The following is a 57,671-nucleotide window of genomic DNA, read 5'->3' as shown; positions in this document are numbered from 1 at the left end:
TTAGATTTTGAATCCATTCGTTTTTATTAGTACTACTAACGGCATAAGGCGGATTTCCAATTACAACCATTACAGGTGCATCTCTTTTAATCGCATTGGCTTGGTCGACTTCGTCACTTAACCAAGAACTAAAAAGCGTTGCGGTGTCGGGGTGTGCTTCTTCTAATGAGTTGGTCAAAAATATTTTAAAACGTTGGTCGTCCGTTGGCTTGTAACCTGTTTCGGTAAGCAGCATGTCCATTTTCAAATGTGCCATAGCATAACTCGCCATAAGCAACTCAAAGCCGTTTAATCTTGGTATTAAATCATTGGTTACATACTTACTCCAAATGCCTTGTTGTCCTTCAAATTTCTTGTGTATGTGTTTTACTACTTCGGCAAGGAAAGTTCCTGTTCCTGTAGCTGGATCAAGAATTTGTACTTTGTGAACTTCTGTTTCAGTTTCAACCTCTTTTATTTTGGAGTTGGCACCCGTTCCCGTTTGGGTAACCGCTTTTTTCTTAATTTTTATTTTGCTGGTATCGGCTAAACCTTGTGGTAAATGAAACTCCGTTTTCAAAATATCATCAACCGCACGTACAATAAAATTCACAACAGGTTGCGGAGTGTACCAAACGCCTCGAGCTTTTCTTAAAGCGGGATTGTATTCCCCTAAAAACGTTTCGTAAAAGTGAACTACAGGGTCTTCCTGTTTGGTACTTTTACCAAAGTTTTTCATAATGGTTGCCACGTCTGAAGCTAGGAAAATATTAACTAACTCGTCAACTATCCATGTTAAACGGGTATCTAAATCAAAACCCGCAATGTCTTGAAATAATTTTCTAAGAAATGGATTTGATTTTGGGATCAATTCAGCCGCTTCCATTCTCGAAAAAGTGGGTAAAGTTGGGTCGTGATAACGAGCCGCAAACATACCGTAAGCAATGGTTTGCGCATAAATATCCGAAAACGCTTTATTGTCAATGTCGTGAATCAACATTTGTTGAAATGAAAGCATTTGCGATTTTAGTTGCGAACGTTTGCCTTCTTGGTCGTCATGGTTTAATGATTTTTCGATAACGTCAGCCATTAAGCGAGCCTTGCCCGCCATCATTTGAGCCAATTTAGTGGGTGACTTAATGGTTTGCGAAATGGTTTCGGCAAAGTTTTTTATGAGTTGGTTAAATTGGTCAAAGTTTTCCACAATCGGAACAATTTCAACCGATTTACCATCCTGAGCTTGTCGAAGGGTAGCAATCGCAATTTTGGTGGTTAGTTCTCCATCTTTGTAAAAATGGAAATCCATATAATCAGTAAAAATCAAATTCGACAATCCCGATTTGTAACGGTCAAATTGTTCTTTTAGGGTTTTGCTTCCTAAATCCACTCCAATGTCTTTCGCTTCAATATAACCAACAGGAACGTCTTTGCGGGTCAATACATAATCAGGCGCACCACAATCTACTCGAGCGGGTTCATTGGTCACCAAAACATCAGGCAAAATGGCCATAATGAGGTTTTGAAGGTCACCACGATACGAATGTTCTCGAGCGTTTCCTGTTTTGTAAAGCGTGTTTATTTTATCGATGTATTGCGTAAGTGTCATTAGGTAAGTAATTAATTTCTGACTTTTTCAAACTTATGAAAAAAAAAGCACCTACACAACCTATACCACTACCTGAATTTAAAACCAGGTAAAAATAGGTCGATGCTTCAGCAGTTAAAGTAAACAATGGGATTGAGATAAAAATGTGGAAATCCGTATTAAGAATGTTAAATAGAAAAACGCTAGAAAACATTTTTTTTAGAACAAACAAATTGTAAGGCTTTTGTAAAAAAAAATAATTAAAATACAACAATAAAAAAGTTGCATTTTACAATGTTAAATTTTAAAAAGGAGCATCGGCACAATTAAAAATAATACTATATTTACACTATAATTTCGTTAGAGTAGCTGGAACTACTCGAGGTCTTATTACAAAATTACGCTCAAAAATAGGGGTTCTAGCCAGTTTTTTTGAGCTTTTTTTATGCTTTTTAGTGACTAAAAATTCGATAAACAGTTAAAAAAATCGTTGGAAAAATGTAAAGAATGGCAATTATAAAGTAAAAAAACGCTACATTTTTTTTAAAATAAACGCGAAAACTATTTTTTTTAGTTGGTCAGCATGAAAAAAGTAAAACATCAGGACAAAAGAAAAGGTTCGTCAGGACAAAGCAAAAGTTTCATCAGGACGAAATTGTTACAATTATAACAAAAAAAAGACCCCGAGCACTGGAATACTCGAGGTCTTACTACAAAATTACGCTCAAAAATCGGGGTTCTAGCTCGCTTTTCTAAATGACAAGTCATTCAATAAAGAACGTAATCTTTTACCTGGACGGAATAAAATTCGTGTTTTGGTAATGGCTCCCGAAGTTACTTCTTCAGCCGTATCTCTACCTTCAGAGCTTACCCCAATTTGAAAATTACCTAATCGCCCTAATTTGACAATTCTGCCTTGCTCTAATTCGCTAATAATGTTGCGTTCTAAGGACAACAATACCGCATAGCAATCCGATTCGGTTACCGTACATTGATACGAAATTTGCTCGGCTAATTTGTCTAAATCAACTTCACCATCTGCAATAGCAGCGGCATAAAACTTTTCAGGCGCTGTTAAGTCCTGAGGGTTCTTTCTAGGAAGAACTTTGTACTTTACACTCATATTTTTTAGTGTTAAAAGTGAATAAATAATTTTTTGTCATAGTACACTAGCTTCGGATTTCGTGCCTAACCGACTCTTACAAAGATTGTAATTTTGTAGGAAAAAAGAAAGTCAAACTTATTCACAATTGGAGCAAGTTTTAAACAAAGCTATTGATTGTCAGTAAATCAATATAATTTTTTAACCTATTGAATTTCAAACAATTATATTTATACAAATTACATATCATATCGCTCAGACCATCTGAAAAATAAGGAGCTCACAAAATTTATGTTGCTTGGAAATAAGTAATTTTTTCAATTCATCAAAGCTTTGTTTACTTTTGAAAAATTGTATAATGATAATTTAAAGGGCAAGAACAAGGGCAAGTTCAAGTTCAAGTTCAAAGGTAAGAATAAAGGCAAGAACAAGTTCAAGGGCAAAAATCAATAGCGATGCTTAGCAGCACGACAAACTGGGCGGTAAGAAAACTCAAACAAGTAAAACGCTCTGTGTAGCTCTCTCAACGCAATCTACTTCAAAAGAAACTCAGTGAAGCTCTGTGTAAAATAACAACCGTAACACCCCTAAAGTCCCCTCAAGGGGACAATTCTTTCTAAGAAATTTTAGTGCTATACTTTTTCATTAGCCTTCGACTCCGCTCAGGATGACAATCGTGTCAATGAATTTCTAAAGATTTCTGGGCATTTAAATTTTAAAGATGATTTCAATTTCTTAAATCTGTATTACAAAGCAAAAACAAGTTCAAGTTCAAGGGCAAAAATCAAATTCAACTTTCAACATTCGTTATTCATCATTCAACATTCAAAACACACGTAACACCCCTAAAGTCCCCTCAAGGGGACAATTCTTTCTAAGAAATTTTAGAGCTATTTTTTCATTAGCCTTCGACTCCGCTCAGGATGACAATCGTGTCAATGAATTTCTAAAGATTTCTAAGCATTTAAATTTTAAAGATGACTTCAATTTCATCAATCTGTGTTCCAAAAACCTGAAAAACAAAATCAACTATTTCAAATACTTTTCTCCTATCACTTTTCGAATCGAAACAAAACCAATTTTCTCCAAATCAATTTCAGAGCGTTTCACCCAAATTAATTCCTGAATTTCGTCTTCAGCAGCCACATTGATTCCATTTGAAGGCAAGGCGCATTCATAAAAAATATCCATCGTTCGGTACGGCACGTTTTTATACAAATAATTATTCGGTGAAGTCGTAACATACTTTAAATCCGAAGGCTGCAAGTTCAAGCCCAATTCTTCTCTAATCTCTCTACAAGCCGCTTCTTCTGCTGTTTCATTTGGGTCAATAAAGCCACCTGGTAAATCCCATTTCCCTTTATCTGGGTCAACATTTCGAACCGTAAACAACACTTTGTCTTCAAACGTAAAAACAAGCGCTACAGCCGCCGCAATGTTGTGATAATACGTAAAACCGCAATCCTCACAAAAAAACCGACGATTATCAGGAAATGTAAAATGCGTTGAAGCACAACTAGGACAAAATTTGAAAAAACTCATTTTTTAGTGATTAGTAATTAGTGATTAGTGATTAGTGATTAGTGATTAGTGCAAATTTACTTTTAAATTTTCAATTCGCATGCCAATTCAAGGGCAAGTTCAAATTCAAAAATCAACTACAAATCCGCTACACCCCTATAATCCCCTCAAGGGGACAATTCCTTCTAAAAAATATTGCAGTAATTAAAATTTTAAAGATGATTTCAATTTCATAAATCTGTGTTCTAAAACAAATACAAGTTCAAGAGCAAGTTCAAGAGCAAGTTCAAGGGCAAGAACAAGTTCAAAAATCAAGTACAAACCCGCAACACCCCTAATCCCGATAGCTATCGGGACCTCAAGGGGACAATTCCTATCAAGAACTTTAAACATTATAACTTTTCATAAGAAATCCGTAACCATCTGCTAAATCATCGTCATCCGCGTTCCCATAAAGTACAACGCCTCTGTGTAACTCTTCAACACAATCCACTTCAAAGAAACTCCGTGTTACTCTGTGCAAAACTTAGTGTAACTAAAAATCCGCCACAACCAGCGCTCCGCCGAGGCTGACCCGTTTCATCCGCGTGCCAGTTCATGTACAACATCCTAAAGAAAATTAAACATATAAGTCATATAAGGAAAAACAAGTAAAAGTTACGCTGAATTAAGTTCATATAAGATTTTAAAGATTATTTTAAATTTCTCCAATCTGTGTTCCAAAAATCTGAAACTTGAAACCTTAAAACTATATAACTATATTTGCCTCATGAAGCATTTAGTCATCATTGGAGCCGTTTGGCCAGAACCTACATCAACAGCAGCCGGAAGTAGAATGTTGCAAATCATTTCATTGTTTCAAAAGAAAGAGTATGAAATTACATTTTTGTGTTCTGCTTCAAAATCAGATTTTTCGTTTGATTTGACTCAGATTTCGGTTAAAACCAATGAAATCCAACTGAATGATAGTAGTTTTGATGATGAAATTAAATCATTGAATCCCAATGTTGTACTCTTTGACCGATTCATGATAGAAGAACAATACGGTTGGCGTGTCATGGAACAATGTCCGAATGCCTTACGAATTTTAGACACCGAAGATTTACATTTCCTAAGAAAAGCTCGAGAAGTTGCATTCAAACAAAATCGCGAATTAGTTTTTGAAGATTATATTTCCGATGTTTTTAAGCGCGAAATGGCTTCCATTTACAGATGCGATTTGACGTTGTTGATTTCGGAATACGAAATGCAATTAGCTACTGAAACGTTTAAAATTGACGCTTCACTTTTATATTATTTACCTTTTTTATCAGAAGAAATAAATCTAAATACTCCAAAGTTTGAAGAAAGACAACATTTTGTAAGTATCGGTAACTTTTTGCACGAACCCAATTGGCAAACCGTTTTACAATTAAAAAAACATTGGAAATTTATCAAAAAAAAACTTCCACAAGCCGAACTCCATGTTTACGGAGCTTATGTTTCGGAAAAAGCCAAGCAATTGCACAACGAAAAAGAAGGTTTCTTAATCAAAGGAAGAGCTGAAAGTGTTGCTGATGTTTATTCGAAAGCTAAAATTTTGTTAGCGCCAATTCCATACGGAGCGGGTTTGAAAGGAAAATTATTTGAAGCCATGCAATTGGGATTGCCTTCTGTAACGACCAAAATGGGCGCCGAAGGAATGAATGGAGATTTAGATTGGAACGGATTCATTTCTGATGAAGATGATTTTATAGAAAAAGCAGTAGAATTATATTCCAATAAATCCCTTTGGGAAACCGCTCAACAAAACGGTTATGCGATTATAGAAAAACGTTTCAAAAAAGAATTATTTGCAAGTGATTTCATGACTAAAGTAGCACAACTTCAAGAAAATTTGAAAACACACAGAAACCAAAACTTCTTAGGGCAAATACTACAACACCAAAGCTTACAAAGCACCAAGTACATGAGCAAGTGGATTGAAGCGAAGAACAAATAGCAAGGGCAAAAATCAAACTTGAAAATTTAAAACATATAAGTCATATAAGTAAAAAGAAGTAAACGTTACGTTTAATCAAGTTCATATAAGATTTTAAAGATTACTTCTATTTCTTAAATCTGTGTTCCAAAATAAAAATCAAGGGCAAAGACAAGTTCAAATCTAAAAGTAAAAAAAAGTAAGCGAAAAACTTTTTACTTTTTACTTTTTACTTTTTACTTTTTACTTTTCACTTTTCACTTTTTACTTTTTACTTTTCACTAACCTACCCATGAATCGTCTCCGATTTCCCGTAACTTGCAATTACTTTGGCTTCAAATTCTAACCATTCTTCCCAACGTTTTTTAACGTCGTAACCTTCTTCTGCTAATTCGTGAGCAAATTGCAAGAAAGAAGTATAATGATTTGCTTCTGAAATCATTAATTCTCTGTAGAAAACAGCCAATTCTTCGTCTTTTATGTTGTCGGAAAGTACTTTGAAACGTTCGCAACTTCTGGCTTCAATCATGGCAGCGAATAACATTCGTTCCACAATTAAATGTTTGCGATTTCCAGGCTTCATAAACTTAAACAAATCGTTTACATAACTGTCTTTTCGTTCACGACCTAGAACCCAACCTCGTGATTTGATAATCTCATGTACTTGTTCAAAATGATCTAATTCTTCCTTAGCAATTGAAGTTAACTCGGTTGTAATTTCAGTAAATTCAGGCAATAAATTAATTAACATCATTGCGTTTGATGCTGCTTTGATTTCGCACCAAGCGTGATCAGTAAGAATTTCTTCTAAATTTCCTTCGGCTATGTTGGCCCATCTTGGGTCGGTTGGTAGTTTTAAACGAAACATATTTTTAAGTAAAAAGTGAAAAGTAAAAAGTGAAAAGTTGATTTTGACAACTTTAAAACTATTACTTAAAAAATTAATAGTACAAAATTATTGTATTTAAAGTAAATTTCCTAAATTAGAAATATCCCATTGTTTATCAATATTAAACTGAATATGTCCGTTAACAATTTCTAATGGACAATCGAAGTTATTCGTATACAAACCACCCGTTCCTAAACCTTGCGGCATGGGATTATGTAAGGTGAATGTAAATTGGGTGATTGCGTTTAATCCGATGTTGCTTTCTAATGCGGAAGTAATCCACCAACCGAGATTTAAACTTTCTGCTATCGAAATCCATTCTAAAGTTCCTTTAAAACCACCAACTAAACTTGGTTTTAAAATAATATATTGAGGCTGAATTTCTTCTAGTAATTTTCGTTTATTCTCAACACCAAACACACCAATTAACTCTTCGTCTAACGCGATTGGAAAAGGTGTTTGTTGACAAAGCAACTTCATCTCTTGGAGTTGATTCGCTTTAATTGGCTGTTCAATACTATGTAATTCAAATTCAGCTAATTGATTTAATTTACTTAAAGCTTCTTTTGAATCAAAAGCACCGTTCGCATCTACTCGAATTTCAATGGTTTTAGCATCAAAATTTTGACGAATAAATCGCAATAATCCTAATTCTTTTTCGAAATCAATCGCTCCAATTTTCAGTTTTATACACGAAAATCCTTGGGCTAATTTTTCTTCGATTTGGGTTTTCATAAAGTGCTCCTCGCCCATCCAAACCAAACCATTGATTAACATATTCTTTTTGCCTAGAGTAAATTCAGAGGGAAATAAATCGAAAGGTGTTTTAGATTGCAATGACAAAAACGCCATTTCCACTCCAAACTGAATCGAAGGAAACTCGATTAATTCATCCCATATTTTATCTTTACCTAAATGAATATTTTGGCAAACCCATTGTAATTTTTCCTCATAATCGGGTCGGTCATCAATGGAAAGGGTTCGCAAAATACCACACTCTCCTATCCCGATTTTACCCTTTTCTTCCAAGATTAAAAACCAAGTTTCTTTCACCGTCATTACGCCACGAGAAGTGCCACTTGGACGTTTGAAATTGAGAATGTATTTTTTGTAAGTTGCTTTCATATTCAAGTGCAAGAGCAAATTCAAGAACAAATTTCAAAGTTTGAAGTTGATTTTTGTACTTGAACTTGTAATTGATATTTTATTCTAAGATTCTCAAGATTTTCTTGAAGTTGTCGTTTGGTAATCTATGTTTTTCGAATTCTTTTAAATCTGATTTTGTTTGTGCTATCCAGGTTTTCCCATTGGATAAGCTTTCATGAGCGTATTTTTTATGAATATCTTTAGCTTCTGAAATTCTGTCAGTAAACAAATAAACATGGGCTAAATTCAACTGAAAATGAATTTCAGATGGATTCAATTTTATGCCTTTAGTATACATTTCTTCTGCTTTTGTAAACTGTCTTGAATACAAATAATAATCACCTAAAAGTCTATAATCGATGTAAGTCGCTCGGTTTTTAGCAAACATTTCGGTAGAAAGAATCGAAATTGCTTCCTCATAATTTCCCTTTTGAAAAGCCACATTTGATTTTTCACGGATGATATCGTAATAAGCTTTTACTTCACCCGTTTCTTTTAAACTCTCTTCCGTAAGCTTTTCAATAGCATTGTTTTTCTCAATCGCTAAAAGTTGAGAAAACTCTCTATAGGTATACTTTTTGCTACTATTTTCGATAAAAGCAGCATAAAAAGCCTCTTTTTTTGTCAGTTTTGAAACTACTGGCAACTTTTTAGCTAAGTTTAAAATCTCATTTTTAGTCGTTTTGTCCCAACCTCTGCTTGCTTTATAATCGACCCAAGGCACGACTTCTAAAACGATTTTTTGATTCATTACCCAATTTTGACTTTCAAATCCAAACCATAGATTAGGTAAATTAGTCAAGCATAATGAAGAAGATGAAATCAACTTGGCGTCTTTGTTTACTTTTTCTTTTTGTTCCCAACACGCTCTATCCGTTTTTCCTTCTTTCAAAAATAAATTAGCTGCATTTGCTTCTTGAAATAAAGCAAACGTGCATTTATCATCACCCGAAATTGCAGAAGTCAAATGAATGGCTCCAGCTGTTCCTTGGCTAATTCCCGTAGGATCAGGAATCGCTTTTAATACCGAAACCAAACTTGAGGTTAGTTTTTGACTTTCATCTAAAATGGTGATTCTGTATACAAATTCAGTAGTCCCAACGGGTAAATCTTCTGTTTTAATTAAAGCGCGTTTTCCGGCTGAAAGTGTTATTTCTTTTGTTGTTGCACGTTCTTTGTCCCAAAAACCATCTTTTTGAGCAAAAATTGAGCTTGAAAACAATACGGCGGATACGAAGTAAACTATTTTATTCATTTTAATTTATTTTTTAACCACATAGAATCATAGTTCTGCTTGGTGTTTATTTTGAGGCATTACACTTTATATAGAAAACATAGCTTAAAAGTTCTATTTTCTATTAATTTTTAATTTTCTCTTTTTAATTTCTTTAGCTTCATTATTTCTCATCAAAACTTTATTCCTTTCAATTGTCCTATAATCCTTATAAGCCCAAAAAGAAAAAATCAAAAGTAAAAAACCTAGAAGAATTAAACCATTACCATCAATAGTTCCTGAATACAAACTACCTGTTTTACTAAATGAAAAGCCATGAGTTGAACTAGTAAAAAACTTCATCACAAAACCAATAGCAAGAACTATTACAGCGAAATAAAATGAAAGTTTATATAAAAATTTACTCATTTAAAAGATTAATATAAAGACACAATTCAAAAATGAAAATCTATGTGTCTATGTGTTTAATTACCATTCAATTTTTGTACCAAATTTACAATTCAATACTTTGTCCGATTTCTAATAACATCAAGTCTTTTCCTTTGTCGAAAAACTTGCGTTTCGCGTCTTCGTGATTGATTTCGATGTAGCCAAACGTGTCGAAATGATAACCTAATACTTTATCGCATTGTACAAAATCAGAAGCAATAATCGCATCTTCTACGTCCATTGTGAAGTTGCTTCCAATTGGTAAAATGGCTAAATCTAACTTGGTACGCATTGGAATTAACTTCATATCCATGGTTAAAGCGGTATCGCCTGCGATGTAGATATTTTTATGTTCGCCCTCGATTACAAATCCGCCAGGTTGTCCGCCGTAGCTTCCATCTGGGAAAGAAGACGTATGATGTGCAATTACATATTTCACGGTTCCGAATTCAAAATCCCAACTTCCGCCGTGATTCATTGGATGATAATTAAAGCCTTTGTTTCCGTAATGTGAAGCAATTTCGTAGTTGGAAACAATAACTGCTTCGGTACGTTTAGCAATCGCCTCTACATCTAAAATATGATCTTGATGCGCGTGGGTTAACAATATATAATCCGCTTTCAACGTATTGATATCAATATGAGAAGCCTTTGGATTTCCTGAAATAAATGGGTCCACTAAAATGTGAACGTCATTTACTTCAATTCCGATACAAGCGTGTCCATAAAACGTGATTTTCATAGTTTATTTTTTAGTGAAAAGTGATTAGTGAAAAGTGATTAGTTTAAAAACACTAAAGTTAACCAAAATAATATACTTAAAGCAAATGTGCTTAAGGCTACTTTTTTAAGTTCTGGGTCGAAGTCTTCGTATTTTTCTGATTTATTCACTTTGTTCATGTTCATAATTATTGGGATATTAATTAACAAAACAGGAAGTAATGAAGTTTTAATTAGCATTAAAAATACCATAAAAGACAACATACCGATTGCTAAAATAATTTCATGATATTTTTTTGCCCATTTTAAACCCATTTTCACTACCAACGTATTCTTTCCAGCAATTTTATCGTTTTCAATATCTCGCATGTTGTTTAAATTTAGCACCGCAACGCTTAATAATCCGATGGCGGTTGCGGGTAAGAATAGTTTCCAATCGATAAAATGAGTGAATAAAAAGTTAGAACCAATTACCGAAACCAATCCAAAGAAAATAAACACGAATACATCTCCAAAACCGCTATATCCATAAGCACTTTTCCCAACTGTGTATTTAATGGCTGCTCCGATGGAACCGATTCCTAATAAGATGAATATCAAACTTAAGGCGAAATTCTCTTTTCCGAATGCTACGTAAATCAATAAAAGAGCAATAATGAACGTCAATACTGCAGTGATAATTACGGCTTTTTTCATTTGCTCGGCTGTGATAACTCCGGCAGCTACTAAGCGTTTTTCTCCGATTCGGTTGGCATCAGTTCCTTTCACACCGTCTCCATAATCGTTGGCATAATTGGATAATACTTGTAATCCTAAGGTGGTTAATAACGCCAAAACCACAATTCTCCAATCGGAATATCCTTGGTAATGAGCATAAGCGCTTCCCACAATAATTCCAGAAACGGAAAGTGGTAAGGTTCGTAATCGTGCGGCTTGTATCCAGTGTTTCATTATTTTATTTTTTTAATTTATATCATGTTCAAGAGCAAGGGCAAATTCAAGTACAAGAGCAAATTCAAGTACAAGAGCAAGTTCAAGGGCAATGGTTTTCGCTTCGCTCAAATGTAAGCCTACTTCGTAGGAGATTCCTAGCAAGCTCGGAATGACAAAAATTATCAATACCATCTCTTTTCCCTTTTTACTTTTTACTTTTCACTTTTTACTTTTCACTTTTTACTTTCCTCTTTTCACCTAACCACTACATCCAATTCTTTTCCCAAGTTTCTACTTCGTATAACCAATAATTTACTAATTGCTTAATTTCGGTGTAATTCCCTGTGGTAAAACTTACGGTTCCTCCTGCTGTTGATAGCGTAACCGAACCAATATTCGTTGCTTTTTGCCAAAAAAATTGTTGGGTTTCGATGGCTTGAATTTTATAAGGTTCAATAATTGTCGTATCAATATCCCAAGCGCCATTTTGTTTGATGATGAAATCATTGGAAACAAAAAGCTTATAATTTTTAAACGAAAACCAAAGCATCACTCCAGCGAAAACAGAAAAAATTGCCGTATACATGAACCAATCGTTCCAGGTTACGAATTCTGTTTTATGATTTAGGAATAAGGTAATAGCTATTGGGACTAGTAAAAAGAAAAAGGTGTTGACCGCTAATTTTCTCCAATTCGGCAAATACATCGTTCCTTTTTGAGGCAATTGCCCTAATAACAATTTTAGAATAGCATCGCGTTCGATTTCAGCACAACCCGGGACTTCTATTTGGTCTTTTTCTTTTACTTTCTCTGCATCACTTGAGGCTTGATGTATACCAATTGTGGTCACATCCAACTTCTTTTGAAAGTAGTTTTGGGTAACTTTAATTTTCTGAACTTTATTCGGATTCAACAACGTATTTTTCGTGGAAAGTAATCCGTATGATAAAATAATCGCTTGTTTGCTTTTCTGAATAGTGAAATCGAAATATTTGAGAATCGTTCGAACCAAATTCACTAATAAAATCAAGGTAATGAAGAAACCTATTACAATAAAAATAGAAGTATAAATAGGTAAAGTATCCAAATAATTGGTTACTTGATCTTCATCAATTACTTCCGCATTCAACTGTTGTAAATTTTCAACAATAGTGGTGAAAAACAGAAAAATCAGAGCAAAACTTTTGATATAATTCGAAGTAAATCCGATTTTTATTAAACTTGGTAATCCAATTTTTATAAAGGATGTTGGCGTTATCTCTTCTACATTTTTTTCAGCATTCTCAGTCAGTTCTGATTGCGAATGATTGATTAATCGTTCTTTCAGAATAGTTGCCAACTCATGAGAAATGGCACTAATAGAAGCTTCTTTTTTATCGCTTCCAGCAGTATCAATTTCCAATTTATGAACACCAACCAAACGTTGAATTAAACTTTGATTGATGTTAACTTGCTGAATTTTATGCAACTGAATGGTTATTCTGGTTTTGTTCAATACGCCTTTTTGAATGACAAACTCACCATTTTCTTCATCAATATGAAAAGTAAAAAACAAATATTGTAAGTACGAAATAATACCTATCAAAACGACTACTCCTGCAACACTACCAAAAAAAACAAGTTTGTTTAGCGTGTCAAATTTTACCAACCAAATCAACAACATCGGCCACAAAGCACGAACCGTCTTCTGCAAGGAATTGGCAAACATGACCAAAATCCCCGGAAGCGATTGTCGTTGGGGCTGAGAAAAATCAACAGATTTATTCATGTTCTTCAGTTAATGGAGTTTCTGTTGATGCTATTTGAATTGGCTCGTCTTGTTTAGGCGGATTGATTTTTTGGGAAACTAAATTCTTAATAATCTGAGCATCTGCTAAAAGTAACCCTGGAATTTCTAAATCAGAACTACTTCCTCCTGCTGTAAATAATTCGATTGAAGCTAATCCTAATTTTCGAGAAATAAATCCTTGATGCAAAGCCACATGTTGCACTCTATTAAATGGAATAATCGTAGTAGTTTCCGAGATTAATCCCGATTTATAAATGGCGTCGTGTTCTCTAAAAGCATATCCTTTTTTATGAAAACTAAATTTTGTAAACAAGACTAATCCTGCTAAAATCAACACTAGTCCAACCAGAATTGTCATCCAAATCGCATTAGAAAAAGCATCTTGATTGAAATAAAATAAAGTCGAAAATCCAACGATTACTAAAATTAAAAGCAATGAAAAATTAAAAAGTAAGACTGTGACATACTTCGGATGTAAACCTTTCAATTGCACTTCTTCGAATTTCGGAAGTTGGTTTATGTCGATGGGATTATTTGTGAATTCGTTCATAGAAATAGTTTATTAAAGGCTTGTCTTTCGTCTTTTCTCTTTGTTCTATTCTCTAAATTAAGGCAAATATTTCTTTTCAAAATTTGGTTTACGTTTTTCTAAGAACGCATCTCTTCCTTCTTTTGCTTCGTCTGTCATATACGCTAAACGAGTAGCTTCACCAGCAAAAACTTGTTGGCCTACCATTCCATCATCCGTTAAATTCATAGCGAATTTTAGCATTTTAATTGAGGTTGGTGATTTCGCTAAAATTTCTTGTGCCCACTCATAAGCCGTATCTTCTAACTCAGCGTGAGGAATAACCGCATTTACCATTCCCATTTCAAAAGCGTCTTGAGCTGAGTAATTTCTACCTAAGAAGAAAATTTCTCTCGCTTTCTTTTGTCCTACCATTTTAGCTAAATATGCCGAACCGTAGCCACCATCAAAACTCGTTACATCGGCATCGGTTTGTTTGAAAATAGCGTGTTCTTTACTCGCCAAGGTTAAATCACAAACTACGTGAAGCGAATGTCCACCACCAACAGCCCATCCCGGAACTACACAAATTACCGCTTTTGGCATAAAACGAATCATACGTTGTACTTCCAAAATGTTTAATCTGTGGTAACCATCCTCTCCAACATACCCTTGATGTCCGCGTGCTTTTTGGTCGCCACCACTACAAAAACTCCAAATACCGTCCTTAGAACTTGGTCCTTCTGCAGACAGTAATACAACTCCAATAGAAGTATCTTCTTGCGCATCGTAAAAGGCTTCAATTAATTCAGCAGTTGTTTTTGGACGAAAGGCATTTCTAACATCTGGTCGGTTGAAAGCGATTCGGGCAACGCCATCGCATTTTTTATAGGTAATATCTTCAAATTCTCTAACGGTTTTCCAATTAATTGTGCTCATATTTTTATTTATTTATTCAAGTTCAAGGGCAAATTCAAGTTCAATTTCAAAAGTATTGTGTTTAAAAATATTATTTCAATTTGTTTAACATCATTCTTGATGTAATAGCAATTAATTCTTCTACTTCTGCCAAAAGCCAATTTCTTTCCTTTTCTTCACCTTCTTTTATATAATTTAAAACTCGAAGTGAATTTCTTGATTCTTTTAACTCTTTGACAACTAATGATAATTTAAAAACATAATCTTTATCTGTAATAGTTCCTTGAGATTCACCATAGTTTAAAGAAGCACTTCCAGAAGAACGAATTAATTGATTTTTATAATATTCTAATTCATATGCTTTGGCTAATTTTCTGACAAAGAAAATGGATTCACCAGCAAATCTAACTAATCTTTCATCTAAATTAAATATTCTTTCTGTTGGTTCGTTTAATTCCATGAATTTGTTGACATTTACTTTTTAAAATTGAATTTGAATTTGCCCTTGATTTTTGTATTTGTTTTGGTAAAAATAATTCATTTTTTGCATTATATTGCAAGTTCAAAACAATAAGATTTATGAAAAAACTATATATAGGATTACTATTTGCATCTGGACTATTTTCGGCTTCGGCTCAAAACTATGAATTTCAAAAAGTTAATGATGTAGAATGTTTGCCAGTTATCTCTCAAGACATTACTGGAACTTGTTGGAGTTTCTCTACTTCTTCGTTTTTAGAATCGGAAATTATCCGATTAACTGGTAAGAAAATCGACCTTTCGGAGATGTATCAAGCGAGAACTACGTATCCGTTAAAAGCAGAAAATTATGTTCTACGTCAAGGAAATGCCAGTTTTAGTGAAGGTGCCTTGGCGCATGATGTAATCAACAGCGTAGCAAAATACGGATTAGTTCCAAATAGCATTTATGATGGACTAAATGATGACGCAAACAAACATAATCATGCTGAAATGGTTGCGGTTTTAGAAGCGATGTTGAAAACGTATGTTGAGAATCCTGCTAAAAAATTATCTCCAAATTGGAAACAAGCGATTAGTGCCGTTTTAGATATTTATTTAGGAAGTATTCCGACCAAATTTGAATACGAAGGCAAAAATTATACGCCAAAATCATTTGCAGAATTCGCTAAAATCAAACCAGAAAATTATGTGACTTTGACTTCATTTACGCATGAAGCGAATTACAAACCGTTCATTTTGAATATTCCGGATAATTTTTCAAACGGAAGTATGTACAATTTACCGTTAGATGAATTTATTGCTAATATTGACAACGCTTTGGCTAATGGTTACTCGCTTTCTTTAGATTGCGATGTTTCAGAACCGACGTTTTCAGGAAAATACGGAGTTGCTTTTATTCCAGAAAAAGAAGAAGATACTAAAACGGGTTTGGCTGAAATTGTTGTCGAAAAGAAAATCACACCTGAATTCCGCCAACAAGAATTTGAAAATTTGACCACAACTGACGACCATTTAATGCACATTGTGGGTAAAGTAAAAGACCAAAAAGGAAATGTGTATTACAAAGTAAAAAACTCTTGGGGAAGCGATGAAAAGAAAGTTGCGAATGGTGGTTATGTATATATGAGTGTGGCATACATGAAATTAAAAGCGATTTCAGTTATGGTTCACAAAGATGGAATTTCAAAAGAAACTAAGAAAAAATTAGGATTGTAATATGATTTTCAAATCGGCTGTAAGTAAATTGAATAAATATGTTTATTTGGGTAGTATTTTATTACTTCTCATTTTAACAATTCCTGCATTATTTGATGATAATTACACTGCTTTTTTTGTGATTTCTAGTATCCATATTCTTTTGATTTTATTCTTAATTTGGACCTACAAAACGACTTTTTATAAGATTGAAAACTCTGATTTATATTGGAAATCGGGTCCTTTTAAAGGTAAAATCGATATAAGTAAAATCAATAAAATTGAATATCACAAAGGAATTGTAGTGCCAACTATTTGGAAACCAGCATTGAGTCATATTGGTTTAATTATTACCTATAACAAATATGATGATATTTACATTTCTCCTGAAAAACAACAAGAATTTATTGCTACATTGCAACGCCTAAATCCCAATATTACGTTTAAGAATACGCCTTATGTTGAATAAAATAGTACTTGTAAGTTTAAGTTTACTACTTTTTAATTGCCAAAATAAACCCGACGAAAACAAAGAATCTACCTTAAAAGATAAAGAAGGTAATGTTTCTGAATATGCCGTAAACTTTACGCCACTAACTACCATTTACAAAAAAAGAATGGGAAATGAAGTGGAGGCCTTTTACGATAAAAAATTCAATGCAAAAGATTTCAGTGGTTCGTTTTTAGTAGCTAAAAATGGAGAAATCTTATATGAAAATTACAGTGGCTATGCTTATAAAGAAAAAGGCGATTCCATAAAACAAGATACTCCTTTACACATTGCATCAGTTAGTAAAGTGATTACAGCGGTTACCGTTTTGAAATTGGTTGACCAAAAGAAACTTAAATTAGACGATCCTGTAAAATCGATTTTACCGGAATTTCCTCACGAAGAAACTACGGTAAGAATGTTATTAAGTCACCGAAGTGGTTTGAGAAATTATGCTTATTTTACTGACGACAAAGGCGTTTGGGATAAAAAGAAAACATTAACTAATCAAGATGTTTTAACACTTTTAGCTACCAAAGATATTGGATTAGAATCAAAACCAGGAACACGTTTTGGTTATTGTAATACGAATTATGCTTTATTAGCTTTAATCATCGAAAAAGTAACCAACAAAACGTATCCAAAAGTACTTCAAGAAATGATTTTTGATCCTTTGGATATGAAAAATACTTTCGTTTTTGATGATTTAAACAAGAAAGACGAAGTGAGTCAATCCTACAAAAACAACTATTTACGTTTGGCTTTTGAGTTTTTGGATCAAGTATATGGTGACAAAAACATCTATTCTACTCCACGTGATTTACTGAAATTTGATTTGGCGCTATATTCTGATAAATTCCTTAGTGCTAAAATGAAGGAAGAAATGTACAAAGGCTACAGCTACGAAAGAAAAGGCACTAAAAACTACGGTTTAGGTATTCGAATGTTAGAATTTGAGACGGGGCAACAATACTTCTTTCACAACGGTTGGTGGCATGGAAACACCTCTTCTCTAGTTACACTTCATAAAGATTCGGTGACTATTATTGCTTTATCCAACAAGTTTACTCGTAAAACGTATCAAACGAAACGTTTGGCACCAAAATTTGGCGATTATCCGTTTAAGTTTAATGAAGAAGAAGGCGAATAATTAGCCTATTTTCACAGAAGTCATCGTTAACGAACCTCCAACAGCTTTATCGTTAAAGAATTCCACTTTATCATTATCCGTTTGAAGTGCTAAAATGTACAACAAAGGATAATAATGGTCGGGTGTTGGAATCGCTAAAGTAGCCGCTTTATGAAGCTTTTCATATTGAATTAACTCTTTATGAAAACCGTTTGAAATTTTATTTTTAAAAACATCGTTCATTTCTAAAGCCCAATCAAATCCATATTCAGGTTCGTTGAGTTTATCCCAAGCTACCATTCGTAAATTATGAACCATATTACCACTTCCGATAATTAAAACCCCTTTTTTACGAAGTGCTAATAATTGTTTTGCTAATTCATAATGATAAGCCGCTGGTTTGTAATAATCAATACTCAATTGTAAAACGGGAATATCCGCATCAGGATACATGTGTTTTACTACCGACCAAGTGCCGTGATCTAATCCCCAATCGTGATCTAATTCCACCGCAGGATTGGTAATTAATTTTTGAATTTCAGTTGCCAATTCAGGGTTTCCTGGTGCTGGATATTGTACCTCAAATAACGCTTGGGGAAAACCTCCAAAATCATGAATCGTTTTTGGATTTGGCATTGCGGTTACCATAGTACCTTTCGTTAACCAATGCGCCGAAACGACTACAACTGCTTTTGGTGTTGGGATTTCCTTCCCCATTTGTTGCCAACGTTTTGAAAATATATTATCTTCAATAGCATTCATAGGCGAACCGTGTCCGATGAATAAAACGGGCATCTTCTCCTCTTCTTCTCCTAATCCTTTTGTCCAATCATAGAACGGTTGTATACTTGCCATAGCGATTCCTCCTGAAAGTAATGTTATGAAATTCTTGCGATTCATAAATTAATATTTGTATATACAAATGTAGTGATTTATTTTATACTAAATACTAATTACATGTTAAAAACGTTATTCCATAAATTACTCGAAATGAAAATCCTAATTCTGTTACTCACTTTTAGCCTTACAAACTATTCCGTTACAAAAACAAATATTGAAAAAGAAAGAAGTCTATTGAAAACAGAATATCTTTCAAATGAAAATAAAGCCAATACACTAAATGAGGCAAGAATAAAACTAACCGAAAGTTTATTCCAAGATATTTTCAATCATTGGTACACCACAAAATGGAGTTTTGAAGGTCATACTGAAACACCAAAACAAGGAACAATCGCTTGTGGCTATTTTGTTTCCACGACTTTAAGAGATGTAGGATTTAATCTAAATCGATATAAATTAGCACAAAAAAGTCCAGAAGAAGAAGCTAAAAGTATCGCTTGCGGGACTACTATTGAGAAACTTCAAAACGTTACCAAACAAGAATTAAAAAAGTACTTTTTAAAACAAAAGGATGGTATTTATTTTATTGGGTTGGATTTTCATGTTGGGTACATTTATAAAAACAATCAAGAAGTTCATTTCATCCATTCTAATTATATTGATAATAAAGGCGTGATGAAAGAAACCATTGAAAATTCAAAAGCTATTGTGAGTTCGAAATATTTCATTGCATCGATAACTCATAATGACAACTTAATAAAGAAATGGTTACTAAAAGAAATTGTAACTACAAGTTAAGTAATTCAATGTTGAAATTTCTCAAAACAAAAAAGATGGAAATTACATTTAATAACAATGCTAACCAATAATGTTTATTGTAATCATCAGTATTTACAGTAATTTCATATAAATTTAAGAGAGGTAAAATTACAATACCTATCCAAATAGGAATCCAAATGACTTCGGTTTCAAAACCGATAAAATGAATGATTTCAAAATTTTGGAAAATACCAACTAAGGTCATAATTAAAATTACAGCACTTAGTATCAAGTAGAGGATTGGTTTTAAATTCATAACTTACTATTTAAATGATTCAAAAAAATCAAAAGCTCTCATTTCAGCAAAAGAATAATTTGATTCCTTTACAATAAAAGCACAATGACCACCATAAACAGGCGTTTCTAAAAAGATATTCGAACTTTTAGAAGCAACATCAACTGGAAAACATCCTTCACCTAAAAAAGTATCATTTAAGGCATTTAAGATTAAAACTGGTTTTGTAATGGCATCCAAACTTCTTGCCGGAGAAACTTTGTAATAATAATCAAAACGATCTTTAAAACCGTGTAATGGTGCTGTGAAATTATCGTCTAAATCTTTAAAATTTTTCACTCTCTTTAATTGATGTAAATCGATAAGTTCTGGAAATTGTTTGGCTTTTAATTTCAATTTTTCACTTAATCCGATAAGGAAATTTTTCATGTAAATTTGATTAAATCCTTTGTGTAAAGCATCAGCACTTACTTGAATTTCAATTGGAACAGAAACAGAAACAGCTGCTTTTATAGCATCATTTAATTGGGGTTCTCTTCCTAGATAGTTCAAAATTTGGGCACCACCCATAGAAAAACCTATTAAATACAACTCCTTAATTTCTTTACTCAATGCAAATTGTACAACTGCATCTAAATCTTCTATTGAGGCATGATGATACAATTGAGGCAAACGATTCATTTCGCCACTGCAAGTACGATTGTTCCATGCAAAAACAGAATAATTGTTTTTTAGAAAATAATCCGAACAACTATTAATATAGGTTCTTTGCGAATTTCCTTCTAAACCATGGCACAAAATAATGGCTTTATTTGGATTCGTAATTTTATAATCAACGGTTAAAAAATCGCCATCATAAAGTTCTACTTTTTCTCTTTTATAATCGGGAGCCTTAAAACGCTTGAACTTACCTGCATATATAGTAGCAATGTGAGGATTCTTGTAAAAACCCGAAACAAGTTCGTTGTATTTTGATTGCGCTATTATTGGCATTATAAACGTTGTTATACTAAATAAATCCCGTCTTCTTTGATTTCGATAAGTTTTTGTTTGTATAAATTTCCAACGGCTTTTTTGAAATTCTTTTTACTCATTTTCAAAACCGTTTTAATGTCTTCTGGATGCGAATTATCGGTTAATCGCAAGAAACCACGATTCGCTTTTAATTCGTCTAAAATTACTTGCGAAGATGGTTCGATTGCCTCTACTCCAACTTTACGTAACATGACATCAATTTTACCATCAGGACGAATGTTTTTGATATAGCCTTTTGTTTTCATTCCAGGTTTTACATCATCATACACTTCGTTTTTATATGCTAAACCTTTGTGCTTTTGATTGATAATGCAATTGATTCCACCTTCGGTAATGTGAGAAATTAAAATATCTACTTCTTCGTTACGTTGTAAATCTAAATTATCATTGCTCAGAAACTGATTGGTTTTACTAGAAGCTACTAATCGATTTGTTTTTTCATCCAAATGCATATAAACCAAATAACGTTTACCTTCTTCCATAGGACGCGCTTGCTCTTTAAACGGAACAAATAAATCTTTCTCTAATCCCCAATCTAAAAAAGCTCCGAATTTGTTGATGTAATTTACTTTTAAATGTGCAAATTCGTTCAACTTGATATAAGGTTTCAAAGTAGTTGCAACAGGGCGTTCTTCGTGATCTAAATACACAAATACGGTTAAATCATCGCCAATAGTAAATTCTTTTGGTACATATTTATTTGGCAATAAAACATCATCTTCTTGCGTGTCTTCGCTTCCTAAAAACAACCCAACTTTAGTATCTCTAAGTATTTTTAACGTATTGAACTCTCCTATATGTAACATAAATGAAATAAATATGGTGCAAAGGTAAGCAAATAGAAACAAAAAAAAATCCAGTTACTCGAACTGGATTTAAATTGTATTAAAATTAGAATTTTAAATTCCGATTTCTACTTGGAAACGAACATACCAATTTTGTTTGTTAGTTCCGTCGAAAAATTCTTGTTTTTCTGTTGTAAATTCAGCTTGAAGTTTTAAAGCATGTTCCCAAATATATTTGTTTACACCAAAACTTAATTGTTCTGTATTTGGATAAAATGCCTTTACTTCATTGTCAACTTTCTGTTTTGAAAAACGACCGATAACTTCGTATTTTGAAGGAAAACAGTAACTTAATTGATTATCAAAACCGTTTCCAACAAAAACCGCTCTACTCAATAATGGATTAGTTGCTGATGTTGTGATAGCTTTACTAGCATCTCTCATCATGTAAGTAGACATAAAAGCCCAACCATTGTATTTTCCAATAAAGTCTAATAAAACAGTAGATAAATTACTAGTTTCATATAATAAATCACCCATTTGACCTTGTGATTCTCTTGCTTTATCATTGTAATTGTAAACTCCAGAAATCATAAATTTAGGCTTCTCCTCTCTTAACAAATCTCCTTCAAAATAATGACCATCTTTCTTAAACTTACCTAAAGGCATTAATTCAATTTTTCCAGAGTATGATAAACCATTGTTATCTTTTAAAGTTGAATTTGCACTATTTGTAGTCCAGTTTCTTCCTTCTCCTAAAGTTACAGCACCTTTAAAGTTATAAGAAAACTTATTCTCATATTCATTTAAATTAGCAAAATGGAAACCAAAATCACGGTCTGTATTAAATCGAGAGTTGTTTATACTTCTATCGGTTAACTGAATAGCTCCTGATGAATTTACAGCTTGTCTCGTTCCTGGTAATTTTGTAACTCCAAAACCATATTGCCAATGCATATTGGGACGATAATATACAACCGCATCTCTAATTACGTTTAAGTTTTCATTTGCTCTTACTGGTCCAACATCTCCTGCACCAAATGATAATTGAATCACATATAAATATTTTGGACTACCAACATATCCATCAAAACGCAATCGTAAACGACGCACTTGAGCTTCATAAAACGGTTCCGCTCCTTCATTATCATAATAACTCAATCGGTCTTGCATTCTAAAACGAATGTTGAACTGGAAAATACTATCTGGAGATGTTAAACCTACACCTTTACCAAAACTATAATAGGGTAACGAGGTTAGTTTTAAATCATTGTCTTTTGTAGATACTTTTATGTCCTGAGCACTTGAAAATGCAGTAGTTACTAAAAGTAAAAATGTAATTAATTTTTTCATTTGTTATGTTGTTGTTTATTTTGTGCAAACTTAACATCAAAACAAGGTTAAGTATGTTAAGTAAATATTACCTTTGCAAAAAATTAACGTTATGTCAAATATATACATTGGATATCATTTTACAATAGAACCTTTAGAATTAGGAAGCGAAATTTTAATTGCAGAATTAGGAGAGAAAGCCTTTGAAAGCTTCATAGAAACGGAAACTGGAATTTCTGCTTTTGTTCAAAAAGATTTATGGAGTGAGAATATATTAGAGGATATTCAAATTCTAGAAAATCCAGAATTTAAAATTGACTATACATTTGAAGAAATTGAGCAAGTGAACTGGAACGAAGAATGGGAGAAAAATTTTGAACCTATTGATGTAGATGGTAAATGCCACGTAAGAGCTCCTTTTCATGAAAAAACGAATGCTGAATACGACATCGTAATCGAACCTAAAATGAGTTTTGGAACGGGTCATCATGAAACTACGCACATGATGATTCAACATTTGTTAGAAACGGATTTAGTAGGTAAGAAAACCTTAGATATGGGATGTGGAACTGCTATTTTAGCTATTTTGGCTGAAATGAAAGGCGCGCAACCTATTGACGCTATTGATATTGACAATTGGTGTTACTTAAACTCAATTGAAAATGCAGAACGTAATAATTGCAAACATATTTCGGTTTACGAAGGTGATGCTTCTTTATTAGATGGTAAAAAATATGATGTGATTATTGCCAACATCAACCGTAATATTTTATTAAACGATATGCAACAATATGTAGCTTGTTTAAACGAAAACGGAATTTTATTCTTAAGTGGATTCTATACTGAGGATATTCCTATGATTTCGGAAAGTTGTACTTCAAAAGGATTAACCTATGTAAAACAATTTGAAAGAAACAATTGGGTTGCTTTGAAGTTTGTAAAATAGCTAGAAGTTGGTAGAATGAAATTAGTAGTTTATTTTTTTTAATCTTGAAATTGATTTTTGAATTTGAACTTGAAACATTTTTTTAATATTTTTGTAATGAACTTTCAAACGTAAAGAAAATGAGCACGATAGAAAAAGTACAAGAAGAAGTTTTAGTAGCAGAAGCTGTTGGTGTTAATAACGAAATTGTATTACACAACGATGATGTAAATACATTTGACCACGTTATTGATACATTGATTAGAGTTTGTAAACACGATGAATTACAAGCGGAACAATGCGCTTTGTTAGTCCACTACAAAGGAAAATGCACGGTTAAAACAGGTTCTTTAGAAGAATTAAAACCGCAGTGCTCTGCTTTATTAGATGCAGGTTTAAGTGCTGAATTGATATAAAAAAAGTCCCGATTAAATCGGGACTTTTTATTTAACTCATTTTTCCAATAGCGCAACTTACATAAGACTTAGCTTTCTCCATTAAACTATTGGCTTCTCCGTCTTCGGGATATCCTAATGATTTTAATTTTTCTTTAACTTCATTTAATTTTTCTTCGGATAAATAATCAAATGTTACCGAACTATCTTCAACATTTACAGCAATATTATTTATTGTTTCAATAGATGAAATTCCTTTAGTAATTGTATTAGCACAACCACCACATTTTAAATTTTGTATATGAATTGTTGTTTGCATAACTCTTAATTTTAATTACACAAATTTACAAAATATACAACCAACACACCCCAATATTTGATACTTTAACTTAACTTTAATGTGGCAATTTGTCTTTTAACAAACCATAAATATAAGTTCCTAAAAGAGCTCCTATAAGAACTACGGCAATAGCGTAAGTTCCTGTTCCAAGAAGAATAAAAATAGGTCCAGGACAACAGCCTACTAAAGCCCATCCTAATCCGAATAAACTTCCACCAATAATGTAACGCCAAAAACCACGCTCTTTTTCAATTATATTAATTGGCAAACCGTTATAATCTTTTACTTTATATTTCTTAATAATTTGTAGTCCTACAATACCTGTAAATAATGCCGTTCCAATAATTCCATACATATGAAACGATTGAAAATGAAACATTTCATAAATACGATACCAAGAAACAGCTTCTGCTTTGGTTAAAACAATTCCGAAAAATATTCCGGTTAGAAAAAATCTTGCTAACTTCATGATTAAGCCGTTTTATAGATTAGAGGTAAAATATAATGTGCCATGGCTAATCCTCCAATGAAGAACCCAATAACGGCTACTAATGATGGTAATTGTAAATTGCTTAACCCCGATATAGCATGACCAGAAGTACAACCACCAGCATATCTCGTTCCAAATCCAATTAACAAACCGCCAATTAATAAAATAGCAAATCCTTTTGGAGATTGTAATGTTTCAACACTAAATATAGCATCTGGCATTAATTTACCATTTGGAGCATCAATTCCAAGTGTTTGCAATTGCGTAATAGTCTCTGGATTTACATTAACACCACTTCCATCTGACAAAAAGTAAAAAGCGATAAATCCTCCCACAAAAGCACCTAAGACAAGGGCTAAACTCCATTTTTGTTCACGCCAATCCAATTTAAAAAAATCGCTAAATTTTCCAGCTCCAGCCATTGAACACATGGTTCTAAGATTTGATGACATTCCAAAAGATTTTCCGAAATAAGTTAAAATTAGCATCGTCACACCAATTAAAAATCCCGAAATGGCCCAATGCCAAGTTCCAAAAATCAATTCCATAGTATTTTTACAATTTTCCACAAAAATAGAAATTCAAATTGGTATTTGTAACTTTTGTTACATTTTATAGTAAATTTGAAGCATCAAACAAAAGCATATCAAATGAAAAAGTTTTCAATCGAATTCAAATGGGCTATCATTACCACAATTATTTTTTTAGCTTGGATGACTTTAGAAAAGCAATTGGGATTTCACACTGAAAAAATTAAATGGGAACCTTTATTTAATATTTTATATATTTTCCCTTTGTTTCTCCTTTACTTTTTGGCATTAAGAGAAAAGAAAATAAAATTTTATAATGGCACTATGAATTGGAAACAAGGCATCATTTCTGCTATTGTAATCTCATTTATCATTGTTGTATTTAGTCCGATTGCACAATTTATTCTACATGAATTTATAAGTCCTAATTTTCTAACTAATACTATTAATTATACGGTTGAAAGTAAAAAATTATCATTAGAAGAAGCTAAAGAATATACAACTTTATCGAGTTCTATTTGGAAAAACATTTCAGATAGTTTATCTTTTGGAGTGGTTATTGGCGCGATTGTTGCTTACCTTTTAAAAACAAAAACCAACTAAAATGAAATACTTCTTTTTTTTATTAATCGCTTTTACTCTTACCAGTTGTGTAAGTACTAAATCAACAATTAAAAATATTGATAGTACTGCTTTGCGTCCATTAGTAAGAGATCAAGCTTACATAATTACTGAATATGCTACAGATGCTAAATATGGATATGATGAAGATTATCCCATAAACATTGGTTTCATTAATGAAAAACAAGAAAACATTAACATTCAATATTATTTTAGTGGATTAGAAGGACCAAATGGTGAGAAAATTAGCTATAAAAAAGTAGATACCTGTTGCCCTTTTCCAACTAAAAACAGTTTGATGGGAGCTGGAACTATTGGTATTTATGAAGTAACATTTGAAGGAAGCGATAAAAAAATTACGTTATACTTTAATATTTATGAAAAAGGAAAAATCCTATGTCCAAAAGGATTTTCAATTAAAAAATTTCCAGCTAGAGACAAATAAAAACTATTTTATTATCTGTAACATAAGTAACCTTTTCTACTGCTGTAGGAAAGGTTTTTCTTTTTATCTTTGCAACTTCAAAATCAATAGAAATGAATTTAGATAACATTCCGCAAATAAAACATATCAATAGTGGTAACTTTTTTTTATTAGCAGGTCCATGTGCCATTGAAGGTGAAGAAATGGCCATGCGAATTGCCGAAAAACTTGTTTCAGTAACTGATAAATTACAAATACCTTTCGTTTTTAAAGGCTCTTTCAAAAAAGCCAATCGTTCTAGAGTAGATAGTTTTACAGGAATTGGAGATGAAAAAGCATTAAAAATTCTTCAAAAAGTATCAAGAGAATTTGGTGTTCCAACCGTTACTGATATTCATACTAACGAAGATGCAGCAATGGCAGCTGAGTATGTTGATATTTTACAAATTCCAGCTTTTTTAGTGCGTCAAACAGATTTAGTAGTGGCTGCTGCTAATACAGGTAAAACTGTAAACCTAAAGAAAGGACAATTTATGAGTCCAGAAAGCATGAAACATGCTGTTCAAAAAGTATTAGATTGCCAAAACGAAAACGTAATGGTAACTGATAGAGGAACGATGTTTGGCTACCAAGACATGATTGTAGATTTTAGAGGAATTCCAACTATGCAACAATACGCTTCAACGGTATTAGATGTAACACATTCGTTACAACAACCTAATCAAACTACTGGAGTAACAGGTGGTCGACCAGATATGATTGAAACCATTGCAAAAGCAGGAATTGCTGTTGGTGTAGATGGAATTTTCATTGAAACCCATTTCGACCCAGCAAATGCTAAAAGTGACGGAGCAAACATGTTACATTTAGATTACTTTGAAGGATTAATGACTAAACTAGTAGCCATCCGCAAAACTGTAAATCAATTTTAATTTTTTTATAACTTCAAATGAAACATCTATTTTTAATGGCTGTACTAACTTTTTGTGTTTTTTCACAGTACACCTTTTCGCAAGAAACAGTCGAAAATCCTGAAAAATTCACGAGTAAAAACAAAGGAAAATTCTATGTATTCTGGGGAGGAAATAGAGAATCTTATTCAAAATCTGATATTCACTTTAAAGGTGCTGATTACGATTTTACTATATATGACGTAACGGCTCACGACAAACCAAAAGGATGGCATCTAGATTATTTAAATCCTGCTCGAATGACCATTCCACAAACAAATTTAAGAATTGGTTATTTCATTACTAACCACTACAATATTTCTATTGGTGTAGATCATATGAAATATGTTATGTACAATGACAGAAGAGTAGATTATTCGGGTTACTATCCTAATGCTGGAAGTTATAATGAAAATCCAGTGGGCGATCAATTAACTCTAGATGAAGATTTTTTAACTTTTGAACATACTGATGGTTTAAATTATGTAAATACTGAAATTTCAAGAGTAGATGATATTTCTTCTTTATTTAAATTACCCAATACAGATAAATTTCAAATCAATGTAACTGAAGGCGTTGGTGCTGGTCTTCTTTATCCTAAAACCAATACAAAACTATTAGGAAAAGATCGCTATGACCAATTTCATATTGCTGGTTATGGTCTATCCGCAAAAGTGGGGTTAAACTTTACTTTCTTTAAATATTTCTTCATTCAAACCGAATTAAAAGGAGGTTATATTGATATGAACGATATTAGAACTACGAGTAGTAAAGCTGATTCTGCAGAACAACATTTTTGGTTCTTACAAAGAATTATTGCTGTAGGAGGTATTTTTAGAATATAATTAAATAGCATACAATATATAATCACGGATTCTTTTAGAGTTCGTGATTTTTTTTTACAAATAATTCAAAAAAGGTTTGGTCAACAAATTATTTATTATTTACTTTGTATTTCAAAGTACTTTAAAATGGAGAACGAAAAATATCTAAATGACATAAGCGAAATCAAAAATTTGATGAACAAATCGTCACGTTTTATTTCCTTGAGTGGTTTGTCTGGAATTTTAGCAGGCGTTTATGCTATAGTTGGTGCATGGTTAGCTTACAAAACGATTTACTTTGACACTTCAACAATGGGTGCTTATCGCGATTTAGTTATTTCAGAAGAGGCCGTGATTCGTTTGTTGGTTATTGCAACTTCTGTTTTAGTATTATCGATTGCAACTGGAATTGGATTAAGCATTCGAAAAGCCAAAAAAAGTAATGAAAACGTTTGGAATACTGCTTCTAGAAGACTGGTTATCAATTTCATGATTCCATTAGCAACAGGAGGATTTTTCATTATCTTTTTAATCGAAAAAAACATGTTTGGACTCATCGCTCCCCTAACCTTAATATTTTACGGATTAGCTTGTGTAAATGCTAGCAAATATACGATTGGCGATGTTCGCTATTTAGGAATTACGATGATTGCTTTAGGTTTATTATCGACTTGGTTCTTAGGTTACGGATTGTTGTTCTGGGCATTAGGCTTTGGCGGTTGTCATATTTTATATGGAAGTTTAATGTATTTTAAATACGAGAGAAAATAAGATGTACTTTTTAATTGGTTTTAGTTTTCTTTTCCTCTTTAGCATTTATTGGCTAAGAAAGAAAAATATAAGCTACTTTAAAATAATTTTAATATCATCAATAGGTTTATATCTAATCTCTATTATGTCGTTACAGTATTTTGATTATGTTGATAAACGAGAATTGAAAAAATTTGATTTAAATAATAATGGTAAAATTGATGGAAATGAATATACATTTGAATATGAACAATTAGAAATGGATATCATCAATGACAATGGAACAAACCAATTTTATATTTTGGGTTATCCATTTTGCTTAGTTTACTCAATTATCGTAGTCTTAATCTTTTATATCGCAACAAAACTTTTAACCTTTTAAACCAAATCATGCTCAACATCATCCAAAATATCAACAAAGCCTTTGATCACCGAATTCGTTTGGGGATTATGTCGATATTGATGGTTAATGAAAGTGCGGATTTTAATATGTTGAAGGAACTTTTAGGCGTAACCGATGGAAATTTAGCATCACATACTAAAGCTTTAGAAGCCGAAAATTACATACAAATTGAGAAACAGTTTATTGGTAAAAAACCCAATACTAAATACAGTGCAACCAAAGAAGGTCGTGATGCGTTCACGGCTCATATTGAAGCACTTGAAAAATTAATCAAGAAAAGCTAACCTATTTTTTTATCCATTTACTTTGAAATTCAAAGTTCTTTTAAGTATCAATTATGAGAGATTTATTCATCGAAAAAATGTACGAAATCAGTAAAAAACCCTATCAAAGATTCTTTAAAAAAGGGAACGCTTGGGATATCAATATCAATCAGTTGATACAACTTCCTAATGATAGTTTGGGATTTCATTTGGGTTGCTTTTTGTTGAAATACAATTTTGAAATCCAACCCAAGCTAGAAGACCACGATATTATTCACGTGTTAACCAATACCGGAATTTCAGTTGTAGAAGAAATTGGTATGCAATATTATTTACTTGGAAACGGAAAAAGAAGCTTGTATTTAGGGATGGTAATTATAACAGGAACACTATTCTATCCTACTCGATTTTCCTATTTCAAACAACAATATCAAAGAGGAAAACAAGCACATGAATTCTACGGATTAGATTTTTTGAATATGCTTTCGGTTCCCATCTCAAACATTCAACAAACTTTTAATATCAAATAACATGAACAAACTCATTAACATTAGCATGACCATCGGAATTTTATTCTTTATCGGAATGGAAATTATCAAAAACATCTCATCAGAAACCAAAACTAAACTCTCAAGCTCATGGAAAAAGATTTTTTAAAGCTTCCACTTGCCATTCAAATGGCGATTGTTTCATTTGGAATTGGTTCACTATTATTACTACTTCATTTCGTATTTAAAGATTCAGATATAATAATACCCTTTGGAATTTATTATGTATTGATTGCATTTCTTGTGAATGGATTAATGCTTCTAAAACTCATAATTGATTGGATTATTGAACCACTAAATAGATCTAAAATTGAAAGACAAGCATTAATTCTATTTGCTAATGTACCTATTTCATTCGTTTATTTTTTAATTGTAATCTATACATTATAAACACATTAACTTAATAAAACTATAAATCAAACATCATGGAAACACAATTTCAACAAGAACCAAAAGTATCGTTCTTTCAAACCACAACCGCTAAAATGATCATGGTTGGGATTCTAACTTTAGTATTAATCATTCCACTAGCTTTAGTACAAGAATTAATCGTAGAACGAAGCCAACGCCAAAAAGAAGTCATTACCGAAACCACTGCTAAATGGGGAAATTCCGTTTATTTTTATGGTCCGATTTTAAAAGTGCCATATAAAGATCCAATGTCGGGAGCCAATAATTACGCTTATTTCTTTCCAGAAACTTTGAATAATAAAACCGAAGTTACCATGGTAAAACCTTTAGAAAGAAGCATTTACAAATCGAATGTATTTACTACCAAAATGCAATTTGATGGCAATTATACCAATCTAAATTTCGCTTCAAAAGGAATTCCTGCCGAAAACGTTTATTGGAATCGTGCTAAAATTTTGATTCGTACGACCAACTTAAAAAGTCTAAAAGACGAAGTAAAAATGAAAATAGGCAATCAGAACTTGGCTTTTGAATCGGTAGCAAGCAGTTCAAATGATAGCATTGAAAGCCTGGAAACCAATTATTTTGATTACCAAAGTTTACAAAACGAAGCAAAATTCAACTTCACCATTTCGTTCAACGGAAGCAAACAAGTAAAAATGGTTCCGATTGGAAAAACAACCGATGCTAAAATGACTTCGAACTGGAATTCGCCCAACTTTAATGGAAACTTCTCTCCTATTTCAAGAAATATTACCGATAACGGCTTTGAAGCGAATTGGAAAATATTACATTTTAATCGACCATTTGCACAAAGCTATTTTGATATTTTACCTGAATTAGGTAAATATGCTTTTGCGGTAGACTTTATTACGCCAGTTGATGAATACCAACAAAGTGAACGCGCTTCTAAATATGGGTTCTTAGTAATTGGGTTAACTTTTTTAATCTTCTTTTTAATTCAATCGATTAGTAAAATCAACATTCATATTTTTCAATATTCAATGATTGGAATTGCGTTAATCATGTTTTACACTTTGCTGATTTCTATTACTGAACACAGTTCGTTTTCCTTTGCTTATTTGGTAGCTGGAGCTTCGGTAATTGTTATGATTTCGCTCTACTCAATTTCCATATTAAAAGATAAAAAGTTTCCGATGTTCATTGGCGCTTCGTTGAGTGTTTTATATACTTTTATTTATGTGATTATTCAATTAGAAGACTATGCGCTTTTGGTAGGAAGTATAGGGTTGTTCTTGATATTGGCAGCCGTGATGTATTTCTCAAGAAAGATTGAATGGAATAAATAAACAAAAAACCTCCGATTGAAGATTTTCAATCGGAGGTTTTACATATAGTATTAAATATTAATGTCCGCCTGAGATTTTACTTTCAAAACTAATCCCTTGAGCTTTTAATATTCCTTTTACTTTCCAAGCATAAAAAGCCAAATAAGCAAAACAAAGTACTCCAATAATATAACTTGAATGTATGGTAGTTTCGTCAGCAACTACTCCTTGTAACCAACTTACAATACCGCCACCCATAATCATCATAATTAAAAAACTACTTCCCTGACTTGTATTCTTTCCTAATCCACTAACTGCTAAAGTAAAAATACATGGCCATAAAGTACTACAGAATAAACCTACTGAAGTAAAAGCATATACACTAGTCATTCCAGTTGTAGCCATTCCAATTAATAAAGCAAGTATTCCTAAACCTGAGAAAATTAACAGCATTCGCGCTGGATTTCCTTTACTTGCCATATCAGCACCAATAAGCACTAAAATGATTAATGCATACACATAAAAAGGAGTTAAATCATGTTTTGCAATAGCATTAACTAATAAAAATACTCCAAATGCTAAATACGGTGCTATAAAACGTAATATCTTCTGTAAATCCATTTTATCGGTAAAAGCTTCTACAGCTCCTGTCCATCTTCCAATCATCAAACTTGCCCAATATAATGAAATATAAGGCGCAATATCTTTAGTTAAAAAACCCAAATCTTTTTCCATGTATGCTGGCAAATTACTTGCTGTAGATACTTCAACTCCTACATAAACAAATATGGCAATCATTCCTAAAATCAATTGTGGATATTTTAAAGCGTGACCTCTGTCATTAGAAATAGAATCATCCGAAGCTACAACAGCTTCAGGTTTATCTGGTAATGAAGAAAATTTTAGAAAAACAGCTACTAATAAAAATGCAGCACCTAATATCAAATACGGAATCTTAACACTTTCAATATCTAAAGTTGTAGTTTTCGAAGTAGCCGAACCAAAAATCGCAAAACTTACAATTAACGGACCAATTGTTGTTCCTAAATTATTAATACCTCCTGCTAAGGTTAAACGTTGTGAACCTGTATTTATAGGGCCAAGAGCAATAGCTAATGGATTTGCAACGGTTTGTTGAAGTGAAAAACCCAAACCTACTGTAAATAAACCTGATAACATTAATTCAAAAGAACCCGAATTGGCAGCTGGATAAAACAATAATGTTCCTAAAGCAGAAATGGTTAATCCTAATGCTAAGGAATTTTTATATCCTATTCGGTTGATTAAATCACCTTTAGTAAGGTAGGAAATAATCATATAAATAATTGAGCCAACGGTATAAGCTACATAAAAGGCAACCGAAACCAATTGACTTTGCCCTTGTGTTAAATCAAAAGCTTCTTTGAAAACAGGAATTAAAATATCGTTACTTGCAGCAACAAATCCCCAAAAAAAGAAAACAGTTACTAATGGAATGAATTGTGCCCAATTCGTTTTAATTTGTTTGGTATCCATACTTAATAGTTTATTGGTTGTTAGTATAAAAAGAAATTCATAAATAATCTTACAAATAATTCCTAAATATACATTTATTCATCCTTAATAAAATTGATTTTAAATAATTTTATTAACGAAAACGTTTTCGTAAAAGTTTATTAATTGTTTTATTAAAAACAAAAAACCCGATTTACATCGGGCTTATTTTATTTTGAAGATAATTCTTCTATTTTTTCATCTACGTAATCTTGTAGGTATTTGAAGCGTTCTGTCAATTTTCCATTTTCAGTAATTTTAGCTCTTTGTAAAATTCCATCTTTGTCTCCATTAAAGAAAGCTGGAATTACGTGTTGCATGAACATTTCACCAAAACCTTCGCTCGCATCTTTAGGTAACTCACATGGTAAATTATCAACCGACATTACCATAATTGACGCTGGATGTGTATAAGGAACTTCTTTGTGCTCACTAGCCAAATATCCGAAAAATGGTTCTGCAATTGTTGACGCTTTAAGAGTACAAGCCACTGGACCATCAACATCACACGAAATATCCGCAACCACTTGAATTTTATTATCCGCAGCACGAAGCATTTCTCGAGTTAAGATATCTGGCGAACCATTACCGTGAAAATGTCCAGCGATGAACATGTCGGCTACTTTCGTAAAACGCTCGAAATTTGATACGTAATCTTGAGGATTTTTATAGAAATCATTATTATCTAAAACCTGCCCATCCTTGCGTTTGTTGTAATCTAACACGTCAATTTGGGTGTAAACAGGTTCTGTATATTTTTTGTTTAAGAAATCTTCAACGCTAACTTCTTTGATTTTGATTCCGTCTAAAATTTCTTTTGCTCCCATTCCTACTTTACCGTGACCAGTAAGCACAATTTTAATGTTTGGAAGTGTTTGACGCTTTAAACGTGCAATCAAATCTTCTTTACCGCTCAATGTTTCCGCTTTTGGTAAAGTAAATAAATCATATTTAATTCCGAATCCTCTGAAACCATTATAAGCACCAACCAAACCAGCATAACGACCAAAGCCAATTAATCTGTGATTAGAAGCATTTACAATTGTTTCATGATCGTATAATTCGATATTTTTAGCTAAAATTGCTTGTAATAATTTACGGTTATAAGGTTGTTTTTTAATCGTATGTGAAAAGAAAAAGTATTTTTTATTTGGAATCAACGCATCAATTGGCACTTCTTTTACCCCAAAAAGTACATCACAATCTGACACATCAGTTGTGACATTAAGGCCTAAATTGCGATATTGATCATCAGAAAAAATACGAATATCAGAACTTTCTACTTTAATTTCTGCTTCAGGATGTTCTGATTGTAAGCGCACTAACTCTTCTGGAGTAAATACTACTCTTCTATCCGGTGGATTTTTTCTTTCTTTTATAATTCCAAACTTCATAACAAACAATATATTTAACTGAATATTGATTTAATGTTACAAATATAACTTTAAAGAAGCGACTATGCAAAGTTTTTTTAATTGAAAAAAAGAATGTAATTTTGGCTCACTTTTTGAATCACTTAGTTTTCATAATGAAAACCTCAACTGAACACTCAAAAACTGGGGTCGACTGGTTTTGACAGCGAGTGGAATTGATTAGTAAGCACGTCGAGCGTTGTATGTTTAGCTCGTAAATCCAAATGTACGAACTTATAAACGGCGAAAATAATTACGCTTTAGCTGCTTAATCTGAATTATAGTAAGATTTGCCTAGTTCCTACCAGGTAGGAAAGCTAGATTCTCCTCAAAAGCCTTGGTTTATGGCGGTTGGTTTAGGGGAACCGTAAAAGTAGACCTAGGAACGGTAATGCTTTAAATCCGTTCTGACACTGACAGAGCTAAGCAAAGAGTGGCGGTTTCTAGCCTTGCTCTTTGTCGAAAATCCAAGATGAAACTAAGCGTGTAGAAAGCTATTTGATTGCTTGTTTGGACCCGAGTTCGATTCTCGGCGACTCCACTTTTAAAAATCGTAATTACTTAATTTTAAAGTGATTACGATTTTTTATTTTAATTCTTCCCGATATTTTCCCAACAATTATTTTAAAATTTATTTACCAAAGAATATAATCCTTTTAAGCTGTTTTTAGCTTGTAAATTCCATTCTTGATACAATGGAAGCATTTCACAGAAAACATCGTTATATGGCTTTGCATAGCCTTCTTTTATCATAATTTCGTTCAAAACTCTACCATCATTTAAAATAAGATAGCCTAAATGTCTTCCATATTTATCAAATAAATTATTTTGTTCCTGTACTAATGTGCAATAATCACCCAAATTAACTTGATCTTTTAAAAAGTTAAATGATAAATAACCTAATTTGATTAATAGTGCAGCTGGAACTTGCAACTCTTTTTCATCTTGTTTTATCTTATTACAATAATTTATTTCGGGTGCATCAATACCTAAAAATCTAACTTCAAATTCCTTTTTTGAAATAATATCTTCTAAAATAATTCCATCACCATCAACAAACTTTACAATTTTGAGAAGGTTTTTTTTAATCGTGGTTTCTTTTGCGTTAAAATGCATTATTTTACTTTATTTAATACGTTGTAAATCAGTACTTTATGTTGTAAATTTAAATGAAATTTTTCACAAAACATAATTATTTTATTTAAGCTTATGGCTCAACAAAAAGGACATGTTAAATATGTCGGGACGTTAGGAGAAGTTCGTCACTTCAAAATTAAAGGTAACACTGGTTACTATGCAGGATTAAAAGGTGGACCAACAGGTGAGCAAGTAAAAACCGCACCGGGTTTTGTTCGTACTCGTGAAAACATGTCTGAGTTTGCAGCATGTGCAATGGCAGGAAAATCTGTTAGAATTGCTTTATCAGCTTTAATGAAACAAATGACTGATAGCCAATTTACAGGTAGATTAACTGCTATTATGAAAAAAATAAATATTGAAGATGGTTCAGAGGCCAGAGGACAAAGAGCTGTCTTGGTTTCACAACAGCCTCAATATTTAAGAGGATTGGATTTTAATAAGAACATTTCTTTTAATGGTATTCTTAGTGCTCCATTTACATTAACTGCAACAGTTGATAGAAACGAAAGTACTTTATCATTACCAGCTTTTAATCCGTTGAGTTTTTTAAATGTTCCATCAGGAGCGACACATTTTAGAATTATCAATGCCTTAGCTGCTGTATCGGATTTTGTTTATAATCCTGCTACAAGTGCTTATGAACCTGCCGAACCAACATTGAATGAGTTATCAGATATTGCCTATTCTGCTTATACTCCTGTTAATGCTGTGACTTCATTAATTGATATTACAGCAACTTTGCCAGGTTCTCCAACCTTAACAACTAATATTGCTGTTTTAGGTTGTGTTGGTATTGAGTTTTATCAAGAAGTTGGAGGAAATTACTACTTATTCAATGCAGGTAACGCAATGAAAGTTCAAGAAGTATTCTAAAAAGACCATCAGTTTGCAAGTTTGCAAAGTCTGCAATGTTGCAAAGTAAACCCTTTCGAAAGAGAGGGTTTTTTATTTTGCACTCATTTATCTATAATCCGCACTTATATAGGGGTTATAGTGCATTTAAGTACGGAATATCTACGAATTAAGAAAAAAAAGAACAACCGTTTTTTTATCCATTCCACAATCGCAAGGAAGCCCAAACCTTTCCATTCAAAAATCAACTTTCGGATTGGTTAAAATTTGAGCTGTTTTTTTTGAAAGAATGCCTACCGCTTAATATCAATCGGAGTGAAAAACGTCTGGCATTATTTTAAAAAAAATTGCACCCTAAGGGGTTTGGGGAAATGGGAGATTTCCCCTACTGAACTCTACCTAGTGCGCTGGCAGTAGCGAAACAAGGGTATAGTTTTTTATTTGCTTTATGGGGTTTTCTGATTGTTTTTATTGACGGCTTGATGCTAGATTGGTCTTTTTAAAATCGGGTTTGTTTGTTTATTGAATTGTTCTACGACATTGTATAGCATCAAGACGACTTAAAAACAATTTACTACCAATGTTCTGGCAAATAAAAAACTATACTCTTGTGGGCAAATTTGATTTTTGAGGATGCCTGACTTGTCTTTTGAAATGGGTATTTTCTATTTACTACAAATGTTGTTGTGTTACGTTATGGCATCTTCAAAAAACAATGAAAATACTGTACCGCTTTCGGGTGGGAGCGTTGGCTGAGCGGATATTTTACATAATGAAATTATAGTTCTAAAAAAAAACCATCGAAAATATTAACGCTTTTTTTTGAACTATAATGTTGCCTTCATTATGTAAAATAGCTTGGGAGTGGTTTTTAGCGTTGGGAAGCTCTTGTTTTTCGAGCGTTGGGAAAGTGCAGGGCTTTTTTTGCCTGTTTTATGTGCGATGGGGTTGGGAAAATAAAACAGGCAAAAAATGCTTTGCACAGCATGGGAAAAAAAAAGTGCTTATTGCTTTGGGAGAAAACCACTTGAGCGTTGGCAGAGCGTTGGGCTGGGTGGGTGAAAATACTTCAGCGATAGCGTTCCTATTTTTTTAATATTTGTTTTTACTTAATTATTAACGAAATGAAGCAAACAAAGAATTGATGCTAGGAATACTTGGACTAGGAGCGATTTTTGTGCAGATGAATGAGGTAATAAATATGAATATTATATAGATTTCATTGATTTTATCAAAAATGATAATTGTTGTTCGTTACTTGAAAAAATTTCATTCATATTTTGATGGTCAATTTGTGATGATTGTAATTGCTCAACAACCACTATACCTAAAGGAGGTCTAGAATCTTCATTATCTAAACGATATATAAAAAATGAACAGCTTTTCATTTTAATGTTTTTTAATGTTGAGTCTGAAATATTGCATAATTCCTTAACAGCATTCTTATAATCTTTACCATTTTTTGTCCATTGTGGGATGTTATAAATTTCAAAGATTTCATTTGCCCAGCCTAATGCAATAAAACCTTCATTTGAAGGATAACTATCACGCCCTTTTTTGTTGTATAATGGATTATTAGAATATCTGCCTAATAGTTTAAAAACATCACCATCATACTTATATACACTAACTCGACCACAGCCATTTGATAAATCAAAAAAACTTTTAAATATTATTCTTAAGTTGTCAGAACATAATTTATAATATTCCTTTTTAATTACTTCTAGTTTTTTATTTGTTATTTCTAGTTCTGAAACTAGTTCTTCATTTGTAATAAATTTTGATTTTATTTTAAAATTAAGATATACAGCTAAAAGAGCTAATGCTATACCAAAAAAAACTAACAAAGAATTTATATCACGCCAAGAATAATCTAAAATGATTAAATTGAAGGAATCACTTTTTATATCTGCAAGTAAATAAAAATAAGCAGATGAAACACCTAGGACCTCAGGTATATTTTTTTCAAATATTTCTTTAGTTTTTGGTAATATGAATAAAATTAAAATTGCAAATACAAAGCCTATAAAATAAAAAACATCACTACTCATCTAAAATATTATAATAATTTAACAACCAATTTTTCAATAACTTTTTTTACCTATTAATTATAATTCTATTTTCAACATCATATTTATAATTCACAATTTCTCCGCTTATAATTAATTGAATGGATTGTTCTATTACTTCTAATGGAGCTATAAACCATTCTCTTGGTGTGTGACGAATTTTATTTTCATCAAATATATCAATGTTTAAACAAGAGCTGCCAAAGAAGTTATGAAGTAGTTGTTCTAATTTTTGTGGGTTCATATTGTAGCATTTCCAAGCACTTTCTATTTTGACTTTAGCCATTAAATAAGTTGGTTCTTTTTCTGCATTTTTTATTCTTTCTAATACATCAACCTTTGAATATCCTATTTTAAAAAGGTTTTCTATTGATGCTATTTTTTCATCTTTACTCTTCGAACTTAATACATAAATAAATCCTGCTTCTTCATCTTCCTCAGTTATATTGCTAAACTTCTCAATAAAGCTTTCGTTTACTTTATCTATGTTTTCAGATACTACTTGACCATTTGCATACAATATCTTTTCTACCGACCTTTTGAGCATATTTGATACTGTACCATTTTCGAAAATACATCTTGTTCTTCCATCTTCTCGAACTCTTGTGCCATCTTCTCTATAATGTTCTTTCTTACTGATTTGAATTTCTTCTAATAAGAATAAAACTCCGTTATGAACATAATATGCACCCTCACGTAAGTTACCCATTTTGAAATCAACTAATTTTCTTTTGCCATTAGCTAAATCCTTTTGAATTTCCTTAAATAAATGTTCGTATTTATCAAAGTCTTTCAATGGTTTTCTTCTTGCTACAAAGTCTGTTGAAGCTCTTTCGTCTGTTTTGGGAGTATGTTTAAAATCAAATAAATCTGTATCATCGTCAAACAAATTAAATAAATCATCATTAAAAATATCATCAATTGAGTTTATCTCTTTTATTTCAAACTCTAACAAGTTATGAATATCAACATCTTTTAATTGTTCTTTCTTCTCTGGGTTTTCTCTAATTCCTTTTAATCTAGTGTATAGTTGATATTCTGATACGTTTGAAATGTTTGGTTGTGGTTCTCTTTTGTTTTTTTCTACAAAATCATTGATTTCTTGAAATGAAGTTAATAACCTTTCATCTGTTGTTTTTGCACCAGAAGATTTTGGTTTGACATTTAGAATATCAAACGGATCATTATTAAAAATATCGTCAAGTACTGAATTTTTATCCATTTGCTAAACGTTTTCTTTTTTCTTCTTTTAAATAAATAATACACTCTGCCATTCTTCTTTCTAATGGATCATTAGCATTAAGACTTGGTTCTTTATCATGTAATTTTTTAAATTCCACAATTTTGGGCCATAATATTTTGGCTTCTTCAAAGTCCATTTTAATACGAGTTGCTTCAATTGTGTCTTGGATAACTTTCAACACTTTTGTAGTAACTGATTTTGATAATATTTCATAAGCTTTTTGGAATGGATTAACGGCATCAATTAAGTCAATATGTATATCATCAATATTAATGAATTTATCTGCTAAACGAATAAATCTTTGGTCGCCAACTTCTTTGATTTCACCACTTTTAACTACACTATCAACCACTACATATTGTCTGATTTCTTCAACTTCATCTTCTGTTAATTCAGGATATTTTATTTTAATGATTTTTGGAATTAAAACTCTGTTGATTACTTCTGCATCAATAGACCCTGACATTGTTTTTAACATGTTATCATCTTGCAGTATTGTAGCTTTTAAGTCATTCAAATCAGCTTCTATAATATCTTTAACCCTTTTTGAACTAGGTTCTTTAAATCCTCTTACTTTGATTGTTCCCGGCTCTGCATCATCATCATTATCAAGCTTTGTTTTAAATTTGAAATTAGGTGCTAACACTTGCTCCATTAATAAAGATGCTGTAATTGCCTTTAGCATATCATTAGTGGCTTTCTTAACATCGTCTTGGATTGCTTCGGGTTGTGCTATTAAATTTGTAAATTGAGCATGCGTTTTATTATTGCTATCTCTAGTACATCTCCCTATAATTTGGATAATTTCTGTTAATGAACCTCTATAACCAACTGTTAAGGCATGTTCACAATAAGGCCAATCAAAGCCCTCTTTTGCCATACCTAATGCAATAATCAAATCCATATCGTCAACAGAAGAAATGTTTCGTAAATAGTTAACTATTTTATCTCTTTCTCTTGGTGTATCTTCAACTAAATCAGCAATTTTAATAATCTTTTTATCTGTATGTCTTTCAACATAAATAACTCCTGTTTCACTATCTTGTCTTAAAACACGACCTATTGCATCAATAATAAAATCTACTTCATTATGCTTGTCTTTTGTACTTTCTCCTGAGTTTACATTTGGAATATGAACAATAGTTTTTAAATCAGTATCTAACACATCAAGTATAGCTTCTGTATATTTTCCTGTGTAAAAATGATAGCCAATACCCAATGATTTTAAATAGTTATAACCGTTTAATTGTTCGTAATAGTTATATGTTACTTTAGTAAACTTTGCTTCGTTCTCTGGTGTTAAAATAGGCACACTATCACCTCTGAAATATGAACCTGTCATTGCTATAATATGAGCTGTTGACTTATTCATTATTACTTTTAATAGTTCTCCTAATCTGTTGTTTACATCGGCAGAAACGTGGTGAAATTCATCAATAGCTAATAAAGTATCATTTAATTTTGTTTCATCTAAAGTATCACAAGCAAAACGTAATGTTGCATGTGTGCAAATCAAAATCTTTTCATCGCTATTAATAAAGTTATGAAAGGCTTGTACTTTGCTACTGCTACCATCATCACCAGGTGTACAAAGATTATAATTGTCGTTTGGCTCCCAATTTGCAAAGAAACCATCTTTCATTAAATCAGTTTGAGAAAATGAACTACCAATTGAACGCTCTGGAACAGCTACTATTACCTTTTTAATGCCTTGATTTATCATTTTATCTAAAGCCAAAAACATTAATGCACGAGATTTGCCTGATGCTGGTGGTGCTTTTAATAATAAATACTTTGCGTCACGAGCTTCAAAGGCACGTGATTGCATTTCACGCATTCCCATTGTGTTGGTACTTGTGCTTTTACCTGTTTGATGGTATGATACGTTTACTAAATTTGGCATGTTTTATTTTTTTAATATTTTATCTAATAAATAAATAAACCCTTGATATTGCTGTGATTACGGTTTTTATTTACGATTTTATTTTTTATTTATTTTTTTTTGGAATTTGATATGTTCTATTCTTTTTTCCACCTTCAATTTCAATCTCACCATCATCAACCATTTTATAAACAGTCCTTTGAATATCTTGTTTAGGTACATCGGGCATTCTATTCTGAATATCAGACATTTTACGATTTCCATTATGTTTCAAATCTTCTATTATTAATGCTGCTAAAACATAAGGTTCTATAGTTTTTAGTGAAGGTTTAATATCAAGTTTAGCTTGAGCAAATAAATCAGGATTTAATAAATATTCTGTACCCTTTTTTGCTCCTCTTGTTATTAATATGTTTTTATCTAATAATGTACCAATCCAAGATTTCATTTTATCTTCTTGTGTCATTTGCAATTTCAAAGCTAATTGCGTTGACAATATTTTCTTTTCAGTTGCAACAATTCCTAAAGCAATATATTCTTTTTGTGTTAACTGAAAATGCTTATCTATATAATCAAGAATAGAAATAACTTCCGTATCAATTGCACCTGAAAAGACTGTTACAGCAACCCTTGTAAATTCATTTTCAATAACAGGAAGTGGCTTTGCATCTCTAACTAATTTCTCATACACTAAATCAAATCCAGAACCTTCTCCCTCCATTAGTTTTAAATCACTTAATGTTTGAATAAGATGTGGGTTTCTTCTATGTCTTTCATGTAAAATATTATCTTTAGTTATACCTAAAGGAAGATTACCCGGGCTTGTTATTACCATTCTATCAGGATAAACTTCGATAAAAATATCACCTGAAATAGTGTATTTTTTATGAGCAATTGCATTTATTAATAATTCTCTAACAACTTCTTTAGGATATTGTCTAACAGTTTTTCTAAACAAACCATCTGGCAACTCACTACTGTACGTTAGTTCTACTGCTTCTTTTTCTAAATCTAATAATAATTCTTTAGGACTATAATTGTGAAAATGCCACTCTTTTTTTCTAATTTTTTCATCACGCTCATTGTAAACAATGTATTGAATTGTAAGTGGATAACACAACCTTGCACGCTGTGATGGTTTGCCTAACCACAAAACCCCTAAATTTGTTAAATAATTATCAGGGCTTAATAATTGATAAAAACTAAGAATTTCTAAATCATCCTTTAATTTGATGAAGTCAGAAACTTTATCAGACTTTTTAATATCATTAATAAAATTAATAACATCGTTGGCTTCAACATCATTTAATGTTATTTTTTGAGGTGCCACGATTTCCCATTGAAAAGCAGTTTTTTCAGCAGACAAATTAGTTAATTCATCACTACCAACTGGATAACAACTATCTGATATTCTAATTAATACCTTACCCGATGAAGTTGTAGCTATAACTCTTGTTGATGGTAATATTCTTAATGTAAAATACTCTGAACCATTATCATGTATTTGTATTGAGGGATTAACAATACCAACACCATCCGTAAGACTTCTTAATTGTTTAACAACATTATTCATGTCGTCAACTTTTATTTTTTGATTTATTGGTGGATGTTTATCTTTATCTTCTATGCCAATTATTAATTCACCTCCTTGAGCATTTGCAAAGCAAACACAAGTTTCTGCCAAAGATTTTAAATCGGCTTGTTTGCCAACAGCTTTTTTTAAGCTTTTATATTCTTTATTTTTGTCTTCAACATTCATACTTTCTTGCTTTTTTTAGCTTTCTTTTCTTCTTGAAATAAGGTGTCTTTTACTTTTTCCTCTGCAATCATTTGTTCGTATAACTTGAAAAGGTATTCTAATCTTTCTTCGTCTGTTTCAAAAGGTTTACTTCGGTAGCATCGTTCTACTGCTAAATCATTTAATCTATGAGCTTCACGCAAACCTTGAGGCATTTTCTCTGGGTCGTATAATTGAGCTAATGTTTTTTCGGAATGGTTTTCTCGTTCTTCTAATATTCTAAATACACATTGAGTTAATTCTTGTTTTTGAGCTTCTGATATTTTTGGAAATGGGAAAGTGTTGTAACTTAAAGCTGTTAAATACCTAATATCACCCCTTAACTTGCCAGATGTTAATTTTACCCATAACATGTGAATTTTTGAGCTTATTACACCGAATACATAAGGTTCACCATCATAAATTGCAGCAGCAGAACTTAAAATTATTGTATCAGCTGGTAATAAGCCCATTGGAATGTATTCTCTTCTACTTGAAGAAACAATAGGTATTATAATAATAGAACTTACACCCTGATGTCTATATCTAAATTGATGAGGTCTACTTGCTAAGCCTCTAGCAACATCACCACCTTCTAATCTCTGTTTATAGTTCTTTTCTATTCTGTTTTTTATTATATCAATTTTATTAGCAAACTCTAAATCTTTATCATCAATCCATAAAGAATATCTTTCAATATTGTTAATATATTCGTTTGCTCCAAATGTTTTTCTTATTAGTTTTTTTGAATCAGGATAAAGCTCTAGTAATTCGCTTTTTTCTTCAGGAGTTAACATTAAATTGCCACCATCATAAGGACTATTTCCTGTTATCATTAATGGTAATGATGAAAAAGGGCTTTGTTTTTTTGTAACATAAATATCATTTGCTATTGATAAATAACCATTTATTTTAGGCACTTCAAGTTTACGATTTTGATCAAAAAGATATTTCTTTGTATTGGCATTTTTATATTGTACACCAATAATAGAACACGTAACACCTGCTTTGTCTTTTGCATTGTTTGTCCAATTAAATGGTTTGTACGCAAAAAATATTTCATTTTCCAAATTAGATATAAGAGGCCAAAGTTGTTCAACCTGAGCTCCTTCACAAATTGAACTTGTAGTTACTAAAGCATATTTTGATTTTTTATCAATATATTTTGAAGCTAATAAAAACCAACAAGCAATGTAGTCTAGTTCTTTATAGTTTTTGAAACCTTTAAAAACCAAATCCATGTCATCTTTTTGTTTTTTTGATTGCCCTTTACCTCCCAAATAAGGTGGATTACCCAAAATATAGATTTCGTCATTTTCTTTTTTAGGACATACTATTTCCCAATCTATTCTAGTAGCATTACCGTGAACGATATTACCACCTGCTTGTAATGGTAGTGTTGGTGTACCTTCGCCTAACACTTCTTTAAACTTTTGGTTCATTTGGTGTTGAGCTAACCACAAAGATAGAATTGCTATTTCGTGAGCGAAATCGTCTAACTCTATACCAAAGAATTGTGCTAACTCAATACGTGAAAATAATGTTGGTTGGTATTGTGCTGCTAATGTTAATTGTGCTTTTGGAATTAATTCTAATTGATACGGTTCAAAACCTGTTGCTGCTTTTTGTAATTCTTGTAATTGAACAAGTATTTTAATTTCTAGAAAACGTAGTTCTTTGTATGCTATAATTAGGAAGTTACCACTACCACACGCAGGATCAAATATTTTAATTTTGCCTAAACGTTCTAATAGCTTGTTTAGTTTTTTTGGTTCGTGTTTACCATTTTCAAACTCTTCGTTTAATTCATTTAAAAACAAAGGTTCAATTACTTTCATAATATTAGGTACACTAGTGTAATGCATTCCTAGACCACCACGATGTTCAGGCGTAATAACTGCCTGTATCATAGAACCAAAAATATCGGGGTTAATAGCTGACCAATCTAATTCGCCTGCATCAATAACCGCTTGACGAGAACGACGTGTAAAAGTTGGTGTTTTATGTTGATGTTCAAATAAACCACCATTTACATAAGGAAACTCATTGAGATATGCAGGAAGGTCTTTTCTGTTTCTATTGTGCGTATTTAAAACATCGAATAGCTTATCCAAATAATTACTTAAATCACTACCATCAGTTTGAGTGTGTGAACTTATTGCATTTGTGAATTGGCCTTTTTTAAAAATATTGGTATCTTCTGCAAAAAAGCAAAATAACAACCTAGATAAGAAAACATTTAAACCGTGAATGAACTCATCTGAATTATCTGGATTATCTTTTTTTATTTCATCGAAAAGCTTTGCCATTTTTTCGGCTGCTTTTACATCGGCAGGATTTTCATTTTTATGGGTTGCTTTTTCCATACCCGCCCACGGCAAAAAGAAATCGAAATGATTTGGAAAAACTTTTAGTTCAATATCAAGTGTATCGCTTGTTTTTGTATCAACCGCCAACAACGTCTTATAATCCGTTACGATTATAAAACGTTGTTCTTGTTTTGCTTCTTCTTTGCATTTGGTTATAGCAACGTGTAAATCTTCATTTTCAATTGGCTTGAATAGCACCTTTTTTTTCCAAGATACTTCGCCTTGAACCTTAGAAAGATTTAAGTTTCCATTTTGAAGTCTTGTTATTGATGCTTTAGGTAAACCATAAGCCAATAACAAATCGAAAATGAACGTGTCTTTGCTAAAATTTTTAATTAGGTTTTGAAGATTATTTTCAATTTGTGCTATATTCATCTTATTGAATTTCTTTGTAAAAACTCAAAAATAAGACATTATAATTATTAATAAAACAAATTGTAATAATTAGTTGATTTTTCTGTAATTTCCATACTCGGGTTGTTCTAAATATTTACCTAAACACGATTTAAGAAAATTACCCACTGAACGCTCACCAATATTAAACTTTTTACCAATTTCAATTGCTTCTTTTCTCTGGAATTTATTAGGTAATTCATCGAAAAACTTCTTTTTATTTTCACCTGATTTGAATGGTCCTTGTTCTCCTTGTTTTGGTAGATTAGTAAACATTATTACGCTGTGTTGAATGTAAGTTTTAGTTAACGTTAATGCTGTTTCAAAGTCAATATCTAAACAATATACTTCTTTGTGATAATCTTTTGCTTCAAATTTTCTTATTGCTGTGAAAATCATACAAAAACGATATAATATCAATCCTAAACGCTTAACTATACTTAAGGCATCTTCACTAACGAAAGTGTTTATTTGTTCTAAAAATGAACTGAAAATAGGATTAAATCTTTCCCATTGTTCATCTGTTAAATGTAAAATCATTTCGTCCGTTTCGTAATACTCCACTAACCTTAAAACTTGTTTTGATTGTGTAGTAAAATAGTCTGTTAAGTTTACAGGATTTCCTTTTGGTGATGGGTCTAACCAAACTGCATCTGTTTTAAAAACATAGAATATAAATCGACTAAACAAACCATCTTCTGCTGATGAAATAATATTAAAAACTTGTTTTGGTGTTCCTGATAAAGCCACTGCTAATTGTGGATTATTAACTTCTATAAATTCGCCATCGGTTTTTCTACTAACTGAAATTTTTTCGTGATGAAATGATTTTCTTAGCATATCTGAATAAGTACCCCATTCGTTTTTGAAAGTTTGTCCTAATGTATCTGCTTCGGTTTCACATATAATTCCTTTACCCTCATTACAATCTAAATGCTGAATGATTTTTGCATTACTTGTATTTGCCGGAATGTAAACCACTTTGAATTTTGGAGCTTGTGGCATTTCTTGCCCTTGTTCTAGTTTACCTTTTGATTTTAGCATTTTATAAGCCGCTAAATTTTCATCATATCGCTTTTTATCCTCAATGGAAACTGCTAATGTTTTATCGTGGTATTTGTCGGCTAATGCTTTTGCAAATTTTAACGCACCTTTACCAGAAGCTGCTGGAGCTAAAATGAAAGAAAACAAGCTTGGATAAATAACGCTACCGCTATATAAACCTGAAACATTAGGTAAGCAACCTGATAAAATTGCTAATGCTCCTGTAAGGAATGTATCTCTTTCTCTTTCTTGTGTAAATACTTGACAGCTTTCAAACAAAATAGGTGGTAGGTTATCGTAAACCGATTGCGGAATTATAGGCGTTCCTTTTAGACAATCTTCATAATCATCAAAATTATTGTCTGTATTTATAATACTATCTGTTTTGGAACTTTGCATGTTTGCAAACTTTGCAAACTTTGCAAAGTCTGCACTTTGGTTTTTATATGTGCTGTTTACTGTTGCTTTTATTTCTCTTTCCTCTAAATCAAAATTATTAATACAATAGTTCAAAGTATCATCTTCATAAATACCAAACTTATTAGCATTGCAAGAGAATAGGAAAATAAAGTTGTTTCTGTTACCATTGTAATATTGTTCTTTGTTTTCTGTGAACTTTAAGCATTTATCTAATAATTCATCCGTTGTAAGATTGTGTTTGACTTCTCTTATTGGTTCTGATTTCAATGGTTTAACTTCTTCCTTTAGTTCAAAAATTACTGCATTTTCATTTAAAAATAAATCTGTATCACAAGAAACAAAACACAGTCTGGTAATGTCTTTACATTTTGCATCAAAATCATAACCTGATAACTCTTTATAAAAATTTGCGATTTGATTGTAAACTGTTGTGTGTTGCTCTGCATTTGAATTGACTTTAATGAATACTTTTAAACCTTCGTTACTTGGACTTATAAATGATGCAAACGTGTATCTACAGGCATTTACAAGCGTTACAAGGTTGTTTATTTCGGTTAATGGGATGTCATCAAAATCTAAACATACTACTTGTGAATAGGTTGTTATATTTGCCTTTGTTCTGCTTGCTCCAAATGTTCCAGAAGTTGTAAAGCCAATTAACCCATTTTTGATTTCTTCGGCTGTTTTTTCATCTCCTTTATGCAAAGCATATCGGATTGAATTAATTTCACTTTGGTATTTATCGGATTTGATTTCTTCTAATATTTCCAAAAGATTTCTTTCTCCTAAGTTGTGTTTGAACTCTTGAAAAACACTAACCATCAGTTTGTTGTTTGCTGTCTGTTCCATTGTTACTTAGAATTATAGTTATCATTTAGTAATCTTTGGATATCTGAAAGTCTGTAATAGATTTTATTACCTACTTGAGAGAACTCGATAATTTTCTTGTTTCTCCATTCCTGTGCTGTTCTTTTACTAATGTTCATTAGTTTCATAAATTCACCGTTATCAAAAAAAACATCTTCGGGATCTAATTTGCCACCTAATTTCATTTGTGCAACTAATAAGGCAACACTTTCGTCTAACCTTTTTAATACTTTTTCGGCATCGTCATAAAAATTATTCATAGCTTACTTTTTTAATAGGGTTAAACATTCCATTATTTCAGTCTTTTTGTAATAACGTCTTGCACCTATGCCATAAGCCTTGACTTTACCATTGTTTGTCCATGCCCATAAAGTGCTGCTATCAATTTTTAGAAATTGGCAGGTTTCTTCTCTGGTCATTAATTCTTCTGAATTGTCTTTTGTTTGAATTTCCTTTTGAAGTTCAATAATTCCGTTTCTAACGGATGTGCCTATTAGCTGTTGAAGCTGCTCAACAGTTAGGGTTTGAAGTAAAATTGCATTGTTTTGCATATCGAATATTTTTTAAAATTATTCGACAAACATTCAAAGTGGGAAAAGTGGGAAAAAGTGAACACTTAAAAGTGTTTACGGTGTAATAGGTGTATAGTTGAAAATCAGACTTTTGTGGTGAAATATTTATATAAATTACAGTAAAAAAAGTCGTCTTTATTTAATTCTACATCCTTAAAAAGTAGAACATTCTCTTTAAGAAAAGCTAAATATTCATAAGTCAAACCTTCATTTGTTATTGTAGTATAGATTTCTTTTAAAGCCCAACCAACTTTCTTTTTATTAATTCTACCTAGATTAATTTTATTTACTTTAAATGAAACTCTGTCATTTTGGAAATATTTATTAAGCATATCAACTAGTAAACCGTACTGAGTTGTATTTACATTAGACAGTACATCTTCCAATTTTTCTAGAATTATATCATTTATAAAACTATCATTCAAATTTATAGTTGTTGTAAGTGATTCGGTTTTTTCAATAATGTTTACTTCTTCTTTTTTAAAATTATTATTACCTAAAAGTTTTTCTTCTAAAAAGCTCATCTTTTTATTGTTAGAATAACAATATTGCTCAAAACTTATCATTGAAACAACATAGCTAGCTTTTTTATAAACTTCTACATCAGACTTTGAAAATTCGTAAACATCACCTGTTCCATTCTCAAAATCATACATTAAATTCTGAAGGAAAGTTTTTTCACTTTGTATAAAATCTGTTTCGGAAGTATCATCGTAATTTTCAAGAAATAGATTTAATCTTTTTAAATAATTGTTTTTATAATTTTCGAAAGAGCATCCGAAAAAAAAGATATTGTCTTTATTTAATTGCTTTGTCAATTTTATAAATTCATTCTTTATTTCTGTTTTTTTGGTTTCTTCCCAATGTGTAAATTCTTCATCAGCTTCAAAAAACAAAAAATCTTCATCACCTGAAAGGTGTGAAGTTCTTGATTGATACTCTTCTACAAAGTCATTTTTAATTTTAACATAATCATTACCTTCAAAAAATAATGGATCATTAATAAGGTTAGGATAAAATTTGTTCAATGGTTCACTAGGTATAACTTCAATATTTTTAATACTGTTGATTTTCTTACCCAAATTATTTTGTTTATCTCTTAAGAAGCTTATTATTTTTTCAAAAGTCGCCTTATATTTTAAACTTAACTCAATATCCCAGCCGTCATTTTCATCTTTAAATGTTACTAAACTATCATATATTTTTGGTATTAGCACCTCACAATGACCACCATTGACAGAATAGATATACTTGCCATCGTAATATGACTTTATTAGATTAGCATTACTGTAGCAAAGATTATAGAAATCAATTTCTAATTCAATAAATTGTTTTTCTTCAAAGTCTTCATGCTTAGATAAATATTCTTGTAATAAAATATTATAGTCCTCTTTATACTCTTTAAGTGTAAAGGAAATTTTTCTGTTAATATCTGGAACCATATAAAAAAATAAAGCGTGAATTTATAAAAAATAAATTTAAAAGTAATTTGTTAACTCCATTGCAATATCCTTGTTACTCTTACCGATGTAAGTTAAAAACATTGCTTCTGTTGTATGCCCTGTTACATAGATTAGATAAGTTGTTGGAATTTTACCGTAAAAATTTGTAGCAAAAGAGCGTCTACCAATGTGAGAAGATACTAATTCATATTTTTTATATGTATCCGTTTTTTTTCTGTAAATACCACTATCAGTTGCAGTTTCTACTTTTTTACTACCAATAATATTGTTGTTAATTTCAGCTACTTCACAAACCTTTTTTATATAATCATTATATTTTTGGTCTGAAATAGTATAAGGAAAATCACCGTTTCTTTTCTCTAAAATTTCTAATACTTTTTTATGTATTGGAATGGTCATTATTTTATTTGTTTTTTGCTGTGTAAACTCTAATAAGTGCTTTCCGTTTTCAACTCTAATCATTTCTTTGGTAAATCTTAAAAAATCAGATACTCTTTGCCCTGTGTAACAACTAATAATTAACCAGTCTTTTGCATTTTCTAGACTTTCAGACAATTTACCTTCTTTAATATTTTCTATTTTTTCTAACTCCTCAAAGCTTAAATATATTTTTTCAACCTTTGCCCTATCTAATCTTAAATTGTCTAATTGTGGGTGTGTTTCTAGCCCTAAATGGCGTGCATGTTTGCAAAATGTTTTAATAAAAACTAATTCTCTTTGCATTGTGTTTTGCGCATATCCTTCAGCTTTATAATATTCAACAAATTCATTTTTGAAGTTTTCGTTAATATCACTTATAAGAATAGGCTTTTTTCTTTTCTTCTGAAACCTCTCCATTTTATGTTTTATAACATTAAACTTTTTACGTGAAGTTTCTTTTATTTCGTGCTTACGATAATCAATATAAAAATCAATATACTCAACTAAGGTTGTTGGTAATTTTTGTTCTTCAATTACTTCAATAGCAGGATTTAAAAAATCCTTTAACCATTGGGTATTAATTAATAAGTTATTATTTGTTTTGTTGTAGTATTTGAGCAAATTGCTTTTTAAAGCTACAAGCTCAGAATTAAGATTGGCATAATGTATGTCTTTTAGATCTTTGGGTTCTTGTTTTGTAGAGCTCCAATCAGAAGGATTGATACTATAATTGGTTTTAGCCATTACATCAACATTTCTACCATCAGAAAGTCTAATGTAAATTGGTGCAGGGTTGTTTTTTGATTTCAAAAGTACTTTAATTCGTGCCATAATTGATTTCTTAATTGCTTTATCAAATATACGAATTTCCCCTCATCTTCCCAACATCTTCCCAACAATTATTCAAACACATCAAAACCAATTCAAACATATCCAATATCAATACACTTGTAAGGTATTGAATTTATTGAGTTTTTATTAAAAATAGTTGTTTTGTATGATTTGTTAATTTTATGAGTTTTGATAATAGTGTTCTCGGCGACTCCACAGAAAACCCTGTAAAGTATTTATTTTATAGGGTTTTTTATTTTTGGTTGCCGTTTTTGTTGCCGTTTAAAATCTAACTAAAATTAAAAGCTTTACCCATTAATTGTTGTTCATTTCTTGAAATTCCAATTTTATTAGCTACAACCTCCCATCCACTTACAACGCTTTTAACCTCTTCAATTATAGAATTCATTTGCTTGTCATCAAGTCTGAAGTAATTACCGACACTCTTAGCTAAGTCAAAATCTAATTCGTTATTATCCATATCAATATTTAAAGATAATCCATCTTTATCTATTGAAGGATTTAAATCGTAAGCTGGCGATAATATCCAACCCTCATTAGTTAGTATAAAACCGTGATTCCTTAAATGGTCATCTGTATTTGAAATAGCAATATTAAAAATTATTCTACGCCATAATTGATGTAAATTTTTCTCTATATTAACGCCATAGTTACTTATAAACTCTGCAATTTCTAAATAACTTGGTTGATTATCTCTTATAATATCTTCATTATTCCCAGTCATAGTCATTGCTGAAGCAAAATGGATTCTTTTTCCATTTTCTCTATCAAAGCGTTTTGTAAAAAAGGTATTATAGTTACCCATAATTCTTTCTATACGACAAGAAGACATTTCAATTCCTGACTTTACAGCTAATTCATAAGCCAAATACTCCCAAGCTGCTTTATCTATAGTATCTGATTTCGATGGAAATTTGGCTATCCACAAACTTTTATCCGTATCTAAGATATTTGCTTTTGGTCGTGCACCCCCTAAAGAAGAACCTGGTGCAATTAATATAGAAAGCCATTTTCGTATTTCATCATTGTCTTTATCATCTTCAATGCTTTCAGCCGCATTTTGAAGCTCTCTAATTGACGACCAAGGTGGAGTTGAAGCAATCTTGTTATTATCTAGAAAATCGCCATTTGGATCAATTTTAAAGCGTAGTGCACCCATTCTACTTTCATCGTAAACGCCTAAAAGGAAATCTATATCGTAAAGTGTTGGTGTTTTTGTTTTATTTTCTTTAGCCCATTGTGCTGCTTTACGTCTCATTAGTGTTTTACCCCAAGTATCGGGCATACTATCTAAAAAAATACCGAAGTTTTCTTTCTGATAAGGATATTGCGAACCTGGAAATAAAGTAATGTCCGGGTCTAGTAAAAACTTTTGTCCTGTTTTAAGCCAAATTGTATCATACTCAAAACTAAAGGCTTTTTTACCTTTTGCTTGTTGAGCTGATAATACACCTATAATTTTTGGTTCTTCCATACCAACCCAATCGGCATAAACATATATATCAGTTTTATTAAGTGCCATATTTTATTACTTTAAAAGTTCAAGGTCTTGTAGTCTTCTACCTAATTCATCATCGGCTGCTAACTTTAAAAAATCGTCTTGAAGACCTAACACTCTTAAAACATTAAAGTAAGCACCCATTGCCACACCTGAATTCCCAGATTCAATCAAGTACAATGTGGAACGAGAAATATCAGCACGTTCAGCAACTTGTATCATTGTCAACTTACGTCTTTTACGGGCTACCTTTATGTTTTCTCCCATTTTTTCAAGTACTAAATTGTACTTAGGAAAAATAGATTGCTTTTTAGTCTTCATACAAAAATGATTGTTATTCTATACAAAATTAACCTTTTTGTTTTAAATAACAATCATTTTTGCAAGTTTTATCTTGTGTTTCTAAAGTTTAACTTGCAAAAAAGTAAGTTTTAAATGTTGTCTATAATTTTTTCAAAATGAAAAGGGAAATTATTTACAGTAAATTATGCGGTGAATAGGAAAGTTAATCACCGCAAACTGACAATTAAAATTGTTTTTTCTAATATTAATTGACCTCAAAAATAAATATTATAGTTGCTAAAGGATTCCTTTTTTAGCAGCTAATTCCTTAATCTCATCATCTTGATGATTTAATAAATTATTTTTCAAGGAATTAATCAAACTAGCATTTTGTGAAATCATAACTTGATTTAAAAATTGTTCATTATAAAAATCAATATTATTTATAATTATTTGTAAAATTCTATTTTTGTAATTAGCTGGAATTCTGTTGAAAAAAGTGAAAATTTCAGGAGATAAAATATAAATATTATTTCTATTGATAATTCTATTCAAGTTTGATTCTATTAGGGAATTTAGCTTTTTTGAATCAATTTTTGACTTAATTTTAAGAATTAGTTGACTTGGGATTTGAATTTGGGTATTGTTATTTGCAACTAAATTTATAAATGAGAGAATGAAAGTTTCATCAAAAAATTCCTTTTTTATCTTGTCTAAATCTAAAAGTTTTTCAAAAAGCTTATATTCTCTTGTAGTAGTATTTTGAAGAAAAGCTCTATTGCTTCTAATATTATTTAAAAGATAATTATTTGCTTTTTCAATTAATTCTGTGTTTAAAAATTTACTTGATTTAATAATTAATTCAATATCAATATTTTCAATTACAATTTCATGATTTTTAGCATTTCTATTTAAGTAGTCATAAAGATTGAAATCATTAAAATTTAAAACTCTTGAATTTAGAATTGTATAATTCTCTAAAATCCAATTAAAACTTTCATTATTTAATTTAAAAGTGTTTAACTTTAATAAGTTTGATGCAAAATCTTTAATGTTTTCATTTTTATCAAATTGAATGCATAAATCTAAAACTTTGTATAACTTTTCATAAGTAGAATATTGTTTGACTTTTTTTGTCATATTTTGATAAGTAATACCATCAAATCTAGCTAAAGCCTGATTAAATTCACTTGCAATATTATTTGTTTTTGCTTGATTATAATTAATGAAAATTAATAGAAATGCATTTGTCAAATCAATATTTTTATCTGCTTTTAGAATTAAATCAACAATGGATGAAAATGAAACATTTGAAATTTTATCAATATTAATATTACTGAAAATATTATGATAAAAGACTAGTGCCTCAATTTCTTCTAAACTATTAAAAGTTCTATTTATCCAATTGGTGTTTACATTTTTTTCTATAAAATTTAGATTTTCTTCTTGACTTAAAAATGAAAGTTCATTTTTATATTGAATCAATTTAGTTGAGTTCAGATTTTCATCGAATGGTTCATCAATCAGGAATGCTTTTAAATTTTCAATTGATAACTTAACTTTAATTTTTTTATAAAGTTCTTTGTCTTCACTTATTAAATTAATTATTAATTCAGCAAGTATTTCTTGTTCATTAATAGTTAAATCTTTAAAACTAAAATTTTTATCTTGAGCTATAAAAGAGTCAACCTCCTTTAAAAAATTAATATATAAAATTTGATTTTCTTTTGGGAATCCATTTATTTCTTGTGAATTATCTCCAATTATACTGACTAATGATTTATTGATTAATTCAATTTTTGATTTTTTAGAGCAACTTTTACAAACACCAATTACAGTTTCATTGAAAATTGTAAATCTATTTTTTGCTATTTTCTTATAATAATACTCCCATAAATCTTTAAATATACTTTTCTTATTTTCTTGAATAAAAAAAGGTTCAAGATGATTTAAAATATTTGTCACATCATCAAAATATTTATCATTTATAAAACCTTCCATTCCTGAACTATCAATAAACTTTTTGAAGTATTTGTGAAAATAGGTGTAAAAATATGGTAGACTTAAAACATCATTATCAAATTCTTTGAAATTCTTTAACCTTTCTTCAATTACATTGTGTAACAATGATTCTTGAGCATCTATGTCTTTATCAACTCCATAAATGACTTTAGCTAAGTTAAGTTCAAGATTTACATCTTCAGTAAAAAATGTGTCTAATTTTTCTAAATACTTACTTCTATTTATGATGTTTTCATTTATTATGCCATTGAAAAGTATGTCTTTTTTTAATATCACTATTGAAAAATATCTTAATTCAATTTTAGGGTTTTGAATGTAATATGTTGCAAGTTGATTAATAAAGTTTATTATTCTTCTCGGGGTTATCTCTTTTTCATAATTTTCATAAACTCTTAATAAAATTTCAATTTCATATTCCTTTTCATTAATATTAATTTTATCAAATGATTTATTAAAACACAATTTAAAGAATAACTCCCAATTTGAAATTAAAGGAGGAGGTACTTTAAAAGTTAAAGCAAATGTTTTTTCCAAAAGACCAATGCCTATATTTTCTTCTTTAAAAGAATCAATAACTTTTTTGGAATCATATGGTATTATTAACCATATATTTTTTAAAAAAATTGAATTGTTGTTTTCAGCAAAAAAAATATTTATAGTTGACCAAATACTTTTCAATTTTTCACTTGTCAACCTATCTGTATTATCTATGGTAAGAATAAGTGTTTTTTTATTGGCAATTAATTCAGTATCTATGTCATTCAAAAAGTTTCTAAATCTCAAATTAGAGGGTTCAATCTCTGTTATAGTTTCATCTGAATTTGATTCTAATTTTTCTCCTGAAACCCAATAAAAACTCTTGCCAATAAGTTCCCAAAAAGTAAGTTTTGATTTGTCTTTCTTGTCTTTTTTATAATTTACTTTATAATCATTACGAAATGATATTAAAAACAAAATCAAGCTAAATAGCAAAAATAAATAAGGAACTGATTTATATATATTGTAAATCGTCAGCAAAAAGTGGACTGATTTAGTTCAAAACTAAGAGAGTGTTTTCAAAAATTATTAACTTTGAAATAGTATGAAAACACCTAAGAAAAAAACAGCAGAGAATTTCATCAAAGACATTCGTAGAAATACACGAAGAATCTTTAGTTCCGAACAGAAAATCCAAATTGTAATGGAAGCTTTACGTGCAGAAATGTCAGTTGCAGAATTATGTCGTAAGTATTCAATTAATGAATCTCAGTTTTACAAATGGAATAAAGAGTTTTTAGAAGCTGGTAAAAAGCGTTTAGCAGGCGATACCACAAGGGAAGCCACAAGTGATGAAGTAGTAGAAC

The 57,671-nt window shown here is 31.2% G+C and carries 59 protein-coding genes and 1 other RNA gene (1 of these 60 running past the window's edge); 21 read left to right on the top strand and 39 right to left on the bottom strand.

Features of this window, described 5'->3' with window-relative positions:
• The 4 genes from BP92_RS0115330 to BP92_RS17305 form a co-directional block, all read right to left on the bottom strand.
• Positions 1-1,585, bottom strand: the 5' portion of a protein-coding gene (locus BP92_RS0115330) for a type ISP restriction/modification enzyme (protein WP_026726833.1). The gene continues 1,607 nt to the left of window position 1, outside the view; 1,585 of the gene's 3,192 nt are visible here — the first part of the coding sequence; its start codon is at positions 1,583-1,585; its stop codon lies off the left edge, out of view.
• A gap of 718 nt (positions 1,586-2,303) precedes the next feature.
• Positions 2,304-2,687 carry an HU family DNA-binding protein gene (locus BP92_RS0115325; protein WP_026726832.1) on the bottom strand — a complete coding sequence of 128 codons (384 nt, stop codon included), beginning with the start codon at positions 2,685-2,687 and terminating at the stop codon, positions 2,304-2,306.
• Positions 2,688-3,695: 1,008 nt separating this feature from the next.
• Positions 3,696-4,208: an NUDIX hydrolase gene (locus BP92_RS0115320; protein ID WP_026726831.1), complete on the bottom strand. Its 513-nt coding sequence runs from the start codon at positions 4,206-4,208 to the stop codon at positions 3,696-3,698.
• Positions 4,209-4,391: 183 nt separating this feature from the next.
• Positions 4,392-4,580 (bottom strand): hypothetical protein, encoded by a 189-nt coding sequence (locus tag BP92_RS17305; RefSeq protein WP_026726830.1) that lies wholly within the window; start codon positions 4,578-4,580, stop codon positions 4,392-4,394.
• A gap of 376 nt (positions 4,581-4,956) precedes the next feature.
• Here BP92_RS17305 and BP92_RS0115305 point away from each other — a divergent pair, with 376 nt between their 5' ends.
• Entirely contained in the window at positions 4,957-6,168 is a 1,212-nt protein-coding gene (locus BP92_RS0115305) for a glycosyltransferase (RefSeq protein ID WP_026726829.1), read from the top strand.
• Between the two features lie 265 nt (positions 6,169-6,433).
• On the opposite strand, the gene miaE is transcribed toward BP92_RS0115305, so the two are convergent.
• The 11 genes from miaE to BP92_RS0115250 form a co-directional block, all read right to left on the bottom strand.
• A complete protein-coding gene (gene miaE, locus BP92_RS0115300) occupies positions 6,434-7,015 on the bottom strand; it encodes a tRNA-(ms[2]io[6]A)-hydroxylase (protein ID WP_026726828.1) in 582 nt (193 codons plus the stop codon).
• 96 nt (positions 7,016-7,111) lie between these two features.
• A complete protein-coding gene (locus BP92_RS0115295) occupies positions 7,112-8,161 on the bottom strand; it encodes an o-succinylbenzoate synthase (RefSeq protein WP_026726827.1) in 1,050 nt (349 codons plus the stop codon).
• A gap of 79 nt (positions 8,162-8,240) precedes the next feature.
• Positions 8,241-9,437, bottom strand: coding sequence for a tetratricopeptide repeat protein (locus BP92_RS0115290; protein ID WP_026726826.1), 1,197 nt, complete (start codon positions 9,435-9,437; stop codon positions 8,241-8,243).
• A 93-nt stretch (positions 9,438-9,530) separates the two neighbouring features.
• Positions 9,531-9,824 carry a hypothetical protein gene (locus tag BP92_RS0115285; protein ID WP_026726825.1) on the bottom strand — a complete coding sequence of 98 codons (294 nt, stop codon included), beginning with the start codon at positions 9,822-9,824 and terminating at the stop codon, positions 9,531-9,533.
• Between the two features lie 85 nt (positions 9,825-9,909).
• Positions 9,910-10,587: a metal-dependent hydrolase gene (locus tag BP92_RS0115280; protein ID WP_026726824.1), complete on the bottom strand. Its 678-nt coding sequence runs from the start codon at positions 10,585-10,587 to the stop codon at positions 9,910-9,912.
• 38 nt (positions 10,588-10,625) lie between these two features.
• Positions 10,626-11,516 (bottom strand): 1,4-dihydroxy-2-naphthoate octaprenyltransferase, encoded by an 891-nt coding sequence (menA, locus tag BP92_RS0115275; protein ID WP_026726823.1) that lies wholly within the window; start codon positions 11,514-11,516, stop codon positions 10,626-10,628.
• 12 nt (positions 11,517-11,528) lie between these two features.
• On the bottom strand, positions 11,529-11,690 hold the full coding sequence (locus BP92_RS17170) for a hypothetical protein (RefSeq protein ID WP_160169135.1): 162 nt from the start codon (positions 11,688-11,690) through the stop codon (positions 11,529-11,531).
• Positions 11,691-11,763: 73 nt separating this feature from the next.
• Positions 11,764-13,266 (bottom strand): PH domain-containing protein, encoded by a 1,503-nt coding sequence (locus tag BP92_RS0115265; RefSeq protein ID WP_026726822.1) that lies wholly within the window; start codon positions 13,264-13,266, stop codon positions 11,764-11,766.
• On the bottom strand, positions 13,259-13,837 hold the full coding sequence (locus BP92_RS16540) for a PH domain-containing protein (RefSeq protein ID WP_035693637.1): 579 nt from the start codon (positions 13,835-13,837) through the stop codon (positions 13,259-13,261). The genes BP92_RS0115265 and BP92_RS16540 overlap by 8 nt, the downstream gene beginning before the upstream one ends.
• Before the next feature lie 57 nt (positions 13,838-13,894).
• The gene (locus BP92_RS0115255) at positions 13,895-14,734 is read right to left on the bottom strand and encodes a 1,4-dihydroxy-2-naphthoyl-CoA synthase (RefSeq protein WP_026726821.1); all 840 of its coding nucleotides are present in this window, start codon (positions 14,732-14,734) and stop codon (positions 13,895-13,897) included.
• A 70-nt stretch (positions 14,735-14,804) separates the two neighbouring features.
• Positions 14,805-15,173 carry a four helix bundle protein gene (locus tag BP92_RS0115250; protein ID WP_026726820.1) on the bottom strand — a complete coding sequence of 123 codons (369 nt, stop codon included), beginning with the start codon at positions 15,171-15,173 and terminating at the stop codon, positions 14,805-14,807.
• Positions 15,174-15,292: 119 nt separating this feature from the next.
• On the opposite strand from BP92_RS0115250, the gene BP92_RS0115245 reads away from it, so the two are divergent.
• From BP92_RS0115245 to BP92_RS0115235, 3 genes are read left to right on the top strand one after another with little or no spacing between them, the layout of a single operon-like run.
• A complete protein-coding gene (locus BP92_RS0115245) occupies positions 15,293-16,411 on the top strand; it encodes a C1 family peptidase (protein ID WP_051604510.1) in 1,119 nt (372 codons plus the stop codon).
• Between the two features lies 1 nt (position 16,412).
• On the top strand, positions 16,413-16,859 hold the full coding sequence (locus BP92_RS16535) for a PH domain-containing protein (RefSeq protein ID WP_051604509.1): 447 nt from the start codon (positions 16,413-16,415) through the stop codon (positions 16,857-16,859).
• Positions 16,849-18,030, top strand: a complete 1,182-nt coding sequence (locus tag BP92_RS0115235; RefSeq protein WP_026726818.1) for a serine hydrolase domain-containing protein — start codon at positions 16,849-16,851, stop codon at positions 18,028-18,030. The genes BP92_RS16535 and BP92_RS0115235 overlap by 11 nt, the downstream gene beginning before the upstream one ends.
• On the opposite strand, the gene ygiD is transcribed toward BP92_RS0115235, so the two are convergent.
• On the bottom strand, positions 18,031-18,864 hold the full coding sequence (ygiD, locus tag BP92_RS0115230) for a 4,5-DOPA-extradiol-dioxygenase (RefSeq protein WP_026726817.1): 834 nt from the start codon (positions 18,862-18,864) through the stop codon (positions 18,031-18,033).
• Between the two features lie 102 nt (positions 18,865-18,966).
• On the opposite strand from ygiD, the gene BP92_RS0115225 reads away from it, so the two are divergent.
• Positions 18,967-19,647, top strand: a complete 681-nt coding sequence (locus BP92_RS0115225) for a hypothetical protein (RefSeq protein WP_026726816.1) — start codon at positions 18,967-18,969, stop codon at positions 19,645-19,647.
• Here the strand turns inward: BP92_RS0115225 and BP92_RS0115220 are convergent.
• From BP92_RS0115220 to BP92_RS0115205, 4 genes are all read right to left on the bottom strand, one after another.
• Positions 19,637-19,924, bottom strand: a complete 288-nt coding sequence (locus BP92_RS0115220) for a hypothetical protein (RefSeq protein WP_026726815.1) — start codon at positions 19,922-19,924, stop codon at positions 19,637-19,639. The genes BP92_RS0115225 and BP92_RS0115220 overlap by 11 nt on opposite strands.
• Before the next feature lie 6 nt (positions 19,925-19,930).
• Positions 19,931-20,896, bottom strand: a complete 966-nt coding sequence (locus BP92_RS0115215) for a YheT family hydrolase (RefSeq protein ID WP_026726814.1) — start codon at positions 20,894-20,896, stop codon at positions 19,931-19,933.
• Between the two features lie 11 nt (positions 20,897-20,907).
• Positions 20,908-21,744 (bottom strand): CvfB family protein, encoded by an 837-nt coding sequence (locus BP92_RS0115210; RefSeq protein WP_026726813.1) that lies wholly within the window; start codon positions 21,742-21,744, stop codon positions 20,908-20,910.
• Positions 21,745-21,837: 93 nt separating this feature from the next.
• Complete coding sequence (locus BP92_RS0115205; protein ID WP_026726812.1) at positions 21,838-23,076, bottom strand: porin; 1,239 nt, start codon at positions 23,074-23,076, stop codon at positions 21,838-21,840.
• Between the two features lie 91 nt (positions 23,077-23,167).
• Here BP92_RS0115205 and prmA point away from each other — a divergent pair, with 91 nt between their 5' ends.
• Together prmA and BP92_RS0115195 are read left to right on the top strand one after the other, a co-directional pair.
• The gene (gene prmA / locus BP92_RS0115200) at positions 23,168-24,001 is read left to right on the top strand and encodes a 50S ribosomal protein L11 methyltransferase (protein ID WP_026726811.1); all 834 of its coding nucleotides are present in this window, start codon (positions 23,168-23,170) and stop codon (positions 23,999-24,001) included.
• Between the two features lie 119 nt (positions 24,002-24,120).
• Entirely contained in the window at positions 24,121-24,396 is a 276-nt protein-coding gene (locus BP92_RS0115195) for an ATP-dependent Clp protease adaptor ClpS (RefSeq protein ID WP_026726810.1), read from the top strand.
• Positions 24,397-24,427: 31 nt separating this feature from the next.
• Here BP92_RS0115195 and BP92_RS0115190 read toward each other — a convergent pair whose 3' ends face one another.
• From BP92_RS0115190 to BP92_RS0115180, 3 genes are all read right to left on the bottom strand, one after another.
• Positions 24,428-24,694 carry a heavy-metal-associated domain-containing protein gene (locus tag BP92_RS0115190; RefSeq protein WP_026726809.1) on the bottom strand — a complete coding sequence of 89 codons (267 nt, stop codon included), beginning with the start codon at positions 24,692-24,694 and terminating at the stop codon, positions 24,428-24,430.
• Positions 24,695-24,770: 76 nt separating this feature from the next.
• Positions 24,771-25,184: a DUF6691 family protein gene (locus tag BP92_RS0115185; protein WP_026726808.1), complete on the bottom strand. Its 414-nt coding sequence runs from the start codon at positions 25,182-25,184 to the stop codon at positions 24,771-24,773.
• A gap of 2 nt (positions 25,185-25,186) precedes the next feature.
• A complete protein-coding gene (locus BP92_RS0115180; RefSeq protein WP_026726807.1) occupies positions 25,187-25,753 on the bottom strand; it encodes a YeeE/YedE family protein in 567 nt (188 codons plus the stop codon).
• A 102-nt stretch (positions 25,754-25,855) separates the two neighbouring features.
• On the opposite strand from BP92_RS0115180, the gene BP92_RS0115175 reads away from it, so the two are divergent.
• The 11 genes from BP92_RS0115175 (at position 25,856) to creD (ending at position 32,239) form a co-directional block, all read left to right on the top strand.
• Positions 25,856-26,338 carry a DUF4199 domain-containing protein gene (locus BP92_RS0115175; protein ID WP_026726806.1) on the top strand — a complete coding sequence of 161 codons (483 nt, stop codon included), beginning with the start codon at positions 25,856-25,858 and terminating at the stop codon, positions 26,336-26,338.
• A 1-nt stretch (position 26,339) separates the two neighbouring features.
• The gene (locus BP92_RS0115170; protein WP_026726805.1) at positions 26,340-26,801 is read left to right on the top strand and encodes a hypothetical protein; all 462 of its coding nucleotides are present in this window, start codon (positions 26,340-26,342) and stop codon (positions 26,799-26,801) included.
• Positions 26,802-26,893: 92 nt separating this feature from the next.
• Complete coding sequence (gene kdsA, locus BP92_RS0115160) at positions 26,894-27,712, top strand: 3-deoxy-8-phosphooctulonate synthase (RefSeq protein WP_026726804.1); 819 nt, start codon at positions 26,894-26,896, stop codon at positions 27,710-27,712.
• Between the two features lie 17 nt (positions 27,713-27,729).
• Positions 27,730-28,575 carry a hypothetical protein gene (locus tag BP92_RS0115155; protein ID WP_026726803.1) on the top strand — a complete coding sequence of 282 codons (846 nt, stop codon included), beginning with the start codon at positions 27,730-27,732 and terminating at the stop codon, positions 28,573-28,575.
• 126 nt (positions 28,576-28,701) lie between these two features.
• A complete protein-coding gene (locus tag BP92_RS0115150; protein WP_026726802.1) occupies positions 28,702-29,325 on the top strand; it encodes a hypothetical protein in 624 nt (207 codons plus the stop codon).
• Between the two features lie 124 nt (positions 29,326-29,449).
• Complete coding sequence (locus tag BP92_RS0115145) at positions 29,450-29,686, top strand: hypothetical protein (protein ID WP_026726801.1); 237 nt, start codon at positions 29,450-29,452, stop codon at positions 29,684-29,686.
• Positions 29,687-29,694: 8 nt separating this feature from the next.
• On the top strand, positions 29,695-29,991 hold the full coding sequence (locus BP92_RS0115140) for a winged helix-turn-helix domain-containing protein (protein WP_026726800.1): 297 nt from the start codon (positions 29,695-29,697) through the stop codon (positions 29,989-29,991).
• 53 nt (positions 29,992-30,044) lie between these two features.
• A complete protein-coding gene (locus BP92_RS0115135) occupies positions 30,045-30,500 on the top strand; it encodes a hypothetical protein (protein WP_026726799.1) in 456 nt (151 codons plus the stop codon).
• Between the two features lies 1 nt (position 30,501).
• Positions 30,502-30,627: a hypothetical protein gene (locus BP92_RS17455; protein WP_262486624.1), complete on the top strand. Its 126-nt coding sequence runs from the start codon at positions 30,502-30,504 to the stop codon at positions 30,625-30,627.
• Positions 30,609-30,908 (top strand): hypothetical protein, encoded by a 300-nt coding sequence (locus BP92_RS0115130; RefSeq protein WP_026726798.1) that lies wholly within the window; start codon positions 30,609-30,611, stop codon positions 30,906-30,908. The genes BP92_RS17455 and BP92_RS0115130 overlap by 19 nt, the downstream gene beginning before the upstream one ends.
• A 35-nt stretch (positions 30,909-30,943) precedes the next feature.
• A complete protein-coding gene (gene creD, locus BP92_RS0115125; protein ID WP_026726797.1) occupies positions 30,944-32,239 on the top strand; it encodes a cell envelope integrity protein CreD in 1,296 nt (431 codons plus the stop codon).
• 57 nt (positions 32,240-32,296) lie between these two features.
• Here creD and BP92_RS0115120 read toward each other — a convergent pair whose 3' ends face one another.
• Positions 32,297-33,733: an MFS transporter gene (locus BP92_RS0115120; RefSeq protein ID WP_026726796.1), complete on the bottom strand. Its 1,437-nt coding sequence runs from the start codon at positions 33,731-33,733 to the stop codon at positions 32,297-32,299.
• Positions 33,734-33,921: 188 nt separating this feature from the next.
• Positions 33,922-35,145: an NAD(P)-dependent oxidoreductase gene (locus tag BP92_RS0115115; protein ID WP_026726795.1), complete on the bottom strand. Its 1,224-nt coding sequence runs from the start codon at positions 35,143-35,145 to the stop codon at positions 33,922-33,924.
• Between the two features lie 164 nt (positions 35,146-35,309).
• Between BP92_RS0115115 and ssrA the strand changes: the two genes are divergently transcribed.
• Positions 35,310-35,707: a transfer-messenger RNA gene (ssrA, locus tag BP92_RS16980) on the top strand.
• Between the two features lie 80 nt (positions 35,708-35,787).
• On the opposite strand, the gene BP92_RS16530 is transcribed toward ssrA, so the two are convergent.
• Positions 35,788-36,279, bottom strand: a complete 492-nt coding sequence (locus tag BP92_RS16530) for a thermonuclease family protein (RefSeq protein ID WP_051604508.1) — start codon at positions 36,277-36,279, stop codon at positions 35,788-35,790.
• A 93-nt stretch (positions 36,280-36,372) separates the two neighbouring features.
• Here BP92_RS16530 and BP92_RS16850 point away from each other — a divergent pair, with 93 nt between their 5' ends.
• Positions 36,373-37,176, top strand: coding sequence for a hypothetical protein (locus BP92_RS16850; RefSeq protein ID WP_051604507.1), 804 nt, complete (start codon positions 36,373-36,375; stop codon positions 37,174-37,176).
• A gap of 1,187 nt (positions 37,177-38,363) precedes the next feature.
• Here the strand turns inward: BP92_RS16850 and BP92_RS0115095 are convergent.
• From BP92_RS0115095 to BP92_RS0115035, 13 genes are all read right to left on the bottom strand, one after another.
• On the bottom strand, positions 38,364-39,206 hold the full coding sequence (locus BP92_RS0115095; RefSeq protein WP_026726793.1) for a hypothetical protein: 843 nt from the start codon (positions 39,204-39,206) through the stop codon (positions 38,364-38,366).
• Between the two features lie 46 nt (positions 39,207-39,252).
• Positions 39,253-40,446, bottom strand: coding sequence for a GIY-YIG nuclease family protein (locus tag BP92_RS0115090; protein WP_026726792.1), 1,194 nt, complete (start codon positions 40,444-40,446; stop codon positions 39,253-39,255).
• Positions 40,439-42,370 carry a DEAD/DEAH box helicase gene (locus BP92_RS0115085; protein ID WP_026726791.1) on the bottom strand — a complete coding sequence of 644 codons (1,932 nt, stop codon included), beginning with the start codon at positions 42,368-42,370 and terminating at the stop codon, positions 40,439-40,441. Before BP92_RS0115085 ends, BP92_RS0115090 begins: the two co-directional genes overlap by 8 nt.
• A gap of 85 nt (positions 42,371-42,455) precedes the next feature.
• Positions 42,456-44,108, bottom strand: a complete 1,653-nt coding sequence (locus tag BP92_RS0115080; RefSeq protein WP_026726790.1) for an ATP-binding protein — start codon at positions 44,106-44,108, stop codon at positions 42,456-42,458.
• Positions 44,105-46,870 carry a class I SAM-dependent DNA methyltransferase gene (locus BP92_RS0115075; protein ID WP_026726789.1) on the bottom strand — a complete coding sequence of 922 codons (2,766 nt, stop codon included), beginning with the start codon at positions 46,868-46,870 and terminating at the stop codon, positions 44,105-44,107. The genes BP92_RS0115080 and BP92_RS0115075 overlap by 4 nt, the downstream gene beginning before the upstream one ends.
• 69 nt (positions 46,871-46,939) lie before the next feature.
• On the bottom strand, positions 46,940-49,201 hold the full coding sequence (locus tag BP92_RS0115070) for a DUF3987 domain-containing protein (RefSeq protein WP_026726788.1): 2,262 nt from the start codon (positions 49,199-49,201) through the stop codon (positions 46,940-46,942).
• 2 nt (positions 49,202-49,203) lie between these two features.
• A complete protein-coding gene (locus tag BP92_RS0115065) occupies positions 49,204-49,479 on the bottom strand; it encodes a helix-turn-helix domain-containing protein (protein WP_026726787.1) in 276 nt (91 codons plus the stop codon).
• Between the two features lie 3 nt (positions 49,480-49,482).
• Positions 49,483-49,770: a helix-turn-helix domain-containing protein gene (locus BP92_RS0115060; protein ID WP_026726786.1), complete on the bottom strand. Its 288-nt coding sequence runs from the start codon at positions 49,768-49,770 to the stop codon at positions 49,483-49,485.
• Between the two features lie 104 nt (positions 49,771-49,874).
• Positions 49,875-51,233: a hypothetical protein gene (locus BP92_RS0115055; RefSeq protein ID WP_026726785.1), complete on the bottom strand. Its 1,359-nt coding sequence runs from the start codon at positions 51,231-51,233 to the stop codon at positions 49,875-49,877.
• 36 nt (positions 51,234-51,269) lie between these two features.
• Complete coding sequence (locus BP92_RS0115050; protein WP_026726784.1) at positions 51,270-52,505, bottom strand: tyrosine-type recombinase/integrase; 1,236 nt, start codon at positions 52,503-52,505, stop codon at positions 51,270-51,272.
• Positions 52,506-52,794: 289 nt separating this feature from the next.
• Positions 52,795-54,048, bottom strand: a complete 1,254-nt coding sequence (locus tag BP92_RS0115045) for a type II toxin-antitoxin system HipA family toxin (protein ID WP_026726783.1) — start codon at positions 54,046-54,048, stop codon at positions 52,795-52,797.
• Between the two features lie 6 nt (positions 54,049-54,054).
• Positions 54,055-54,291 carry a helix-turn-helix domain-containing protein gene (locus tag BP92_RS0115040; protein ID WP_262486625.1) on the bottom strand — a complete coding sequence of 79 codons (237 nt, stop codon included), beginning with the start codon at positions 54,289-54,291 and terminating at the stop codon, positions 54,055-54,057.
• Positions 54,292-54,603: 312 nt separating this feature from the next.
• A complete protein-coding gene (locus tag BP92_RS0115035) occupies positions 54,604-57,345 on the bottom strand; it encodes a P-loop NTPase fold protein (protein ID WP_150111958.1) in 2,742 nt (913 codons plus the stop codon).
• 64 nt (positions 57,346-57,409) lie between these two features.
• On the opposite strand from BP92_RS0115035, the gene BP92_RS0115030 reads away from it, so the two are divergent.
• On the top strand, positions 57,410-57,671 hold a 262-nt coding region (locus BP92_RS0115030; protein ID WP_026726032.1), incomplete at its 3' end, for a transposase.

Origin of the sequence: Flavobacterium sasangense DSM 21067, assembly GCF_000686885.1 — a bacterium.
In the GTDB taxonomy this organism is placed as follows: Bacteria; Bacteroidota; Bacteroidia; order Flavobacteriales; family Flavobacteriaceae; genus Flavobacterium; species Flavobacterium sasangense.
The sequence above is the reverse complement of the archived record's forward strand: the minus strand, read 5'-3'. Positions and strand labels throughout refer to the sequence as shown.

What these genes read in the sequence shown, in the direction of transcription:
- BP92_RS0115180 (WP_026726807.1), bottom strand. Translation starts at nt 25,753, where the DNA reads ATGGAATTGATTTTTGGAACTTGGCATTGGGCCATTTCGGGATTTTTA.
- BP92_RS0115155 (WP_026726803.1), top strand. Translation starts at nt 27,730, where the DNA reads ATGAAACATCTATTTTTAATGGCTGTACTAACTTTTTGTGTTTTTTCA.
- BP92_RS0115170 (WP_026726805.1), top strand. Translation starts at nt 26,340, where the DNA reads ATGAAATACTTCTTTTTTTTATTAATCGCTTTTACTCTTACCAGTTGT.
- BP92_RS0115185 (WP_026726808.1), bottom strand. Translation starts at nt 25,184, where the DNA reads ATGAAGTTAGCAAGATTTTTTCTAACCGGAATATTTTTCGGAATTGTT.
- ygiD (WP_026726817.1), bottom strand. Translation starts at nt 18,864, where the DNA reads ATGGCAAGTATACAACCGTTCTATGATTGGACAAAAGGATTAGGAGAA.
- kdsA (WP_026726804.1), top strand. Translation starts at nt 26,894, where the DNA reads ATGAATTTAGATAACATTCCGCAAATAAAACATATCAATAGTGGTAAC.
- creD (WP_026726797.1), top strand. Translation starts at nt 30,944, where the DNA reads ATGGAAACACAATTTCAACAAGAACCAAAAGTATCGTTCTTTCAAACC.
- BP92_RS16535 (WP_051604509.1), top strand. Translation starts at nt 16,413, where the DNA reads ATGATTTTCAAATCGGCTGTAAGTAAATTGAATAAATATGTTTATTTG.
- BP92_RS0115175 (WP_026726806.1), top strand. Translation starts at nt 25,856, where the DNA reads ATGAAAAAGTTTTCAATCGAATTCAAATGGGCTATCATTACCACAATT.
- BP92_RS0115050 (WP_026726784.1), bottom strand. Translation starts at nt 52,505, where the DNA reads ATGGCACGAATTAAAGTACTTTTGAAATCAAAAAACAACCCTGCACCA.
- BP92_RS0115295 (WP_026726827.1), bottom strand. Translation starts at nt 8,161, where the DNA reads ATGAAAGCAACTTACAAAAAATACATTCTCAATTTCAAACGTCCAAGT.
- BP92_RS0115075 (WP_026726789.1), bottom strand. Translation starts at nt 46,870, where the DNA reads ATGAATATAGCACAAATTGAAAATAATCTTCAAAACCTAATTAAAAAT.
- BP92_RS17170 (WP_160169135.1), bottom strand. Translation starts at nt 11,690, where the DNA reads ATGGTATTGATAATTTTTGTCATTCCGAGCTTGCTAGGAATCTCCTAC.
- BP92_RS0115215 (WP_026726814.1), bottom strand. Translation starts at nt 20,896, where the DNA reads ATGCCAATAATAGCGCAATCAAAATACAACGAACTTGTTTCGGGTTTT.
- BP92_RS0115280 (WP_026726824.1), bottom strand. Translation starts at nt 10,587, where the DNA reads ATGAAAATCACGTTTTATGGACACGCTTGTATCGGAATTGAAGTAAAT.
- BP92_RS0115220 (WP_026726815.1), bottom strand. Translation starts at nt 19,924, where the DNA reads ATGAATTTAAAACCAATCCTCTACTTGATACTAAGTGCTGTAATTTTA.
- BP92_RS0115325 (WP_026726832.1), bottom strand. Translation starts at nt 2,687, where the DNA reads ATGAGTGTAAAGTACAAAGTTCTTCCTAGAAAGAACCCTCAGGACTTA.
- BP92_RS0115205 (WP_026726812.1), bottom strand. Translation starts at nt 23,076, where the DNA reads ATGAAAAAATTAATTACATTTTTACTTTTAGTAACTACTGCATTTTCA.
- BP92_RS0115250 (WP_026726820.1), bottom strand. Translation starts at nt 15,173, where the DNA reads ATGGAATTAAACGAACCAACAGAAAGAATATTTAATTTAGATGAAAGA.
- BP92_RS0115040 (WP_262486625.1), bottom strand. Translation starts at nt 54,291, where the DNA reads ATGGGAGAAAACATAAAGGTAGCCCGTAAAAGACGTAAGTTGACAATG.
- BP92_RS0115320 (WP_026726831.1), bottom strand. Translation starts at nt 4,208, where the DNA reads ATGAGTTTTTTCAAATTTTGTCCTAGTTGTGCTTCAACGCATTTTACA.
- BP92_RS0115135 (WP_026726799.1), top strand. Translation starts at nt 30,045, where the DNA reads ATGAGAGATTTATTCATCGAAAAAATGTACGAAATCAGTAAAAAACCC.
- BP92_RS0115095 (WP_026726793.1), bottom strand. Translation starts at nt 39,206, where the DNA reads ATGAGTAGTGATGTTTTTTATTTTATAGGCTTTGTATTTGCAATTTTA.
- miaE (WP_026726828.1), bottom strand. Translation starts at nt 7,015, where the DNA reads ATGTTTCGTTTAAAACTACCAACCGACCCAAGATGGGCCAACATAGCC.
- BP92_RS0115070 (WP_026726788.1), bottom strand. Translation starts at nt 49,201, where the DNA reads ATGGAACAGACAGCAAACAACAAACTGATGGTTAGTGTTTTTCAAGAG.
- BP92_RS0115085 (WP_026726791.1), bottom strand. Translation starts at nt 42,370, where the DNA reads ATGCCAAATTTAGTAAACGTATCATACCATCAAACAGGTAAAAGCACA.
- BP92_RS0115150 (WP_026726802.1), top strand. Translation starts at nt 28,702, where the DNA reads ATGGAGAACGAAAAATATCTAAATGACATAAGCGAAATCAAAAATTTG.
- BP92_RS0115255 (WP_026726821.1), bottom strand. Translation starts at nt 14,734, where the DNA reads ATGAGCACAATTAATTGGAAAACCGTTAGAGAATTTGAAGATATTACC.
- BP92_RS0115265 (WP_026726822.1), bottom strand. Translation starts at nt 13,266, where the DNA reads ATGAATAAATCTGTTGATTTTTCTCAGCCCCAACGACAATCGCTTCCG.
- BP92_RS0115060 (WP_026726786.1), bottom strand. Translation starts at nt 49,770, where the DNA reads ATGCAAAACAATGCAATTTTACTTCAAACCCTAACTGTTGAGCAGCTT.
- BP92_RS0115190 (WP_026726809.1), bottom strand. Translation starts at nt 24,694, where the DNA reads ATGCAAACAACAATTCATATACAAAATTTAAAATGTGGTGGTTGTGCT.
- BP92_RS0115290 (WP_026726826.1), bottom strand. Translation starts at nt 9,437, where the DNA reads ATGAATAAAATAGTTTACTTCGTATCCGCCGTATTGTTTTCAAGCTCA.
- BP92_RS0115145 (WP_026726801.1), top strand. Translation starts at nt 29,450, where the DNA reads ATGTCGTTACAGTATTTTGATTATGTTGATAAACGAGAATTGAAAAAA.
- BP92_RS0115210 (WP_026726813.1), bottom strand. Translation starts at nt 21,744, where the DNA reads ATGTTACATATAGGAGAGTTCAATACGTTAAAAATACTTAGAGATACT.
- BP92_RS0115115 (WP_026726795.1), bottom strand. Translation starts at nt 35,145, where the DNA reads ATGAAGTTTGGAATTATAAAAGAAAGAAAAAATCCACCGGATAGAAGA.
- BP92_RS0115045 (WP_026726783.1), bottom strand. Translation starts at nt 54,048, where the DNA reads ATGGCACTTAATAAAACTGATATATATGTTTATGCCGATTGGGTTGGT.
- BP92_RS0115245 (WP_051604510.1), top strand. Translation starts at nt 15,293, where the DNA reads ATGAAAAAACTATATATAGGATTACTATTTGCATCTGGACTATTTTCG.
- BP92_RS16540 (WP_035693637.1), bottom strand. Translation starts at nt 13,837, where the DNA reads ATGAACGAATTCACAAATAATCCCATCGACATAAACCAACTTCCGAAA.
- BP92_RS0115090 (WP_026726792.1), bottom strand. Translation starts at nt 40,446, where the DNA reads ATGGATAAAAATTCAGTACTTGACGATATTTTTAATAATGATCCGTTT.
- BP92_RS0115285 (WP_026726825.1), bottom strand. Translation starts at nt 9,824, where the DNA reads ATGAGTAAATTTTTATATAAACTTTCATTTTATTTCGCTGTAATAGTT.
- BP92_RS0115055 (WP_026726785.1), bottom strand. Translation starts at nt 51,233, where the DNA reads ATGGTTCCAGATATTAACAGAAAAATTTCCTTTACACTTAAAGAGTAT.
- BP92_RS0115305 (WP_026726829.1), top strand. Translation starts at nt 4,957, where the DNA reads ATGAAGCATTTAGTCATCATTGGAGCCGTTTGGCCAGAACCTACATCA.
- BP92_RS0115225 (WP_026726816.1), top strand. Translation starts at nt 18,967, where the DNA reads ATGTTAAAAACGTTATTCCATAAATTACTCGAAATGAAAATCCTAATT.
- BP92_RS16530 (WP_051604508.1), bottom strand. Translation starts at nt 36,279, where the DNA reads ATGCATTTTAACGCAAAAGAAACCACGATTAAAAAAAACCTTCTCAAA.
- BP92_RS0115195 (WP_026726810.1), top strand. Translation starts at nt 24,121, where the DNA reads ATGAGCACGATAGAAAAAGTACAAGAAGAAGTTTTAGTAGCAGAAGCT.
- BP92_RS0115065 (WP_026726787.1), bottom strand. Translation starts at nt 49,479, where the DNA reads ATGAATAATTTTTATGACGATGCCGAAAAAGTATTAAAAAGGTTAGAC.
- BP92_RS0115140 (WP_026726800.1), top strand. Translation starts at nt 29,695, where the DNA reads ATGCTCAACATCATCCAAAATATCAACAAAGCCTTTGATCACCGAATT.
- menA (WP_026726823.1), bottom strand. Translation starts at nt 11,516, where the DNA reads ATGAAACACTGGATACAAGCCGCACGATTACGAACCTTACCACTTTCC.
- BP92_RS17305 (WP_026726830.1), bottom strand. Translation starts at nt 4,580, where the DNA reads ATGTTTAAAGTTCTTGATAGGAATTGTCCCCTTGAGGTCCCGATAGCT.
- prmA (WP_026726811.1), top strand. Translation starts at nt 23,168, where the DNA reads ATGTCAAATATATACATTGGATATCATTTTACAATAGAACCTTTAGAA.
- BP92_RS0115120 (WP_026726796.1), bottom strand. Translation starts at nt 33,733, where the DNA reads ATGGATACCAAACAAATTAAAACGAATTGGGCACAATTCATTCCATTA.
- BP92_RS17455 (WP_262486624.1), top strand. Translation starts at nt 30,502, where the DNA reads ATGAACAAACTCATTAACATTAGCATGACCATCGGAATTTTATTCTTT.
- BP92_RS0115235 (WP_026726818.1), top strand. Translation starts at nt 16,849, where the DNA reads ATGTTGAATAAAATAGTACTTGTAAGTTTAAGTTTACTACTTTTTAAT.
- BP92_RS16850 (WP_051604507.1), top strand. Translation starts at nt 36,373, where the DNA reads ATGGCTCAACAAAAAGGACATGTTAAATATGTCGGGACGTTAGGAGAA.
- BP92_RS0115130 (WP_026726798.1), top strand. Translation starts at nt 30,609, where the DNA reads ATGGAAAAAGATTTTTTAAAGCTTCCACTTGCCATTCAAATGGCGATT.
- BP92_RS0115080 (WP_026726790.1), bottom strand. Translation starts at nt 44,108, where the DNA reads ATGAATGTTGAAGACAAAAATAAAGAATATAAAAGCTTAAAAAAAGCT.